At 73.1% G+C, this 55376-nt stretch carries 53 protein-coding genes and 2 riboswitches (2 of these 55 cut by a window edge); of the genes, 27 read left to right on the top strand and 26 right to left on the bottom strand.

The genetic code is table 11. From position 1 onward, the window contains the following. The 3 genes in view from ACRB68_RS14420 to purF are tightly spaced (at most 32 nt apart) and all read right to left on the bottom strand, a layout consistent with a single transcriptional unit that may run on beyond the window. Window positions 1–318: the beginning of a SanA/YdcF family protein gene (locus tag ACRB68_RS14420; RefSeq protein WP_328594203.1), read on the bottom strand. The gene continues 363 nt to the left of window position 1, outside the view; the window shows 318 of its 681 coding nt (coding positions 1–318); the start codon lies at window positions 316–318; its stop codon lies beyond the left edge, outside the window. A gap of 32 nt (window positions 319–350) precedes the next feature. Beyond that, a complete protein-coding gene (gene purM / locus ACRB68_RS14425) occupies window positions 351–1379 on the bottom strand; it encodes a phosphoribosylformylglycinamidine cyclo-ligase (protein ID WP_153532993.1) in 1029 nt (342 codons plus the stop codon). A 23-nt stretch (window positions 1380–1402) separates the two neighbouring features. Next, window positions 1403–2854, bottom strand: coding sequence for an amidophosphoribosyltransferase (gene purF / locus ACRB68_RS14430; RefSeq protein ID WP_328594204.1), 1452 nt, complete (start codon window positions 2852–2854; stop codon window positions 1403–1405). 127 nt (window positions 2855–2981) lie between these two features. Here purF and ACRB68_RS14435 point away from each other — a divergent pair, with 127 nt between their 5' ends. Continuing rightward, window positions 2982–3353, top strand: coding sequence for a hypothetical protein (locus ACRB68_RS14435; RefSeq protein ID WP_153532994.1), 372 nt, complete (start codon window positions 2982–2984; stop codon window positions 3351–3353). 33 nt (window positions 3354–3386) lie between these two features. Here the strand turns inward: ACRB68_RS14435 and ACRB68_RS14440 are convergent, their stop codons facing one another. Further along, complete coding sequence (locus tag ACRB68_RS14440) at window positions 3387–4019, bottom strand: LamG domain-containing protein (protein WP_153532995.1); 633 nt, start codon at window positions 4017–4019, stop codon at window positions 3387–3389. Window positions 4020–4114: 95 nt separating this feature from the next. Further along, entirely contained in the window at window positions 4115–4555 is a 441-nt protein-coding gene (locus ACRB68_RS14445) for a sterol carrier family protein (protein WP_153532996.1), read from the bottom strand. Between the two features lie 203 nt (window positions 4556–4758). On the opposite strand from ACRB68_RS14445, the gene ACRB68_RS14450 reads away from it, so the two are divergent. The 5 genes from ACRB68_RS14450 to ACRB68_RS14470 all read left to right on the top strand — a co-directional run bounded on the left by ACRB68_RS14450 (window position 4759) and on the right by ACRB68_RS14470 (window position 11123). Further along, window positions 4759–6411, top strand: a complete 1653-nt coding sequence (locus tag ACRB68_RS14450) for a serine/threonine protein kinase (RefSeq protein WP_153532997.1) — start codon at window positions 4759–4761, stop codon at window positions 6409–6411. Between the two features lie 121 nt (window positions 6412–6532). Continuing rightward, window positions 6533–7708, top strand: a complete 1176-nt coding sequence (locus tag ACRB68_RS14455; protein ID WP_153532998.1) for a S8 family peptidase — start codon at window positions 6533–6535, stop codon at window positions 7706–7708. 171 nt (window positions 7709–7879) lie between these two features. Beyond that, a riboswitch (cyclic di-AMP (ydaO/yuaA leader) is annotated at window positions 7880–8043 on the top strand. 5 nt (window positions 8044–8048) lie between these two features. Further along, window positions 8049–9002 (top strand): coiled-coil domain-containing protein, encoded by a 954-nt coding sequence (locus tag ACRB68_RS14460; RefSeq protein ID WP_153532999.1) that lies wholly within the window; start codon window positions 8049–8051, stop codon window positions 9000–9002. Between the two features lie 161 nt (window positions 9003–9163). After that, a complete protein-coding gene (locus tag ACRB68_RS14465; RefSeq protein ID WP_328594206.1) occupies window positions 9164–10369 on the top strand; it encodes a hypothetical protein in 1206 nt (401 codons plus the stop codon). 28 nt (window positions 10370–10397) lie between these two features. After that, window positions 10398–11123, top strand: a complete 726-nt coding sequence (locus tag ACRB68_RS14470) for an alpha-ketoglutarate-dependent dioxygenase AlkB (RefSeq protein WP_235959387.1) — start codon at window positions 10398–10400, stop codon at window positions 11121–11123. A gap of 16 nt (window positions 11124–11139) precedes the next feature. Here the strand turns inward: ACRB68_RS14470 and ACRB68_RS14475 are convergent, their stop codons facing one another. From ACRB68_RS14475 to purS, 10 genes are all read right to left on the bottom strand, one after another. Further along, a complete protein-coding gene (locus ACRB68_RS14475; protein WP_153533001.1) occupies window positions 11140–11469 on the bottom strand; it encodes a hypothetical protein in 330 nt (109 codons plus the stop codon). Window positions 11470–11594: 125 nt separating this feature from the next. Then, window positions 11595–12104, bottom strand: a complete 510-nt coding sequence (locus tag ACRB68_RS14480; RefSeq protein WP_153533002.1) for a hypothetical protein — start codon at window positions 12102–12104, stop codon at window positions 11595–11597. Between the two features lie 151 nt (window positions 12105–12255). Then, window positions 12256–12459, bottom strand: a complete 204-nt coding sequence (locus tag ACRB68_RS14485) for a superinfection immunity protein (protein WP_153533003.1) — start codon at window positions 12457–12459, stop codon at window positions 12256–12258. 69 nt (window positions 12460–12528) lie between these two features. After that, window positions 12529–12933, bottom strand: a complete 405-nt coding sequence (locus ACRB68_RS14490) for a hypothetical protein (protein ID WP_153533004.1) — start codon at window positions 12931–12933, stop codon at window positions 12529–12531. An 86-nt stretch (window positions 12934–13019) separates the two neighbouring features. After that, complete coding sequence (locus ACRB68_RS14495; protein ID WP_153533005.1) at window positions 13020–14483, bottom strand: MFS transporter; 1464 nt, start codon at window positions 14481–14483, stop codon at window positions 13020–13022. A gap of 55 nt (window positions 14484–14538) precedes the next feature. Continuing rightward, window positions 14539–15360 carry an SDR family oxidoreductase gene (locus ACRB68_RS14500; RefSeq protein WP_153533006.1) on the bottom strand — a complete coding sequence of 274 codons (822 nt, stop codon included), beginning with the start codon at window positions 15358–15360 and terminating at the stop codon, window positions 14539–14541. Window positions 15361–15530: 170 nt separating this feature from the next. Then, complete coding sequence (gene purL / locus ACRB68_RS14505) at window positions 15531–17729, bottom strand: phosphoribosylformylglycinamidine synthase subunit PurL (RefSeq protein ID WP_153534835.1); 2199 nt, start codon at window positions 17727–17729, stop codon at window positions 15531–15533. 728 nt (window positions 17730–18457) lie between these two features. Then, complete coding sequence (gene purQ / locus ACRB68_RS14510) at window positions 18458–19138, bottom strand: phosphoribosylformylglycinamidine synthase subunit PurQ (RefSeq protein ID WP_153533007.1); 681 nt, start codon at window positions 19136–19138, stop codon at window positions 18458–18460. Window positions 19139–19275: 137 nt separating this feature from the next. Beyond that, complete coding sequence (locus ACRB68_RS14515) at window positions 19276–19719, bottom strand: ATP-binding protein (RefSeq protein ID WP_153533008.1); 444 nt, start codon at window positions 19717–19719, stop codon at window positions 19276–19278. 161 nt (window positions 19720–19880) lie between these two features. Then, window positions 19881–20123 carry a phosphoribosylformylglycinamidine synthase subunit PurS gene (purS, locus tag ACRB68_RS14520; protein WP_328594207.1) on the bottom strand — a complete coding sequence of 81 codons (243 nt, stop codon included), beginning with the start codon at window positions 20121–20123 and terminating at the stop codon, window positions 19881–19883. Between the two features lie 107 nt (window positions 20124–20230). Here purS and ACRB68_RS14525 point away from each other — a divergent pair, with 107 nt between their 5' ends. The 4 genes from ACRB68_RS14525 to ACRB68_RS14540 all read left to right on the top strand — a co-directional run bounded on the left by ACRB68_RS14525 (window position 20231) and on the right by ACRB68_RS14540 (window position 25433). After that, a complete protein-coding gene (locus ACRB68_RS14525) occupies window positions 20231–21850 on the top strand; it encodes a hypothetical protein (protein WP_153533009.1) in 1620 nt (539 codons plus the stop codon). Window positions 21851–22027: 177 nt separating this feature from the next. After that, window positions 22028–23140 (top strand): pyruvate dehydrogenase (acetyl-transferring) E1 component subunit alpha, encoded by a 1113-nt coding sequence (pdhA, locus tag ACRB68_RS14530; RefSeq protein ID WP_153533010.1) that lies wholly within the window; start codon window positions 22028–22030, stop codon window positions 23138–23140. Beyond that, on the top strand, window positions 23137–24123 hold the full coding sequence (locus ACRB68_RS14535; RefSeq protein WP_153533011.1) for an alpha-ketoacid dehydrogenase subunit beta: 987 nt from the start codon (window positions 23137–23139) through the stop codon (window positions 24121–24123). The genes pdhA and ACRB68_RS14535 overlap by 4 nt, the downstream gene beginning before the upstream one ends. A gap of 5 nt (window positions 24124–24128) precedes the next feature. Beyond that, the gene (locus tag ACRB68_RS14540) at window positions 24129–25433 is read left to right on the top strand and encodes a dihydrolipoamide acetyltransferase family protein (protein WP_153533012.1); all 1305 of its coding nucleotides are present in this window, start codon (window positions 24129–24131) and stop codon (window positions 25431–25433) included. Between the two features lie 242 nt (window positions 25434–25675). Here the strand turns inward: ACRB68_RS14540 and ACRB68_RS14545 are convergent, their stop codons facing one another. Then, on the bottom strand, window positions 25676–27511 hold the full coding sequence (locus tag ACRB68_RS14545) for an acyl-CoA dehydrogenase (protein WP_153533013.1): 1836 nt from the start codon (window positions 27509–27511) through the stop codon (window positions 25676–25678). 434 nt (window positions 27512–27945) lie between these two features. Here ACRB68_RS14545 and ACRB68_RS14550 point away from each other — a divergent pair, with 434 nt between their 5' ends. From ACRB68_RS14550 to ACRB68_RS14570, 5 genes are all read left to right on the top strand, one after another. Then, window positions 27946–29268, top strand: coding sequence for a UDP-glucose dehydrogenase family protein (locus ACRB68_RS14550; protein WP_153533014.1), 1323 nt, complete (start codon window positions 27946–27948; stop codon window positions 29266–29268). Between the two features lie 40 nt (window positions 29269–29308). Then, window positions 29309–29377: riboswitch (guanidine-III (ykkC-III) riboswitch) on the top strand. A gap of 34 nt (window positions 29378–29411) precedes the next feature. Beyond that, window positions 29412–29732 carry a DMT family transporter gene (locus ACRB68_RS14555; protein WP_153533015.1) on the top strand — a complete coding sequence of 107 codons (321 nt, stop codon included), beginning with the start codon at window positions 29412–29414 and terminating at the stop codon, window positions 29730–29732. 86 nt (window positions 29733–29818) lie between these two features. Continuing rightward, complete coding sequence (locus tag ACRB68_RS14560; protein WP_328594209.1) at window positions 29819–30604, top strand: sporulation protein; 786 nt, start codon at window positions 29819–29821, stop codon at window positions 30602–30604. 50 nt (window positions 30605–30654) lie between these two features. Next, window positions 30655–32112, top strand: a complete 1458-nt coding sequence (locus ACRB68_RS14565) for a hypothetical protein (RefSeq protein WP_328594210.1) — start codon at window positions 30655–30657, stop codon at window positions 32110–32112. Window positions 32113–32172: 60 nt separating this feature from the next. Further along, window positions 32173–32937, top strand: coding sequence for an SDR family oxidoreductase (locus tag ACRB68_RS14570; RefSeq protein WP_153533016.1), 765 nt, complete (start codon window positions 32173–32175; stop codon window positions 32935–32937). Window positions 32938–32955: 18 nt separating this feature from the next. Here ACRB68_RS14570 and ACRB68_RS14575 read toward each other — a convergent pair whose 3' ends face one another. Then, window positions 32956–33564 (bottom strand): rhomboid family intramembrane serine protease, encoded by a 609-nt coding sequence (locus ACRB68_RS14575; protein ID WP_153533017.1) that lies wholly within the window; start codon window positions 33562–33564, stop codon window positions 32956–32958. Between the two features lie 104 nt (window positions 33565–33668). Here ACRB68_RS14575 and ACRB68_RS14580 point away from each other — a divergent pair, with 104 nt between their 5' ends. After that, window positions 33669–34628 (top strand): NADPH:quinone oxidoreductase family protein, encoded by a 960-nt coding sequence (locus tag ACRB68_RS14580; protein ID WP_153533018.1) that lies wholly within the window; start codon window positions 33669–33671, stop codon window positions 34626–34628. Here ACRB68_RS14580 and ACRB68_RS14585 read toward each other — a convergent pair whose 3' ends face one another. Further along, window positions 34629–34952 (bottom strand): WhiB family transcriptional regulator, encoded by a 324-nt coding sequence (locus ACRB68_RS14585; RefSeq protein ID WP_153533019.1) that lies wholly within the window; start codon window positions 34950–34952, stop codon window positions 34629–34631. Window positions 34953–35085: 133 nt separating this feature from the next. Here ACRB68_RS14585 and ACRB68_RS14590 point away from each other — a divergent pair, with 133 nt between their 5' ends. Further along, the gene (locus ACRB68_RS14590) at window positions 35086–35562 is read left to right on the top strand and encodes a GNAT family N-acetyltransferase (RefSeq protein ID WP_328594211.1); all 477 of its coding nucleotides are present in this window, start codon (window positions 35086–35088) and stop codon (window positions 35560–35562) included. Here the strand turns inward: ACRB68_RS14590 and ACRB68_RS14595 are convergent. The 3 genes from ACRB68_RS14595 to ACRB68_RS14605 are packed head-to-tail and all read right to left on the bottom strand — an operon-like array spanning window position 35559 to window position 39305. After that, on the bottom strand, window positions 35559–36173 hold the full coding sequence (locus ACRB68_RS14595; RefSeq protein ID WP_153533021.1) for a response regulator: 615 nt from the start codon (window positions 36171–36173) through the stop codon (window positions 35559–35561). The genes ACRB68_RS14590 and ACRB68_RS14595 overlap by 4 nt on opposite strands. Window position 36174: 1 nt before the next feature. After that, a complete protein-coding gene (locus tag ACRB68_RS14600) occupies window positions 36175–37353 on the bottom strand; it encodes a sensor histidine kinase (protein WP_153533022.1) in 1179 nt (392 codons plus the stop codon). Between the two features lie 5 nt (window positions 37354–37358). Continuing rightward, window positions 37359–39305, bottom strand: coding sequence for an MMPL family transporter (locus ACRB68_RS14605; protein ID WP_207709695.1), 1947 nt, complete (start codon window positions 39303–39305; stop codon window positions 37359–37361). Between the two features lie 361 nt (window positions 39306–39666). On the opposite strand from ACRB68_RS14605, the gene ACRB68_RS14610 reads away from it, so the two are divergent. Next, complete coding sequence (locus ACRB68_RS14610; protein WP_328594212.1) at window positions 39667–40437, top strand: putative protein N(5)-glutamine methyltransferase; 771 nt, start codon at window positions 39667–39669, stop codon at window positions 40435–40437. Between the two features lie 58 nt (window positions 40438–40495). After that, complete coding sequence (locus ACRB68_RS14615) at window positions 40496–40666, top strand: DUF5670 family protein (protein ID WP_153533024.1); 171 nt, start codon at window positions 40496–40498, stop codon at window positions 40664–40666. A 201-nt stretch (window positions 40667–40867) separates the two neighbouring features. Here the strand turns inward: ACRB68_RS14615 and ACRB68_RS14620 are convergent, their stop codons facing one another. Continuing rightward, window positions 40868–42499, bottom strand: coding sequence for an SDR family oxidoreductase (locus ACRB68_RS14620; RefSeq protein ID WP_153533025.1), 1632 nt, complete (start codon window positions 42497–42499; stop codon window positions 40868–40870). A gap of 134 nt (window positions 42500–42633) precedes the next feature. Here ACRB68_RS14620 and ACRB68_RS14625 point away from each other — a divergent pair, with 134 nt between their 5' ends. Further along, on the top strand, window positions 42634–44160 hold the full coding sequence (locus ACRB68_RS14625) for a CYTH and CHAD domain-containing protein (RefSeq protein WP_153533026.1): 1527 nt from the start codon (window positions 42634–42636) through the stop codon (window positions 44158–44160). 9 nt (window positions 44161–44169) lie between these two features. Here the strand turns inward: ACRB68_RS14625 and ACRB68_RS14630 are convergent, their stop codons facing one another. Beyond that, window positions 44170–45054: an NUDIX hydrolase gene (locus ACRB68_RS14630; protein WP_153533027.1), complete on the bottom strand. Its 885-nt coding sequence runs from the start codon at window positions 45052–45054 to the stop codon at window positions 44170–44172. Then, the gene (locus tag ACRB68_RS14635) at window positions 45047–47131 is read right to left on the bottom strand and encodes an RNA degradosome polyphosphate kinase (RefSeq protein ID WP_153533028.1); all 2085 of its coding nucleotides are present in this window, start codon (window positions 47129–47131) and stop codon (window positions 45047–45049) included. Before ACRB68_RS14635 ends, ACRB68_RS14630 begins: the two co-directional genes overlap by 8 nt. 244 nt (window positions 47132–47375) lie before the next feature. Here ACRB68_RS14635 and ACRB68_RS14640 point away from each other — a divergent pair, with 244 nt between their 5' ends. From ACRB68_RS14640 to ACRB68_RS14660, 5 genes are all read left to right on the top strand, one after another. Further along, a complete protein-coding gene (locus ACRB68_RS14640) occupies window positions 47376–47786 on the top strand; it encodes a phage holin family protein (protein WP_153533029.1) in 411 nt (136 codons plus the stop codon). Continuing rightward, window positions 47783–48418, top strand: coding sequence for a DUF3618 domain-containing protein (locus tag ACRB68_RS40500; protein ID WP_207709696.1), 636 nt, complete (start codon window positions 47783–47785; stop codon window positions 48416–48418). The genes ACRB68_RS14640 and ACRB68_RS40500 overlap by 4 nt, the downstream gene beginning before the upstream one ends. A gap of 259 nt (window positions 48419–48677) precedes the next feature. After that, entirely contained in the window at window positions 48678–50102 is a 1425-nt protein-coding gene (locus tag ACRB68_RS14650) for a pentapeptide repeat-containing protein (protein WP_153533030.1), read from the top strand. Next, complete coding sequence (locus tag ACRB68_RS14655; RefSeq protein WP_153533031.1) at window positions 50092–50496, top strand: gamma-glutamylcyclotransferase family protein; 405 nt, start codon at window positions 50092–50094, stop codon at window positions 50494–50496. The genes ACRB68_RS14650 and ACRB68_RS14655 overlap by 11 nt, the downstream gene beginning before the upstream one ends. A 36-nt stretch (window positions 50497–50532) precedes the next feature. Then, window positions 50533–50853 (top strand): hypothetical protein, encoded by a 321-nt coding sequence (locus ACRB68_RS14660; RefSeq protein WP_153533032.1) that lies wholly within the window; start codon window positions 50533–50535, stop codon window positions 50851–50853. A 159-nt stretch (window positions 50854–51012) separates the two neighbouring features. On the opposite strand, the gene ACRB68_RS14665 is transcribed toward ACRB68_RS14660, so the two are convergent. Next, window positions 51013–52149 (bottom strand): CU044_5270 family protein, encoded by a 1137-nt coding sequence (locus ACRB68_RS14665; RefSeq protein WP_153533033.1) that lies wholly within the window; start codon window positions 52147–52149, stop codon window positions 51013–51015. Continuing rightward, on the bottom strand, window positions 52146–52712 hold the full coding sequence (locus ACRB68_RS14670) for an RNA polymerase sigma factor (protein WP_328594213.1): 567 nt from the start codon (window positions 52710–52712) through the stop codon (window positions 52146–52148). The genes ACRB68_RS14665 and ACRB68_RS14670 overlap by 4 nt, the downstream gene beginning before the upstream one ends. Before the next feature lie 186 nt (window positions 52713–52898). Between ACRB68_RS14670 and ACRB68_RS14675 the strand changes: the two genes are divergently transcribed. Continuing rightward, window positions 52899–54101, top strand: coding sequence for a PP2C family protein-serine/threonine phosphatase (locus ACRB68_RS14675; protein ID WP_153533034.1), 1203 nt, complete (start codon window positions 52899–52901; stop codon window positions 54099–54101). Then, window positions 54098–55376, top strand: the 5' portion of a protein-coding gene (locus ACRB68_RS14680; RefSeq protein ID WP_153533035.1) for a sensor histidine kinase. 374 nt of this gene lie beyond the right edge of the window; 1279 of the gene's 1653 nt are visible here — the first part of the coding sequence; the start codon lies at window positions 54098–54100; the stop codon falls past the right edge of the window. The genes ACRB68_RS14675 and ACRB68_RS14680 overlap by 4 nt, the downstream gene beginning before the upstream one ends.

A 55376-nucleotide genomic window follows, 5' to 3' on the forward strand; every position in this document is an offset into this window, starting at 1 on the left:
CACGGTCGGCTCGTCGTAGCCCTTGGTCCGGTTGTCGCCGGAGACCAGCAGCACCTTGACCTTGCCGCGCCGGTACAGGTCGGCGGCCAGGTCCAGGCGGCGGGCCAGCAGCGGCGACGGCGTGTCCCCCCAGATCCCGGCGCCGAGCACCAGCGCGACCGGCGTGGCCGGCACCGCCTCGGCCGACCGCCGGTATCCGGCGGTGTCGGCGTACGCCCAGCCGAGCGGGGCGAGGACGGCGTAGGCGCCGAGTCCCGCCGCCACCGACAGCGGCGCGGCCCAGCGCCGCAGCCCCGTCCAGAGGTTCCTGATGATCACGTGGGTTGTGACGCTCGGGCGCCGGTTCGGGTTCAGCGCAGCACGGCCTTGCCGGTGCCTTCGACGGTCTCGCCGAGCACCCACGCCGGCACGCCGCGCCCCGCCAGGATCCGCAGCGCCTCGTCGGCCGCCTCCGGCGCGACGATCGCGGCCATCCCGACGCCGAGGTTGAAGGTCTTGTCCAGCTCGGCCTGCGGGACGTCGCCGTGCTCGCCCAGCAGCGTGAACAGCGCCGGGACCGTCCAGGACGACCGCGCCAGCACCGCGTCCACCGTGGCGGGCAGCGAGCGGGCCAGGTTGGCCGCCAGGCCGCCGCCGGTGATGTGCGCGAACGCCCGCACGCCGCCGGACCTCTTCAGCGCCAGGCAGTCCTGGGCGTAGATGCGGGTCGGGGTGAGCAGCTCCTCGCCGAGCGTGCGGCCGAGCTCGGCCGGCGTCGACTCCAGCGTCAGGTCCGTGGTGGCCAGGATGTGGCGGACCAGGGAGTAGCCGTTGGAGTGGATGCCCGACGAGGCCATCGCGATGACGGCGTCGCCGGCCCGCACCCGCTCCGGGCCGAGCAGCTCGTCGGCCTCCACCACGCCGGTGCCGGCGCCGGCGATGTCGAACTCGTCGGGGGCGAGCAGGCCCGGGTGCTCGGCGGTCTCGCCGCCGACCAGCGCCGCGCCCGCGATCGCGCACCCGTCGGCGATGCCGCCGACGATGTCGGCGATCCGCTCGGGCACCACCTTGCCGCAGGCGATGTAGTCGGTCATGAACAGCGGCTCGGCGCCGCACACCGCCAGGTCGTCCAGGACCATGCCGACCAGGTCGTGCCCGACGGTGTCGTAGATCCCGAGGCGGCGGGCCAGGTCGACCTTGGTGCCGACGCCGTCGGTGGAGGTCGCCAGCAGCGGGCGGCGGTACCGCAGGAACGCCGAGGCGTCGAACAGCCCGGCGAAGCCGCTGGCGTCGTCCACCACCTCGGGCCGCCGCGACTTCGCCACGCGGGCCTTCATCAGCTCGACGGCGCGCTCACCGGCGGCGATGTCGACGCCGGCGGCCTCGTAGGAGGTGCTCAATGGTGTTCCCTCGGCTCGACCCGCTAGCGGGTGGGCTCCAACAGGTGCTTGCCGCGCGCGTCCTCCTCGACCGGGATCGGGTAGACCCCGTCGAAGCAGGCCCGGCAGAGCCGGTCCTTGTCGATGCGCGAGGCGGCGATCAGTTCGTCCAGGGAGATGAACCCCAGCGAGTCCGCGCCGATCCAGGAGCGGATGCCCTCGACGTCCAGCCGCCCGGCGATCAGCTCGGCGCGGGTGGCGAAGTCGATGCCGTAGAAGCACGGCCACGACACCGGCGGGCTGGAGATCCGCACGTGCACCTCGGCGGCGCCCGCGTCGCGCAGCAGCGAGACGACCTGGCGCTGGGTGTTGCCGCGCACGATCGAGTCGTCCACCACCACCAGGCGCTTGCCCTCGATGGCCTCGCGCAGCGGGTTCAGCTTGAGCCGGATGCCGAGCTGGCGGATGGTCTGGGACGGCTGGATGAACGTCCGGCCGACGTAGGAGTTCTTGACCAGGCCCTGCCCGTAGGGGATGCCGGACGCCTCGGCGTAGCCGATCGCGGCCGGGGTGCCCGACTCGGGCGTCGGGATGACCATGTCGGCCTCGACCGGGTGCTCCATGGCGAGCCGGCGGCCGACCTCGACGCGGGTGGCCTGCACGCTGCGGCCCGCGATGGTGGTGTCGGGGCGGGCCAGGTAGACGTACTCGAACAGGCAGCCCTTCGGCCGCGCCTCGGCGAACCGCTCCGAGCGCACGCCGTCGGCGTCGATCGCCACCATCTCGCCCGGCTCGATCTCCCGGACGAAGCGGGCGCCGACGATGTCCAGCGCGGCGGTCTCGGAGGCGACGACCCAGCCGCTGTCCTCCCACTGCCCGAGCACCAGGGGCCGGATGCCCTCGGGGTCGCGGGCGGCGTACAGGACGTTCTCGTCCATGAACACCAGCGAGTACGCGCCCCGGGTGACCGGCAGGATCTCCCGGGCCGCGGCCAGCGGGCCGCCCTCGCGGGTGGCCAGCAGCGCCGTCAGCACCTCGGTGTCGGTGGTGGCGGTGAGCTCGCCGCGGTCCAGCTTCCGGGCCAGCTCGGGGGTGTTGATCAGGTTGCCGTTGTGGGTGAGGGCGAGGCCGCCGTGCCCGGTCGAGCGGAACGTCGGCTGGGCGTTCTCCCAGGTCGGCGAGCCGGTCGTGGAGTAGCGGCAGTGCCCGACGGCCAGGTGGCCGCGCAGGGTGTTCAGCACCGACTCGTCGAAGACCTGGGCCACCAGGCCCATGTCCTTGAAGACGACGATGCGCGATCCATCCGACACCGCGATGCCGGCCGATTCCTGGCCGCGGTGCTGGAGCGCGTACAGGCCGTAGTAGGTCAGCTTGGCGACCTCGGCCCGGCTTGCTTCGGTTGGGGGGACCCACACGCCGAAGACCCCGCAGGCGTCCTGTGGGGCGCGGTCGGAGGGGTCGATGTCGTGGCTCAGTCGTCCGTCACGGAGAGGCACGCCCGCCAGTGTAGAGGCCACCTCTACCTGCTCCGATCGGCGCGGCTCCCTTAAGCGACCTTTACCCGCGGCTTCCCCGGGGCGGAGGCGGGGCGCGCCAGTCTGGGGGCCGACAGGGGGAGGACGCATGACGATGCCCGGCTACCGGGCCTACGCACCGCCCGCGGCGCCGCGCCGCGACGGGCCGGCGAAGGCCTCCCTGGCGCTCGGCGTCGCCGGCCTGCTCGGGCTCGCGTTCTGCCTGCTCGGGATGCTGCCGGCCCTGGCGGGGCTGGTGCTCGGCGTCCTGGCGGTGTCGCGCGGCACGTCGGCGGGGCGGACGGCGGTCGCCGGGATCGTCTGCTCGGCGCTCGCGCTGCTGCTCGGCACCATGGCGCTGTACTGGCTGCTCAGCAAGGCCGCCGGCTGCGCCGACGAGGGGCGCTATCCCGACGGGGACGCGCGGGCGCGGTGCGTGGAGCGCGAGTTCCCGTTCGCCCGTGCCTCCGCCGCGCGCTAGACCGCGCGCGATGAGACGAAGCTCACCCGCGGGTCAGCCCGGTTCGGCGAGGACGCGGACGGCCTCCTCGTCCAGCGCGGACGCGTAGACGCGCACGTCGGCCAGCAGGCCGGTCAGTCCCGGCCGGCCCGGTTCGGCGCCGAGGTGGATCGGCCCGGCCGGGGTCACCACCGGGTGCTCCAGCGGGACGGCCACGTCCAGCTCACCGTCGAGGTACAGGAACATGCCGCCGGTGTCGACGACGAGCGCCACGTGCGCCCACTCCCCCGGGGTCAGCCGGCGGTGGCTGTCGACGAACGCCGGGCCGCGCGAGGTGAACAGCTGCACCCGCAGCCGCGGTTCGTCGGGGTAGAGCCAGATGCCGATGCCGCGCGCGTCGTGCTCGGCGACCTGCTTGTAGAACAGGCCGCGCCACTCCCCGCCTGGCCCGGCGGTGAGGTCGACCGAGAACGCCACCGCGAACCCGAAGAGCTGGCTGAGCACCAGGCGCGGCGCGGCGGCGACCACGGCGCGGCCGGTGCCGTCCAGGCGGAGCGCGCCGCCGGCGGGCCCGGGCACCACCTCGGCGTGCCCGTCCAGCACGGCGGGCGGGCCGCCGCCGATGACGTCGCCGACCGTGCGGCCGTCCACCTGCGCCACCTCGAAGGTCCAGTGCGCGACGAGCATGAGGGGTCACCTCCGTGTGCCCCCGATCGGCGGTCGTTGGGCACCACGGTTTCAGCGCGGCCGCACCGGCACAAGGCCGCGGCCACACTATCCGGCTAATCCAGCGGAATCGGGAGATATGCCGAAAGGTCGGCACGAGCGCCGCTGGCCCGCACCCGGCCGGTTTCCAGCGCCTCCGCCCAGGTCAGGCGGCCGGCGGCGAGCGCGATCCAGGTCTCGCCGTCCATCTCCACCACATTCGGCGGGGTTCCCCGGGTATGGTGCGGGCCGTCGACGCACTGCACCGCCGCGTGCGGCGGGACCCGGACCTCGACCGAGCGCCCGGGGGCCAGCTCGGCCAGCCGGTCGAGCAGGAACCGCACCGCCCCCTTCACCACGGGGCGGGCCGCGCCGGCACCGGAGCCGGGCGCCGCCAGCACGGTCTCCAGTGCGGCCCGGCGCAGGTCGGCGGGCTCGTCGCCGCCGCGGTGCGGCGGCAGGCCGAGGGCGGCCCGCTGCTCGTCCAGGACGGCGCGGGTGAGCGGTGATCGGGACATCGGCGCCCACGCTACCGGGTGGCCGGGACACCGTGTTCGGCATCACAACCCGCGCTGAACCGGTAAAAAGGGACGGGTGTGAACGAGGGGGCGCACGGTCCGGAAAGCGGCGGCCACCCCCGGGACGGGCGAGGATCGCAGCGGGGGACAGGGTTCGGAGGACGCCGGGGGGCGCCCGCCGGCGGAACACGGAGGTTCTTCAGATGACCGAGGCGCTGCCTCTGCAGCCCGGTGATCCGCGCCGGCTCGGCGCGTACGAGATCACCGGCCGGCTCGGCGTCGGCGAGCAGGGCGCCGTCTTCCTCGGCCGCCCCGCCGGACCGGCCGGCCGCCCGCCGGTCGCGGTCAAGCTGCTGCACCGCCGGCTGAGCGGCGAGCCCGCCGCGCGCGACCGGTTCGTCCAGGCGTTCCGGCGCGCCCGCGCGGTGTCGGGCTTTTGCACCGCGGCGATCCTGGACGCCGAGGTCGACGGCGAGCGCGCCTACGTCGTCAGCGAGTACGTGGACGGCCCCTCGCTCCAGCAGCTCGTCACCGAGGAGGGCCCGCGCGGCGCGGCCGTGGTGGAGCGCCTGGCGGTCGGCACCGCCATCGCGCTCGCCGCGGTGCACCGCGCCGGCGCCGTGCACCACGACTTCAAGCCCGGCAACGTGCTGCTCGGCGCGGTCGGCCCGCAGGTCACCGACTTCGCCATCGTGGCGGCGCTGGAGGCCGTCAACGCGGCCGCCGGCCACCTGGCCGAGGACCCCGGCTACCGGGCGCCCGAGCAGCTGAGCGGCGCGGGCATCGGCCCGGCCGCCGACGTGTTCGCCTGGGCGGGCACGATGCTGTTCGCCGCGACCGGCGCGCCGCCGTTCGGCGACGACTCCACCTCCGAGGTCATGCAGCGGATCGTCTACGACGACCCGGACCTGTCGGCGCTGCCGGAGTCGCTGCGCGAGATCGTCGCCGACGCGCTCGCCAAGGAGCCCGCCGAGCGGCCGACCGCGCGGGTGCTGCTCCGCCGGCTGCTGGCCGAGGACGGCCCGCTCGCCGCCCGCATCCCCGCCCCGCTGGTCGCCGAGGGCCGCGCGCTGGCCACCGGGCCGGTCACCGCGCAGCCCGCGCCCGAGCCGGTGCCCGCAGCCGCGCCGGTCCCCGGGCCGGCGCGGGAGGAGGCGGACGTCCCGACGCAGGCGATGGCGGCGCTGCCCGCGGCGGTGCCCGCGCCGGCGCTGGCGGCCGCGCCGCACCGGGCGGGGGACGACCCGGGCGACCGGGCGACCGCGATGCTGGAGCGGCCCGTCCCGCCGCCTTCCGCGGACGACGGCACCACGGTCATCCCGGGCATCGGCGCCGAGCCGCCCCGCGGCGAGACCATCGTCTTCGGCCGGCTGAACAAGCCGCGCCGCGGCAACCACGTGCTCGGCGTCGCGCTGTCGCTGGTCATCGGCGTGGTGGTCGGCATCGCGATCATCACGCTGGTGCTGCTGCCGCAGCTGAAGGGCGACGACGACCCGCGCCCGGCCCCCGCCGGCGCCGGCGGCGACCGGCCGGTGACCTCGATCCCGCAGTCGTTCGCGGGCACCTGGAAGGGCACCGCGACCAACCGGCGCAGCGGGGTGTCCTTCCCCGTCGAGGTGACGTTCGAGGCGGGCGCCCGGACCGCGCGGGCCTTCTACCCCAAGGAGCGCTGCACCGGCACGCTGGCGCTGACCCGCGGCACCGGCAGCAGCCTGGAGATGGCGCTGCAGATCGGCAAGCCGTGCAGCAGCGGCGCCGTCCAGGTGGCGCGGCGGCCCGACGGGACGCTGGATTACACCTGGAGCAAGAGCCTGCCGGGGACGCCCGGCTACCAGGGCCGGCTCAGCCGGAGCTGAGCCGATTTATGTCCACATAGACCGCAATGCCAGTTTGAATCCACTAAGGTGCCTCGGACGATGCCCTAGATCTTCGACGCGGGCGCCGGACCGGCCCGCGCGCACCTAAGGAGAACCCCCCTTGCGGGCTGCCTACCGGAGGGCGCTGCTGGTCGGCGCCGTCGCCACCGCCGTCGGCACCGCCGCCGCGCTCCCCGTCCTCGCCGCCGACCCCGACGACTCCCTCGTCAAGGTGACCGCCGCCGCCGGCGGCACCCCGATCGCCGGCCAGTACATCGTGACGATGAAGGACGGCGCGTCCCCCCAGACCGCCGCCGACCAGGCCCGCGCGGCCGCCGTCAAGAAGTTCGACGGGGTCCTCAACGGCTTCGTCGCCAAGCTCGACCGCACCCAGCTGGACCGGCTGCGCCACGACACCAAGGTCGCCGCGATCGAGCAGGACCAGGTCATCAAGGCCTCCGACGTGCAGAAGGCGCCGCTGCCGTGGGGCCTGGACCGCATCGACCAGCGCAGGACGCCGCTGAACAAGGCCTACTCCTACAAGGCCAAGGCGGCCAACGTCACCGCCTACGTCATCGACACCGGCCTGGACGTCAAGCACCGCGAGTTCGGCGGGCGCGCCGCGATCTCCTGGACCGCGCCGGAGTTCAACGGCGACGGCCGCGACTGCAACGGGCACGGCACCCACGTCGCGGGCATCCTCGGCTCCAAGACCTACGGCGCCGCCAAGAGCGTCAAGCTGCGCGCCCTGCGCGTCCTGGACTGCAACGGCGAGGGCGCCATGTCCAGCCTCGTCCTCGCCGCGCAGTGGCTGCGCACGCACGCCGCCAAGCCCGCCGTGGCGAACATGTCGGTCGGCGGCCCCCGCTCCAAGGCGCTGAACACCGCCGTGGAGAACCTGTCCCGGTCCGGGGTGTTCGTCTCGGTCGCGGCCGGCAACGACCGCGTCGACGCCTGCAAGGTCTCCCCGGCCGGCGCGGGCTGGGTCGAGGCGGTCGGCGCCACCTCCTCCCACGACAACCGGCCGAGCTGGTCCAACTACGGCAAGTGCGTCGACATCCACGCGCCGGGCGTCCACATCACCTCCACCTGGCCGAACAACGGCAAGAAGATGCTGGACGGCACCTCGATGGCGACCCCGTACGTCAGCGGCGTCGCGGCGCTCTACCTGTCGGCCCACCCGAAGGCCTCCTTCCCGGAGGTGCAGAAGTGGCTGCGCGACAACTCCACCAAGAACCGCGTCGGCGGCCTGCCCCGCTACACGCCGAACCGGCTGCTCTACAAGGGCGGCCTGTAACACCCATCACGTAGGATGAGCCGGCCCCCTGGCCAGGGGGCCGGCTTCGTGAACCTCACGCCGCCCCACCCTCCCCAGGGTTTAACCTTGGCGAGGTGCCGGACGGTTCCTTACAGTTCATTGGCATTCGGTCGGTGACTCGCCCCGCCCAGCGGGGCAGGCTGGCCGCACAGCCGAGTCCCGCGGCGTCCAGCCCGGGAACCGGGGACCCATCGCCGGGCCGCCACGCGCGCCCGGCCGGGGTGAATTCGCGTCGGCAGCCAGCCGGCGGCGATAGGGCGGCCTCCGCGCCCGAACCCGTCAGCTAACCCGGTAGGCGATCGAGGAGAGGAGACGACCGTTGGAGACCCCCAGCTCCACCGGCCGGCGCCGCCGCCGCGCGGCCCTGGCCCTCACGGCCCTGACGCTGACGACCGCGAGCCTCGTCCCGACGGCCGCCGCCGCACCGGCCACCGCACCGGCCGCCGCCGCCGACCCGGGTGACAACGGGCGCCTCCGCAGGCTGAACGCGCAGGCCGACAAGCTGGAGAAGGCCTACGGCGGCGACCTGGCCAAGCTGCAGGACGCCCAGTTCGGCGTGAAGAAGGCGCTGGCCAACTCCAAGAAGCTGAAGCAGGACCTGGACGCCGCGCAGGCCCTCGTCGCGCAGATGGCCGCCTCCCAGTACATGACGGGCGGCGCCGACCCCTCGGTGCAGGTGCTCGCCGCCGGCGACCCCTCCGGCGTGCTCAGCTCCGCCAGCCTGGCCAGCCACGTCGCGCAGAACCAGGCCAACAAGGTCGCCCAGATCCAGCAGCTGATCACCGCCCAGGAGCAGGCCCGCGCGCAGACCCAGCAGAAGATCGCGGCGCTGCAGAAGGAGATCGACGACCTCGTCGCCCAGAAGGGCCGCATCAAGGCGCTGCTGAAGAAGTACAAGCCCGAGTCCCCCACCTCGGGCATGGGCGGCGTCACCCCCCGCATGCTCAAGGTCAAGAACGTCATCGACACCGAGTTCGGACCGTTCCCGATCATCGGCTGCTACCGCGGCGGCGCCGACGCCCAGGACCACGCGCTCGGCCGCGCCTGCGACTTCATGGAGAGCAGCGGCGGCTCGATGCCGACGGCGGCCCGCCAGCAGAACGGCGACCAGGTCGCCGCCTACGCGATCGCCCACGCCGACGAGCTCGGCATCAAGTACGTCATCTGGAAGCAGCGGATCTACACCATGCACAGCCCCGGCTGGCGCAGCATGGAAGACCGCGGCGGCATCACCGCCAACCACTACGACCACGTCCACATCTCGGTCTTCTGATCCCGCGCCCCCGCCCGACTTCAGATAAACACGGTTGTACATTCGATCTATCGGCTGATAGCTTCGCGCCGTGATAGAGCCGGCCTTTTCGAGATCCGAAACATATCCCCGGCCGGCTCCGCGGGTTCGTTCATCAGAGCGCGAATGGCAGGTGCAGTTCGGTGTACTCGGCAGAGGCACGCATCGACGACGCGGGCAACATCCTGGTCGCGCCTTCGGCGATGCAGGACGACGACCGGGTCAGGGACTTCTTCGGATCCGTGATCACGCCGGAGGAGTTCGCCTCCGATTCGTCCGACCTCGCGCGCAAGACCGTCTACCTGGGCGGTGACGTATCCGGGATCAGCGGCGGCCGGCTGAAGGAAGCGGCCCGGGTTCTCGTCATCCGGGAACTGTCACACGGCGACGGGCCATGGCCCCTGGTCGGCCTCGGCCAGGTCCCCATCCGCGTCCACGGTGCCGGCGTGTATTACCGCCGCTTCTTCGACCCCGGTGCCGATCACTTCAAGCGGATCAGTGCCGAGCACGAGTTCCAGTCGCTGACGGAGTCCACCAAGCCGGGGTCGGCCCATCGCAGCGGGATCTACCTGACGCCCGTCACGCAGGACGGTGACGAACTGCATTTCCGCCTGCTCCGGTGCTCGACGAACCTCTCGGGGCCGACCGAGGGTTTCCGCCCGACCGACACGCACATCGTCGAGGCCCTGAACCGCGAGGCCGCCGCCGTCTTCCGCGGCCATGCGCCGCTGAACCACGTCCTCGCGCAGATCTACCACAACACCCCTGCCACGGCCGAGCGCAAGCAGTCCAAGGCCAAGATCTCGTCCCATGCCGACAAGACCAAGGACATGCCCGTCAACGGCATCATGGCCTTCTGCACCTTCTATGACGGGCTCGACAGGCTGCAGCCGCTGGCCGGCGACCCCTTCGACCATGGCGTGAAGGGCGTCAGCGGGCTGACCAGGCTCAGTTTCCGGCTCAAGGAGCCGGCCGCGGAACCCGACGGGGTCGCGCTCCCCGCGCAGTTCACGCTGACCCTCTATCCCGGCTCGGTGTTCTTCATGCCGCTGTCCACCAACCGCCTGTACACGCACGAAATCCGGCCTGCGGCACTGGACGCCGGGTCGCTCCCGGTCCGCCTGGGATACGTGGTGCGCTGTTCGAACACCGAAGCCGTTCACAAGGACGGCCACACGTTCCTCAAGAAGGACGAAGGCCTGGTGGAGCTGGAGCCGCCCACGCAGGAGGGCATGGACGAGCTGCGCAGGCTGTACGCCGAGGAGAACAAGTCCTCGTCCTTCATCGACTACGGCGACAGGTTCCGCTTCAGCATGAACACGGGAGACTACGCTGCCCCCCGAGCCTAGGATCTCGGATGAGGTCCTTTCGTACACCTTGCCGGTCGAGGAGAACCTCTTCGCGGAACTGTCCGCGTCGGTTCTCCTGGAAGACCTAGGAAAAGGCCGGCAAGGTGCGGTGCTCACCAAGCCCGACGAGACGGGTGGTGTGCCTCTCGTACGCACGACCACGCGCTACAACAACCCGGCGCAGCGTTTCCGGGAGATACACGAACGGCTGGCGCAGCAGATCCAGGAACATGCGGCACTTCCGGTCGGCTTCAACAATGCCCTCTTCGAGATCTACACGAACGCCTACCGGACCATGGGCGCCCATTCCGACCAGGCCCTCGATCTGGCCGGCGGGTCGCACATCGCCGTCTTCTCCTGCTATCGAAACGCTGAAGCGGGCCCGCCGAGAAAGCTGATCTTCGAGCCGAAGGCGGCCGGCGGCGAGAAGTTCGAAGTCCCCCTCACGCACAACAGCGTCGTCGTCTTCTCCGTCGGCTCGAACCGGCGCCTCAAGCACAGGATCGTGCTGGACGCGCCCGCCCCGGCAACGGACGACCAATGGCTGGGCGTGACCTTCCGGACGTCGAAGACCCTCATCCGGTTTCGCGATGGACACGCATACCTCCCGCAGGGAGCCCGCCTCACACCGGCCGACGAAGAGCAGCGGCTCGAGTTCTACCGGCTACGGCGCCGCGAGAACAACGAAACGGACTTCAGCTATCCCCCGCTGACGTACACCGTCAGCGACAGCGACCTGCTGCCGCCCACCTGACCTCGGAGGGCATGGGTCAGCCCTCTGCGGCCTCGTCCTCGTAGGCGAACGGCTCGATGCTCCAGGGCTGCCCCGGCCCGTCCCGGTAGGCGGCGAACCCGGGGCGCAGCCCGGCGGTCTCATGGAGCGTCGGGTCGTCCTCGGCGATGTGGACGATGCCGTAGACCGCGCAGGCCCCGGGTTCGTTGGGGTCGTTGACGCCGTCCCCGATCAGCCAGCAGCCCTCGCTGTCGTGCGCGACCACCAGTGCGGGCAGCGCCCCCTCGGCGACGGTCCGCTGCACCACCGCGCCGAGCGAGCGGGGAAAACGCCCGTCCGGAAAGGGAAAGGGCAGCGTACGGAACACTTCATGATCGTGAGCCACGGCACAAGCATGCCATCCGGAGCGACGCCGCCCGTCGGCACAGGTGAGCGCCGAGGAACCCCTGGCCCTCAAGAAGCCGGCGTCCTGAGCAGCACCGCACGCCTGGGTCAGGGCAGGACGTCGGCGACGATCTCGGCGGTGCCCTTGCGGCAGGTACTGAAGCGGCCCGACGTGGTCGTCTCGGCGAGGGTGTTGCTGATGCAGAGCCAGCCGCTGACGGTCGCGACGCCCGCGGACCCCTGCTTGGGCGTGCTCGTGCGGTAATAGGTCCGGAAGATCTGGACGGCCTTCGCGCAGTTGGCCCGGCCCTTCCAGACCGCCACCACGGCCATCGGCCCGCTCTTCGGCGGCGGCTGGATGAACCCGCAGTTCGTGCCCGGCCCGGCGAGCGCCGGCTTGCGCGTCGGCGCCGGCCTGCGCGAGGGCGCCTTCGTGCGGGCGGGCGTCGCCTTGGCGCGCGGCTCGGCCGACGTCGGCGCCGGGGCGGCCGTGGGCGTGCCGGGCGCCGTGGTCGGGGCCGTGGTGGCGGCGAGCGGCCCGGGGGCGGGTTCCTGGCCGCAGGCGCCCATGGCCAGGACCAGCGCGGGAACAACGAGCGCGAGGGAGCGCGTGCGCACGATCGTGTCTCCGTGGATCAGGGGCTACAAGATCGACTCAGTGTGCCACGCTCACGCCGTCCGTTCTCCTGGCCGCGACGCGGCCAGGGGTCCCGGAGCATCCGTGGACGTGGCGCGGCGGGCCCGGCGGAGGCGGCCGGCCCTCGTGGCCTCAGGCCGTCCTGGGGGCGGGGTTCTTGTAGGCGAGGACGAGCGCGATCACCCAGCCGATCAACGTTCCGCCGAAGAAGATGTCGATCGCCAGCACGATCCAGCGCAGCTCGCTGCGGCGCCGGAACGCGATCACGGCCGGAAGGACGTAAACAAAAAGAGCGACGGCGGCCACGACGGCCGTCATCAGAAAGTCATTGCCCATCGTCGCACCTCGTCAGTTCGGATCTTCAGCGGAGATCGGACGCGGTGCAAGCGCCGTCCGTTCCTGGGATCAGCAGTGGCAGTCGATCGTCACGGCCACCGTGTCCGGGTGCGCCGCGATCAGCCTACGGAACTCGGCCTGCCAGCCGCCCTCCTCCTGGTCGGCGCCTCGTTCGTGCCAGGCGCCGTCCGGCGTCACCACGGCGAACGGCAGCACCGGCTCGGGCAGGGCCGTCACCGGCACGATGTTGTCCTCCGGGCGCACCACGTCCAGCCCGTAGCGCCGCTGGAAGTCGGCGGGCGGCAGGCTGAATTGTTGTTCCTGTCCGCGGACCACCCCGTCGTAGCGGCCCCCGATGACGTAGCCGTCGGTCTTGCCGTTCTCCCCGAAATAGGGCGTCATCATCTCTTCGGCCGCCGTCGCGGGGTCTGCCGCGTCCTTGTCGACGAGTACCAGGACCATGAAATGCGCCATGACTCCCCCTGAATCTCGCCCCGGAAGATCATAGACCGAAGGAGACGGCCCCGGTCGGGGGCCGTCTCCTTCGCGGTGACGCGGGCTCACGCGTTGCCGGGGGCCTTGGTGAAGGGGAGCAGCAGGAGGGTGATGGCGAGGGCGGCGGCCGCGAAGGCCGCGCCGGTGAGGAAGGCGTCGTGGAAGACCATGGTGCGGGCCTGCAGGACGCGCTCGGGGTCGCCGCCGGCCCAGGAGGTGAGGTCGGCGACGCGGCGGAAGGCGACGGTGGCGGCGACGGCCAGGCCGAGGGCGCCGCCGACCTCCTGCGCGGTGTTGATCATTCCGGCCGCCAGGCCCGACTCCTCGGGGCGGGAGCCGGCGAAGGCGGCGATCTGCACCGGCACGAAGGAGGTGCCGAGGCCGAGGCCGGTGATCAGGAAGGCGGGCAGCAGGTCGGTGAGGTAGGAGGCGTGGGCGGGGGCCTGCCAGAGCAGGGCCATGCCGGTGGCGGTGAGCGCGAGGCCGGCCAGCAGGACCGGCTTGGCGGCGACCTTGGTGACGAGCTGGGAGGAGATCCCGGCGCCGACCGCGACGATGACGGCGAGCGGGACGTAGGCCAGGCCGGTCTTCAGCGGCGAGTAGTCCAGCACCTGCTGCATGAACAGGCTGGCGAAGAAGAACAGCGTGACGCAGGTGCCCAGCAGCAGGACCGCGGCCAGGTTGGCGGCGCTCAGCGACCTGCGCTTGAACATCCCCAGCGGGACCAGCGGGTCCTTGGCGCGCAGCTCGATGACCACGAAGGCGGCCAGGAACGCCGCCGCCAGGGCGAAGCCGCCGTACAGCCGGACCGCGGGGACCGCGGAGTCGTCGACGGTCTGGCCGAGGCTGAAGATCAGGGCGATCAGGCCGGCGGTGAGGGTCACCGCGCCGGCGACGTCGAAGGAGCGGCGGCTCTCGGCGGCGCGGCTCTCGGCGACGATCCGGGGCGCCACCAGGGCGCCCAGCAGCCCGATGGGCACGTTGACGAAGAAGATCCAGCGCCAGCCCGGGCCGTCGGTGAGCAGGCCGCCCAGGGTGACGCCGGCGACGGCGGCGATGCCGCTGAGCGCGCCCCAGGCGCCGAGGGCCTTGTTGCGGGCGGGTCCCTCGGCGAAGTTGGCGGTCAGCAGCGACAGGGCGGCGGTGGCGATGAAGGCGGCGCCGAGGCCCTGGGCGCCGCGGGCGGTGATCAGCAGCGCGGCGTTGTGGGCGAGCCCGGCGGCCAGGGACGCGGCGGCGAACAGCAGCAGGCCGGTCTGCAGCATGCGGCGGCGGCCGAAGGTGTCGGCCAGCCGGCCGGCCAGCACCAGGAAACCGCCCAGCAGCATCCCGTAGGTGGTGACCAGGTACTGCAGCGAGGTCTGGGAGATGTGCAGCTGCTCCTCGATGGTGGGCAGCGCGACGTTGACGATCGACACGTCCAGGAAGGTCATGAATCCGGCCAGGCAGAGGAAGGCCAGGATCAGTCCGGGACGGTGGGCGGACGCCGGCTCGGTGCGGACGGCGGGCGGAGCTTGCTGGACGGTCATGCTGCTTCCTTAGGAAGGGGCGGCCGCCGGGGATCGCCCGGCGGCCGCGGAGGGGTTAGCGGAAGGCCGGGGCGTTGCGCCGGGCCCAGTCGGCGAAGGGGGTGGCGGAGCGGCCGAGCAGGTCGGCCAGGTGCGGGCTGACGCGCCGTTCCTCGTCGGTGGGTTCGCCGAGGATCGACAGGGTCCCCTCGACCACCGGCAGCGGCATGAACTGCGCCATCTGGTCGTGGGCCTCCTGCCGGGTCTGCTCGACGAAGGCGACCGGCTCGCCGATGGCGTCGGCGATGGCCGCCGCCCGCTCGCGCGGGGTGGTGGCCACCGGGCCGTTCAGGACGTAGGTGGCGCCCTTGTGGCCGTCCTCGCGCAGGACGACGGCGGCGGCCGCGGCCACGTCGTCGGGGTCGACGAACGGCAGGGCGACGTCGGCGAAGGGGGCCGCCGCGGTCCGGTGCGCCCGGATCGGCTCGGCCCAGGCGAAGGCGTTGGAGGCCAGGCCGCCCGAGCGCAGCACCGTCCAGTCCAGCCCGCTGCCGGCGACGGCGGCCTCGAAGCGGGCCGGGTGCCGGTAGGCCTCGGGGCGGGTGCCCACGCCCTGCGAGGACAGCAGCACCACCTTGGTCACCCCGCTCTCGCGGGCCGCGGCGACGATGCCCTCGGGGTCCTCGCCGGCGACCAGCAGGAACAGGGCGCGGGCCCCGTCCAGGGCGGGCCGCAGGCCGGCCGGGTCGGCCAGGTCGGCGGCCACCGCCCGCACCCCGGCCGGCACGTCGTCCTGGGTGATCCGCCGGGCCACCGCCGTCACCTGCTCGCCCGCCTCGGCCAGCGTCCGCACCAGCGTCCGTCCGACGTTCCCGGTCGCACCCGTTACCACGATCATGTTCCGCTCCAGTTAGTTAGTTGACTGACTTGATGAGAGGACAGTAGCACGCCGACCGGGGCGGCTGTCTATAGCGAGTTGGATGACCAACTAAAAAGGGGGCGGTGTGTCCGCCCCGCAGACGCCGAGAGGGCCCCGGACGGTCGTCCGGGGCCCTCTCGGGTCGTTCGTCAGCTGGTGTAGCTGGGGAGGGTGCTCTCGTGCGTCTCGCGGAGTTCGGCCAGCGGGATGGAGAACAGCTCCTGCTCCCCCTCCGCCGTGCGGCCCGACACCTGGAGCGAGTCGCCGCCGATGACGCCGAGCTGGCTGACCGGCACGCCGGCCTGCTCGCAGAGGGCCGCCAGGCGGCCCTCGCTGCCCGGGCGGACGGCGACCATGCAGCGCGCCACCGACTCGCTGAACAGCGCCACGAAGCCGTCGCCGGGCACCGTCACCCGCGCGCCGAGGCCGCCGCGCAGGCAGGACTCGACCAGGGCCTGCGACAGGCCGCCGTCCGACAGGTCGTGCGAGGCCGACAGCAGGCCCTCGCGGGCCGCCGCCACCAGCACCCCGGCGAGCGCGCGCTCGGCCGCCAGGTCGACCTTCGGCGGCAGGCCGCCCAGGTGGCCGTAGACGACGTGCGCCCATTCGGAGCCGCCGAACTCCTCGCGGGTCTCGCCGAGCAGCGCCAGCGTCGCGCCCTCGGAGATGAACGCCATGTTCACCCGGCGGCGGACGTCGTCGTGCACGCCGAGCACGCCGATGACCGGCGTCGGGTTGATCGGCGTGCTGCCGGTCTGGTTGTAGAACGACACGTTGCCGCCGGTCACCGGCACGCCCAGGTACTGGCACGCGTCGGCCAGGCCGGTGACGGCCTGGGAGAACTGCCACATCACGCCCGGGTCCTCGGGGGAGCCGAAGTTCAGGCAGTTGGTGACGGCCAGCGGGCGGGCGCCGGTCGCGGCGACGTTGCGGTAGGCCTCCGACAGCGCCAGCTGGGCGCCGGCGTAGGGGTCCAGGCGGGTGTAGCGGCCGTTGCCGTCCAGCGACAGCGCGATGCCGAGCCCGGACTCGTCGTCGATGCGGACGATGCCGGCGTCCTCCGGCATGGCCTGCACGGTGTTGCCGAGGACGTACCGGTCGTACTGGGAGGTCACCCAGGTCTTGGACGCCAGGTTCGGCGAGCCGGCCAGCCACAGCACGGTGCGGCGCAGCTCGTCGCCGGTGGACGGGCGGGTGAGCCGGCCGGGCGTGTCGGACTGCAGGCCGCCGAGGTCGGCCGGCGGCGCGAGCGGGCGCTCGTAGACCGGGCCCTCGTCGGCGGCGGTGCCGGGCGGGATGTCGACGATCGTCTCGCCGCGCCAGGTCATGACCAGGCGGCCGGTGTCGGTGACCTCGCCGATGACGGTGGCCGGGATCTCCCACTTGGCGCAGATGTCGAGGAACGCCGCGACCTTGGCGGGCTCGACGACCGCCATCATGCGCTCCTGCGACTCGCTCATGAGGATCTCCTCAGGCAGCAGCGTCGCGTCGCGCAGCGGGACGGCGTCCAGCTCGACCCGCATGCCGCCGGTGCCGGCGGCGGCGAGCTCGGTGGTGGCGCAGGAGACGCCGGCCGCGCCGAGGTCCTGGATGCCGACGACCAGGTCGGCGTGGAACAGCTCCAGGCAGCACTCGATGAGCAGCTTCTCCATGAAGGGGTCGCCGACCTGCACGCTCGGCCGCTTGGCCTGCGACTCCTCGTCGAAGGTGGCGCTGGCCAGCACCGACGCGCCGCCGATGCCGTCGGGGCCGGTGCCGGCGCCGAACAGGATCACCTTGTTGCCGGGGCCGGGGGCCACCGCGCGCTTGATGTCGCCGTGCTTCATCACGCCCACGCACAGGGCGTTGACCAGCGGGTTCTGCGCGTAGCAGGCGTCGAAGACGGTCTCGCCGCCGATGTTGGGCAGGCCGAGGGAGTTGCCGTAGCCGCCGACGCCGGCGACGACGCCGGGCAGCACCCGCTGGGTGTCGGGGGCGTCGGCCGGGCCGAACCGCAGCGAGTCCATGACGGCGACGGGGCGAGCGCCCATCGACATGATGTCGCGGACGATGCCGCCGACGCCGGTCGCCGCGCCCTGGTAGGGCTCGACGTAGGAGGGGTGGTTGTGCGACTCGACCTTGAAGGTCACCGCCCAGCCCTGGCCGACGTCGACGACGCCGGCGTTCTCCCCCATGCCGACCAGCAGCGCGTCGGTCTGCGGGACCTTGTCGCCGAACTGGCGCAGGTGCACCTTGGAGGACTTGTAGGAGCAGTGCTCGCTCCACATCACCGAGTAGATCGCCAGCTCGGCGGAGGTGGGGCGGCGGCCGAGGATGGCGCGGACGCGCTGGTACTCCTCGTCCTTCATGCCGAGCTCGGCGAAGGGCTGCGGCCGCTCGGGCGTCTTCGCGGCGATCGCGACGGTGTCGGTCCCGGCCGGCGCGGGCACGGGCGCGGGCGCCGGGGCCTGGACGTCCGGGGACGTCACGGTCGGGTCGGTCTCGGCGGCGAGGGCCTTGACGAAGTCGCGCGCGGGGTCGCCGGCCGGCTCGGGCTCGGCCGGCACGACCGGCTGCGGGCCGGTGCCGGGGCCGGCGACGGGGCGGTCGCCGAGGACCGGCTGGGGGCCGGTGCCGGGGCGCTCCTCGGCGGCCGGGACGACCGGCTGCGGCCCGGTGCCGGGACCGGCGACCGGCCGGTCGCCGACGACCGGCTGCGGGCCGGTGCCGAACACCGGCTGCGGGCCGGTTCCGACGACGGGCTGCGGGCCCGTGCCGAAGCCGCCCAGCGGGTGCTCGCCGGAGGTCTGCTGCTGCGCGGGCTCCTGGCCGGGCTCGAAGCGGACCAGCGGCTGCGGGCCGGACTCGGCGGCCGGGACGGCCGGCTGCGGGCCGGTGCCGCTCTCGGCGGCGGGCCCGGCGGCCTCGTCCTCCTCCAGGATCGCCCCGTAGGCCTGCGACACGGCCGGGTCCACGGCGTGCAGCTCGGGGTCGTCGGCGTCGTCCTTGAGGTCGCGGATCCACTCCATCGACGGCTCGTCGGCGCGGGGCCTGCGGGCGTCCTCCGGCTCGCCGGGGACGTTCGGGCGCTGCTCGCTCATGCGTTGACCAGTCTCTTGACGATCGAGGTGAAGAAGCCGAGGCCGTCGGTGGACGGCCCGGTGAGGGACTCCACGGCGTGCTCGGGGTGCGGCATGAGGCCGACCACGTTGCCGGCCTCGTTACGGACCCCCGCGATGTCGTTGAGGGAGCCGTTGGGGTTCAGGTCCAGGTAGCGCGCCACGACCAGGCCCTCGCCCTCGATCCGGGCGAGCGTCTCGGCGTCGGCGCTGTAGCGGCCGTCGGCGTTCTTGACCGGGATCACGATCTCCTGGCCGGTGCTGTACTCGGCCGTCCAGGCGGTGTCGGCGCTGTCGATCCGCAGCCGCTGGTCGCGGCAGACGAAGTGCAGGCCCGCGTTCGGCAGCAGCGCGCCCGGCAGCAGGTGCGACTCGCACAGCACCTGGAAGCCGTTGCAGATGCCGAGCACGGGCAGGCCGCGCCCGGCCGCGGCGACCAGCTCCGTCATGATGGGGGCGAACCGGGCGATCGCGCCGGCCCGCAGGTAGTCGCCGTAGGAGAAACCGCCGGGCAGCACCACCGCGTCCACGCCCTGCAGGTCGTGGTCGGCGTGCCAGAGGGCGACCGGTTCGGCGCCGGCGAGCCGGACGGCCCGTGCGGCGTCCCTGTCGTCCAGCGAACCTGGGAAGGTGATGACCCCAACCCGGGCAGCGTTCATCGCTTCAGTTCCTTCGGTGCGATCTTCGCCCGCCGGGGCAGGCGAGCGCCATGCTGTGAGGGGGACCGGAAGAGGGCCGGGTTACACGCCCGCCATCCCCGATGGAGGCGCCGTTATCCCCCCGCGCGGGTCCTAATCTACCCGGCGCTGTGCATGAGCTCGCGTTCGAGGCGGCGGATCAGCGCCTCGTCCCGCCAGGTCAGCCGCTTCCGCAGGTGAACGACGGTGCCGCGGCCGTCGCCGGTGTCGATGTCCAGTTCGTCCACCAGCGCGCGCATGATGCGGATGCCGCGTCCGGACTCGGCCATGTCCCCCGGGTCGTCGTCCGGCGCCTGCCGCAGCCCGCGGCCCCAGTCCATGATCCGCAGCCGGCAGCCCTCGTCGTCGACCTGGCCGGTCACCTCGTAGGTGCCGGTGGCGCGGGCGTGCTGGACCACGTTGGTGCAGGCCTCCGAGACGGCGACGAGCAGATCGGCGACGCAGTCCTCGGCGACGCCGAGGCCGCGCAGCGCGTCGCCCACGACCCGGCGGACGACCGGGATGCTCAGTGCCTCGCGGGGCAATGCCAGCGAGAACTTCATGTCCACCGGTCACCTCGTGTCATTCCCAGGCCCCCCTGGTCGGACTCCGGGTCCGAAGACTCGACGAAGCTAAAGCTTCCCCGGCGGAATCTTCCGTAATCGCTACAGTGACCGGACTTTTCGTGAACCCGGGGTGACGTCGGGCACACGATTTCCGGGGATCAGAGGACGCGCACCTCGAAGTCCTCGATCACCGGGTTGGCCAGCAGCGTCTCGGCGATCTTGCGGACCCGCTCGAGCGCCGCCTCGTCGGCCTCCCCGTCGATCTCCACCTCGAACCGCTTGCCCTGCCGGACGGCGGTGACGCCCTCGTAGCCCAGCTGCGGCAGCTTCCGGGCGATCGCCTGGCCCTGCGGGTCCAGGATCTCCGGCTTGAGCATGACGTCGACGACGACGCGCGACACGATCGCCCCCTCTTGATCAGCGCTTTTCCTTATCGCCTGAAGCGTACGGCACCATGACAGGGCACGGCCCACCCGTCCCCACGGAACTCTCACCACGGAGCATCCCGATGAACGTCGACGACCTGACCCCGCCGGAGCGCCTGCTCTGGGAGGCGTTCCCGCGCGGCGAGGCGGTCGACCTGGCGGGCCCGGACACGGCGCTGAACGACGTCGCCTACGCGGCCCGCTGGGGGCCCGAGCGGATCGTGCGGGCCGAGGTGCTGGTGGCGCTGCTGGCGGGCGCCGCCGAGCCCGAGCCGGGGCAGGTCGCGGCGGTGCGGCTGTCGGGCGCGCGGATCACCGGCTCGCTGAACCTCGGGCACGCCCAGGTGGGCGTGCCGCTGGCGCTGACCCGGTGCGCGTTCGACGAGGCGCCGCACCTGTACTGGGCGTCGATGAGCAGCATCCACCTGATGCGCTGCCGGCTGCCGGGCCTGGTCGCGTCCGGCACCCGGGTGGACGGGCACCTGTGGCTGGAGGGCAGCCGGATCGACGGCGGCCTCTGGCTGGACGGCGCCCACATCACCGGCATCTTGAACATGTCGGGCGTGCAGCTGGCCAACCCCGGCGGCGACGCGCTGCTCGCCGACCGGCTCACCGTGGACGCCAACGTCTACTGCGACCGGGGCTTCACCGCCAACGGCGAGGTGCGGCTGCCCGGCGCCCGCGTCGGCGGCCAGCTGATCTTCCGCGAGGCGCACCTGCACAACGAGGGCGGCGCGGCCCTGTACGCCAGCCGGCTGGACGTGGCCGCCAACGTGTTCTGCGACGGCGGCTTCACCGCCAACGGCGCGGTCCGGCTGCGCGGCGCCCGCGTCGGCGGCTACCTGTCGTTCGTCGGCGCGCGGATCACCCATCCCGGGCAGACCGCGCTGAACGCCGACGACCTCACCGTGGAGACCGACGTCTACTGCTCCGACGGCTTCGCCGTCGAGGGCGAGGTGAGCTTCGCCGGCGCCCGGGTGACCGGCCAGCTCAACCTGCGCGGCGCCGTCCTGTCGCACGAGGCGGGCACCGCGCTCAGCCTGCAGCGGCTGCAGGCCGAGGAGGTGCTGCTGCGGCCGGCCGAGGCGCCGCGCGGCACCGTCGACCTGTCCTACGCCAAGATCAGCGTGCTCCGGGACGAGGCCGCGACCTGGCCGGGCCGCCTGCAGCTGGACGGCCTGCAGTACGAGAACCTCGAACCGCCCATGTCGGCCCGCGAGCGGCTGGCCTGGCTGCGCCGCGACACCGACGGCTACCAGCCGCAGCCCTACGAGCGGCTCGCGCAGACCTACCGCGTCCTCGGCCTGGACGCCGACGGCCGCTCGGTGCTGCTGGCCAAGGCCCGCGACCGGCGGCAGACGCAGGGGCTGCCGCGCAAGGTCGTCGGCTGGTTCCAGGACGTCCTGGTCGGCTACGGCTACCGCCCGTTCCGCGCCGCGAGCTGGCTGGCGGGCCTGCTGGCGTTCGGCACGATCGTGTTCACCCTGCACAAGCCGGACGTCCTGGACGACGGCCACCACCCGCATTTCAATGCGTTCCTGTACACCCTGGACCTGCTGCTGCCGATCGGCACCCTCGGCCAGGAGGTCGAGTACGCCCCGAAGGGCGTCTACCAGTGGATCGCCGACTTCCTGGTCGTCGCGGGCCTCCTGCTCGGCCTGACCGTGGCCGCCGGCGCCACCCGCGCCCTGTCGCGGGAGTGATGGTGCAACGGCGGGACCGGGGGTAGAGATCGGAGTAATCGGGGGCTTGCGCCTCCGGGTGTGATGTCTGCCACGATGGCTTTGGTGGCGTTCGTCCCCTTATCCGGGGGCGGGGGCCGCTGACATCGGCCGGCAGCGGCGATCCCGTGGGCCGGCCCCGACCGAGGAGTGTCTTCGATGACGATCGACTCCGTACGCGGCGCGCCCGAACCCGAGCTCGTCCAGCTGCTGACCCCCGAGGGGGAGCGCGTCGAGCATCCCGACTACCCGCTGGACGTGACGGCCGAGGAACTGCGCGCCCTGTACCGCGACCTGGTCGTGGTGCGGCGCATCGACCTGGAGGCCGTGGCGCTGACCCGGCAGGGCGAGCTCGGCATCTGGGCCTCGCTGCTCGGCCAGGAGGCCGCGCAGATCGGCTCCGGGCGCGCGCTCGGCGAGCACGACATGGTCTTCCCCACCTACCGCGAGCACGGCGTGGCCTGGTGCCGCCAGGTCGAGCCGCTCAACCTGCTCGGGCTGTTCCGCGGCGTCAACCACGGCGGCTGGGACCCGGCCGAGCACGGCTTCCACCTGTACACCATCGTGATCGGCAGCCAGACGCTGCACGCGACCGGGTACGCGATGGGCATGCAGCGCGACGGCGTCCTCGGCACCGACCGGGCCGGCGCGACCATCGCCTACTTCGGGGACGGCGCCACCTCCCAGGGCGACGTCAACGAGGCGTTCGTGTTCGCGTCGGTGTTCAACGCCCCCATCGTGTTCTTCTGCCAGAACAACCAGTGGGCGATCTCCGAGCCGCTGGAGCGGCAGACCCGGATCCCGCTGTACAAGCGCGCCCAGGGGTACGGCTTCCCCGGTGTCCGCGTCGACGGCAACGACGTGCTGGCCTGCCTCGCCGTCACCCGCAAGGCCCTCAAGGACGCCCGGGAGGGGCAGGGGCCGACGCTGGTCGAGGCGTTCACCTACCGGATGGGCGCCCACACCACCACCGACGACCCGACCCGGTACCGACTGAAGGCCGAAGAGGAGTCCTGGAAGCTGAAGGACCCGATCGAGCGGGTGAAGGCGTACCTGGTCCGCAACCAGCTTGCCGACACCTCTTTCCTGGACGAGGTGGACGCCGAGGCCAAGCAGGTCGCGACCGCGCTGCGCAAGGCCTGCCTGGACCTGCCCGACCCGCGGCCACTGGCGATGTTCGAGCACGTCTACGCCGAACCGCACCCGCTGATGACCGAAGAGCAGGAGCGGTTCGCCGCCTACCTGGCCTCGTTCGAGGAGGCGTCCGCATGACCGAGACCCCTGCCACCGAGACACTGACGCTGGCCAAGGCGCTGAACGAGGGCATGCGCAAGGCCATGGAGAAGGACCCCAAGGTCCTGGTCATGGGCGAGGACGTCGGCCGGCTCGGCGGAGTGTTCCGCGTCACCGACGGGCTGCAGAAGGACTTCGGCGAGGAGCGGGTGATCGACACCCCGCTGGCCGAGTCGGGCATCGTGGGCACCGCGATCGGGCTGGCCTTGCGCGGCTACCGGCCGGTCTGCGAGATCCAGTTCGACGGGTTCGTGTTCCCGGCCGCCGACCAGATCATCACCCAGCTCGCCAAGATGCGGATGCGCTCGCTCGGCAAGCTGGAGCTGCCGGTGGTCGTGCGCATCCCGTGCGGCGGCGGGATCGGCGCGGTGGAGCACCACTCGGAGTCGCCCGAGGCGTACTTCACCCACACCGCGGGGCTGCGGGTCGTCGCCTGCTCCAACCCGGCCGACGCCTACGCGATGATCCAGCAGTCGATCGCCTCGCCGGACCCGGTGATCTTCTTCGAGCCCAAGCGCCGCTACTGGGAGAAGGGTCCGGTGGACACCGGCGCCGAGGACTTCGCGCCGCTGCACGCGGCGCGGGTGGTCAACCCCGGCGAGGACGTGACGGTCCTCGCCTACGGGCCGGCGGTGAAGACGTGCCTGGAGGCCGCGGCGGCCGACGACCGGTCGCTGGAGGTCATCGACCTGCGCTCGCTGAACCCGCTGGACATGGACACCGTGGTGCGGTCGGTGGAGCGGACCGGGCGGTGCGTGGTGGTGCACGAGGCGCCGGTCTTCAACGGGTACGGCGCCGAGCTGGCCGCGCGGATCACCGAGCGGTGCTTCTACCGGCTGGAGGCGCCGGTGCTGCGCGTCGGCGGGTTCTCCACGCCGTACCCGCCGTCCCGGCTGGAGGACCACTATCTGCCCGACCTCGACCGCATCCTGGACGCGGTCGACCGGACCCTCGCGTGGTAGGGGCGATGAGCGAGCTGAAGCGGTTCAAGCTGCCCGACGTGGGCGAGGGCCTCACCGAGGCCGAGATCGTCAAGTGGCACGTGGCCGTCGGCGACGCCGTCGAGGTCAACCAGACGATCGTGGAGATCGAGACGGCCAAGGCGATCGTGGAGCTGCCGTGCCCGTTCGAGGGCACGGTCACCGAGCTGCTGGCGGCCGAGGGCGAGACGGTGGACGTCGGCGTGCCGATCATCACGGTCGACGTCGGCGGCGGCGAGGCGCCCGCCGAGCCCGTGCGGGAGGAGGCGCTGAAGGACGACCTCGTCCCCACCCCGGAGGAGCCGGGCATGACGGCGCCCGAGCAGCCGAAGCGGCAGCCCGTCCTGGTCGGCTACGGGGTGAAGCCGGGGGCGACCCAGCGCCGCCCGCGCAAGTCTGCGGCGCCGCCGCCGGCCCGTCCACAGCCTGTGGACAGCGGGCGCGTCCTGGCCAAGCCGCCGGTCCGCAAGATGGCCAAGGACCTGGGCGTGGACCTGTCCACGATCACCGGCACCGGGCCGCAGGGCTCCATCACCCGCGACGACATCCGCGCCGCCCGGCAGGCCCCGGCGGCGCCGCAGCGCCCTGCCGTCGAGGGGGACGAGGAGCGCATCCCGGTCAAGGGCGTCCGCAAGGCCACCGCGAACGCGATGGTCGCCTCGGCCTTCACCGCGCCGCACGTCACCGAGTTCCTCCAGGTCGACGTGACCCGCACGATGGAGACCGTGCGGCGGCTGCGCGACCTGCCGGAGTTCGCGCAGGTCAAGGTGTCGCCGCTGCTGCTCGTCGCCAAGGCGCTGCTGACGGCGGTGGCGCGGCACCCGATGGCCAACGCGACCTGGGACGGCGAGGAGATCGTCGTCAAGCGGCGGGTGAACCTCGGCATCGCCGCCGCCACCGAGCGGGGCCTGATCGTCCCCAACATCAAGGACGCGCACGCCAAGCCGCTGCCCGAGCTCGCCGAGGCCCTGGCGGCGCTCACCGAGACGGCCCGCTCGGGCAGGGCCCGGCCGGCCGACCTGTCCGGCGGGACGATCACCATCACCAACGTCGGCGTGTTCGGGGTGGACACCGGCACCCCGATCATCACCCCCGGCGAGGCCGCGATCCTGGCGTTCGGCCAGGTCCGCGACATGCCGTGGGTGCACGAGGGCGAGCTGGCGATCCGCAAGGTGACCACGCTCGCCTTGTCGTTCGACCACCGGATCATCGACGGCGAGCTCGGCTCCAAGGTGCTGCGCGACGTCGGCGCGATGCTGGAGGACCCGATCCGGATGCTCGCCTGGAACTGATGCGCGAAGGGGGCGCCGCGCGGCGCCCCTTTCCGCTCAGAACCGGCGCAGTGTGCAGGAATCGGCCAGCGTTCCCGCGCACAGCAGGCCCAGGCGGCCGCTCAGGGCGTACATGCGGCGCCGGGGCCGGTCGTGGCGGTTTAAGTGTCCGGCATCGGGCCAGGAGCGCTCACGGACGCACGCGGCCCCCGCCACCTTCCGGTGACGGGGGCCGTCGCTACCTAACCGCGGGAGACGGTTGGTCAGAACGCCTCTTCCGGCAGCTCCATGATGTCGAGGTTGGTGCCCTCGGTGATGGCGCGGTCGGCGGCGAGGCGCGGCAGCACGGTCTGCACGAAGAACTGCGCGGCGGCCACCTTGCCGGTGTAGAAGTTCTTGTCCGAGTCGGAGACGTCGCCGCCGCCGAGCCTGGTCAGCGCGACCTCGGCCTGGCGCAGCAGCAGCCAGCCGACGATCAGGTCGCCGAGGGCCAGCAGGAACCGGCTGGAGGCGAGCCCGACCTTGTAGATCTCCTTCGGGTCCTCCATCGAGCCGAGCGCCCACCCGATCATCGGGTTCAGGATGCCCTGCACGTCGTCCAGCGCCTTGCCGAGCATGGCGCGCTCGTTCTTCAGACGGCCGTTGCCGGCCTCGCTCTCGGCGAAGGCCTTGATCTCGCCGGCCAGCACCTTCAGGGCCTCGCCGTTGTCCCGCAGGATCTTGCGGAAGAACAGGTCCATGCCCTGGATGGCGGTGGTGCCCTCGTACAGGGTGTCGATCTTGGAGTCCCGGATGTACTGCTCGATCGGGTACTCCTGCAGGAAGCCCGAGCCGCCCAGGGTCTGCAGCGACTCGGCGCCGAGCAGGGCGTAGGCGCGCTCGGAGCCGAAGCCCTTGACGATCGGCAGCAGCAGGTCGTTGATCTTCTCGGCGAGCTCGTCCTTGCGGCCCTCGTGCTCGGCCAGCTGCACCGCGTCCTGGTAGGAGGCGGTCAGCAGGACCAGCGCGCGCATGCCCTCGGCGTAGGCCTTCTGGGTGAGCAGGCTGCGGCGGACGTCCGGGTGGTGCGTGATGGTCACGCGCGGCGCGGTCTTGTCCGTCATCTTGGTGAGGTCGGCGCCCTGCACCCGCTCCTTGGCGTACTCGAGCGCGTTCAGGTAGCCGGTGGACAGCGTCGCGATGGCCTTGGTGCCGACCATCATCCGGGCGTACTCGATGACCAGGAACATCTGCTTGATGCCCTCGTGCACGTCGCCGACCAGGTAGCCGATGGCGGGGTGCTTCTCGCCGAGGGTGAGCTCGCAGGTCGTGGAGACCTTCAGGCCCATCTTCTTCTCGACGTTGGTGACGTAGGCGCCGTTGCGCTCGCCGAGCTCACCGGTCTCCACGTCCACCAGGTACTTGGGCACCAGGAACATCGACAGGCCCTTGGTGCCGGGGCCGGCGCCCTCGGGGCGGGCCAGCACCAGGTGGAAGATGTTCTCGGACATGTCGTGCTCGGCCGAGGTGATGAAGCGCTTCACGCCCTCGATGTGCCAGGTGCCGTCGGGCTGCTGGACGGCCTTGGTGCGGCCGGCGCCGACGTCGGAGCCGGCGTCCGGCTCGGTCAGCACCATGGTCGCGCCCCACTGGCGCTCCAGCGCGAGCTCGGCGAACTTCTTCTGCTCGGGGGTGCCGATGTGCCACAGGATCTGGGCGAAGCCCGGGCCCGAGGAGAACATGTAGATGGCCGGGTTGGCGCCCAGCACCTGCTCGGCGATCGCCCAGGTCAGGCTGCGCGGCGCACCGGTGCCGCCGAACTCGGGGGCCAGGTCGACGCGGTACCACTCGGCGTCCATCCAGGCCTTGTAGGACTTCTTGAAGCTCTCCGGCATGGCGACGGAGCCGGTCGCCGGGTCGAACTTCGGCGGGTTGCGGTCGGCGTCCTCGAAGGAGTCGGCGAGCACGCCCTCGGCGAGGCGGTTGACCTCGCCGAGGATGCTGCGGACGGTCTCCTCGTCAAGGTCGGCGTACGGGCCGCTGCCGAGGAGGTCCTGGCGGTTGAACACCTCGAAGAGGTTGAACTCCAGGTCCCGGAGGTTGCTCTTGTAGTGCCCCATGGAACACTCCGTTGGTCCGGCGGCGGCTCATGGGCCCCGCGTAACGTACTGGTCGGTAACTCGTCATCATGCTACCCGCTGGTAACCCATGACAACCCACGCGGACGGCGGCTTTCGGGATGTCGCGCCCACAATCGGGCGATCATCCCGGGGAAAGGTGACGTGGGTCACAGGACTCCGTCACGGAAGGCCGAAAGAAGGGCCGGAAAACGGTCATGGGTGCCTTGAGGTGACCGGCATGGGAAAACCCCGGCCGGTCCGTGCCGAACCCTTGACGCTAACGTCCCGCGACCGATAGCACAGTGATTTCTGTTGCAAATGCGGCCGAGTCCGGCAAATCCCGCCGACGCACCGCCCGGCGCGCACGGCGGGCGGACGGCCCCGCCGCGGACGGCCCCGGGAGCACCGGGCCCCGAGACGAAGGTCACCCGAACATGGACGCTCCGCGGCTCACCGTCATCGGCACCGGCTACCTCGGCGCCACCCACGCGATCTGCATGGCCGTGCTCGGCTACGAAGTCCTCGGGCTCGACACCGACGCGGCCAAGGTGGCCCGGCTCGCGGCCGGCGAGGTCCCCTTCTTCGAGCCCGGGCTGCCCGAGCTGCTCGCCAAGGCCCTGGAGTCGGGGCGGCTGCGCTTCACCACCTCCTACGCCGAGGCCGCCGCCTTCGGCGACGTGCACTTCCTGTGCGTCGGCACCCCGCAGCAGCCCGGCTCGGACGCCTGCGACCTCACCTACGTGGACGCCGCCGTGCGCGCGCTCGCCCCGCACCTGGACCGGCGCGCCCTGGTCGTCGGCAAGTCCACCGTCCCGGTCGGCACCGCCGAGCGCCTCACCGGCCTGCTCCAGGGGCTGGCGCCCGCCGGGACCGGCGTCGAGCTTGCCTGGAACCCCGAGTTCCTGCGCGAGGGCTTCGCCGTCGACGACACCCTGCACCCCGACCGGCTGGTCTTCGGCGTCCGCTCCGCTTGGGCGGACACACAGCTGAGCGCGGCGTTCCGGCCGATCCTGGAGCAGGGCACCCCGGTGATCCGCACCGACCTGGCCACCGCCGAGCTGGTCAAGGTCGCCGCGAACAGCTTCCTCGCCACCAAGATCTCCTACATCAACGCGATGGCCGAGGTCTGCGAGGCCGTCGGCGCCGACGTCAAGGACCTCGCCGACTCCCTCGCCTTAGACGACCGGATCGGCGGCAAGTTCCTCAAGCCCGGCCTCGGCTTCGGCGGCGGCTGCCTGCCGAAGGACATCCGCGCGTTCGCGCACCGCGCCGAGGAGATCGGCGTCGGGCAGGCGGTGTCGTTCCTGCGCGAGGTCGACGCCATCAACCGGCGGCGGCGGGCCCGCACCGTCGACCTGGTCCGCGAGCTGCTGGACGGCCGGATCGGCGGCGCCCGCATCGCCGCCTGGGGCGCGGCGTTCAAGCCCAACTCCGACGACATCCGCGACGCGCCCGCCCTCGACGTCGCCCGCACCATGCACGGCCTCGGCGGGCAGGTGCGCGTCTACGACCCGGCCGCGCTGGACAACGCCCGCCGCGCCTTCCCCGAGCTGCGCTACGGCACCAGCGCCCTGGACGTCGCCCGCGACGCCGACGTGGTCGTGCTGCTCACCGAGTGGGCCGAGTTCCGCGAGATCGAACCGGACGCGCTCGCCGGGGTCGTCCGGCACAAGCGCATCGTGGACGGCCGGCACGCCCTGGACGCCGCCCGCTGGCGCGCCGCCGGCTGGGAGTACCGCGCCCTCGGCCGTTCCTGACGGCCCGGGGAACAGCGGGCGGGCGCCGGCCGTTGGCGGTGATGAGGGCCCTTTCGCGGCCTTCCCGGACGAGGTGCGCGCCGTACCCGGCAAGCGAAGACGACGCGCGGGAAACCGTCGTCTCACCTGCCCGGGAGTCCGTCATGGCCTGGTTCCTCGTCGTCGTCGCCGGTCTGTTCGAGGTCGCGATGGCCGCCTCGCTGAAGCTCAGCAAGGGCTTCTCCCAGCCCCTCCCCTCGGTCTCGTTCCTGGTGTTCGCCGTGGCGAGCTTCGGCCTGCTCAACCTCGCGCTGCGGACCCTGGAGGTCGGCACCGCCTACGCGGTGTGGGTCGGCATCGGCGCGGTCGGCACCGCCGTGCTCGGCATGGTCGCGCTCGGCGACCAGGTGTCGCCGCTGAAGCTCGGCGCGCTGGCGCTGATCGTCGCCGGGGTGGTCGGGCTCAACCTGGCCGGCGGCCACTGACTCCCCTGCCTGGTCATGGGAACGTAATCCGCGATGGAGGCGTCCTATCCACGAGGGCGTCGGCGCCCCGCAACGGGAGGAACGAAGTGGTCTTCAAGAAGCTCATGCAGGCGGTCGGGGTCGGGGGGCCCGAGGTCGAGACCGTGCTGCACAACCCGCACACCACGCCCGGCGGCGTCGTCACCGGCGAGATCACGGTGCAGGGCGGCAAGCACGACTCCGAGATCCTCGGCGTCAACCTGGCCCTGAAGACGCGGGTCGAGATCGAGTCGGGCGACAACGAGTACAAGACGGACATGGAGTACGCCAAGCTGCCCGTCGCCGGCCGGTTCACGCTGGCCGAGGGCGCCCGGCACACCATCGCCTTCCAGCTCCCGATCCCGTGGGAGGCGCCGCTCACCCACCTGTACGGGCACCCGCTGCACGGCACCACGGTCGGCGTCGCCACCGAGCTGGAGGTCGCGCGCGCCATCGACGCCACCGACCTCGACCCGGTCGCGGTGCACCCGCTGCCCGCGCAGGAGCGGCTGCTCGCCGCGTTCGCCAACCTGGGCTTCCAGTTCCGCCACGCCGACTGCGAGAAGGGCCGCATCTGGGGCGTGCACCAGGAGCTGCCGTTCTACCAGGAGATCGAGTTCCACCCGCCGGCGCAGTACGCGCGCGGCATCAGCCAGCTGGAGGTGACCTTCGTCTCCTACCCGCAGTCGATGGAGGTCGTGCTGGAGCTGGACAAGCGCGGCGGCCTGTTCACCGAGGGCCACGACGCGTTCAGCCGCTTCACCGTGGACTACGCCACCGCCGACCACACCGACTGGGAGACCCAGCTGGACGGCTTCCTGCAGCAGGCGGGCCGCCGCCGGGGGCTGTTCTAGAACCGGCGGCCCCTTGATCGCGGGGGGACGGACCCGTAGAAAGGTCGACCGTGGCCGAACCCCCTGGGCTGAGTGACGCCGAACGCCGCCTCTGGCACGCCTTCCCGACGGGAGCGACCGTCGTCCTCGGCGAGGACCTGCCCGCCGGGCCGCTGCCGGACCGGATCGTCCGCGCCGAGATCATCACGATGCTGCTGCTCGGCGCGGGCGAGACCCGCGCCGGCTGCATCGCGGCGGTCCGGCTGACCGGCGCCTACGTCGTCGGCGCGCTGGACGTCTCCGGCGGCACCGTCGAGCACGAGCTGTCGCTGGAGAGCTGCCGGCTGGTGGAGACGCCGGTGTTCACCGACGCGCACACCCGGCAGCTGCGCCTGTCGGGCTGCCGGCTGCCCGGTCTCGCCGCCAACGGGGCGAACGTGACCGGCTACCTCAACCTGTCCCGCTCGGTGGTCGAGGGCTCGGTGCGCCTGTCGGGCGCGCACCTGTCCGGACAGCTGCGGATGAACCAGGTCACGATCACCGAGTCCGAGCCCGAGCGCTGGGCGCTGTTCGGCGGCGGCCTGATCGTCGACGGCGGCTGCTTCATCCGCGGCGCCGAGATCACCGGCGGGACGCGGCTCACCGGCGCGCGGATGAACAGCGGGCTGTTCCTGGAGAACACCGTCCTGCGCAACACCGGCCGCATCGCGCTGGAGGCGCAGAGCATGGTGGTCGAGGACGTCGCCGAGCTGAGCAACGGCTTCTCCGCTTACGGCACCGTCCGGCTGCGCAGCGCCCGCTTCAACGGCCTGCTGTCGTTCTCCATGGCCAGGCTGGACTCGACCGACCCGGGGCGGATGGCGCTGCACGCCAGCCACATCCAGGCCGACGAGCTGCTGCTGCTGCCCGCCGAGAAGATCCGCGGCCGGGTGTCGCTGTCGTACTCGCGGATCTCGCTGCTGCGGGACCTGCCCGAGATGTGGCCGGACGAGCTGTTCCTGAACGGCCTGGTCTACGAGACGCTGGAGGGCGCCGAGTTCAAGGACCGGCGCCACTGGGTGGAACGCGACCGGCAGTTCCACCTGCAGCCCTACGAGCAGCTCGCGTCCTGGTACCACGGGATCGGCCACGACGACCTGGCGCGCAAGATCCAGCTGGCCAAGCTGCGCGCGCGCCGCCGCCGCCTCAACCCGGTCGCGCGCGGCTGGAACCTGATGCTGGACTGGACCGTGGGCTACGGCTACCGGCCGTGGCTGGCGTTCGCCTGGTTCGGCGTGCTGGTCGCCATCGGCACGACGGTGTTCAGCATCGACCGGCCCAAGCCGATCAAGCCGCCGGAGGAGCTCCCCAAGTTCCACGCCCTCGTCTACACCCTGGACCTGCTGATCCCGATCGACACCTTCGGGCAGCAGCAGGCGTTCGACCCGGCGACCTGGTCGCGCTGGGTCGCCTACGCGCTGGTCGCGACGGGCTGGGTGCTGGCCACCGCCCTGATCGCCGGGACCGCGCGGGTGCTGCGCCCGAACTGACCGCCCGCGCGCCGCGTCTTCTTTCGTGCGGGGCGGGCCTATCGACCAGAATGGAGCGCCATGGGCACCTATCTCATCACGGGGGCGACCGGCGGCATCGGCAAGGCCGTCGCCGAGCTGCTGCGCGACCGCGGCCACGACCTGATCCTCACCGGCCGCTCCGCCGAGCGGCTGAACGAGCTCGGGAAGGGGCTGCGCACCGGCGCGCACGCGCCGACGCAGGTCATCAGGCAGGTGCAGAACGGATCGCCGGGCGGCGCCGGCACCGCCACCGAGGAGCCCTCGGTGCACGGGCTGGTGCTGGACCTCACCGAGCCGCGCCGGCTGGAGGCGCGGCTCGCCGACGCCGACCTGCCCGACCGGCTGGACGGCGTGGTGCACGCCGCCGGGGTGGTCCACCTGGGGCCGGTCGCCGAACTGGAGGCCGACGACTGGATCGACCACCTGTCGGTGAACCTGGTGGCGGCGGCGGAGCTGACCCGGCTGCTGCTGCCCGCGCTGCGCGCGGCGGAGGGCCACGTGGTGTTCGTGAACTCCACCGCAGGGCTGCGCGCCAACCCGAACTGGTCGGCGTACGCGGCGAGCAAGTTCGGGCTGCGCGCGCTCGCCGACTCGCTGCGCGCCGAAGAACCGGGCATCCGGGTCACCACCGTCTACCCGGGCCGGACGGCGACCGAGATGCAGCGCCGTGTGCGCGCGCAGGAGGACGGCGCGTACGACGCGGCCGACTACGCCGACCCCGCGACCGTCGCGCGGGTGCTGGTGGGGGCGCTGGAGACGCCGCGCGACGCGGTCGTCGCCGACGTGTCGGTCCGCCCCCACTGACCCCCCGCCGGTGGGCCGTCAGTCCGCGGCGGCCCGCCGGTGGCGCAGCACCCAGGCCGACAGGACGCCGCCGATCAGCCCGAACAGGTGGCCCTGCCAGGAGATCCGCGGGTCCTGCGGCAGCACCCCGAAGATCAGCGTGCCGTAGACCGCGACCACGCCGGCCGCGATGACGACGTCGGCGATCCGCAGCTCGAACACGCCCCGGCCGAGCAGGTACCCGAAGAACCCGAAGACCAGCACGCTGGAGCCGAGGGTGTTGCCGGTGCTGAGCGTCCACACGCCGAGCCCGGCGACCACGATGACGATCAGCATCATTACCAGGAACTTGCCGATCCCGCGCATCGCGGCCAGGAAGCCGAGGATGACGAACGGCAGCGTGTTGCCCATCAGGTGCCCGATCGAGCCGTGCATGAACGGCGCGGTGAAGATGTCGGGCAGGTCGTTGACGTCGTGGGCGTGGATGCCGAACTGGTCGAGCGTGCCGCCGAGCGCGTAGTCGGCGAGCTCCAGCACCCACATGACCGCGGTGATGCCGAGCACCAGCGCGGCCGCCGAGACCGCCCGGGCGCCGTGCGCGGCGAGCCCGTCGGACCGGTGCTTCTCCGGGACCTGGGGAAAGCTCATAGCCTCCACCGTAGATCGGGACGATTCCGCAGTCATCAGGGCAACGTGCGGTAAGCCTCCGCCGTTCCCTGGTGAACCAGATTCGGTTTCGGCATAGTGGGCGGATGCGCGCCGTCGTGTGTACCGAGCCCGGTTCCCTCACCCTGACCGAAACGCCCGATCCCACGGCCGGTCCCGGACAGGTCGTCATCGCCGTCGAGGCGGCCGGCGTGAACTTCGTGGACGGCCTTTTCGTCCGGGGCGAGTACCAGATCAAGCCGCCGCCGCCGTTCGTGCCGGGCGGCGAGGTCGCCGGGACCGTGCTGGCCACCGGCCCGGACGTGGACGACCCGCCTCCCGGCACCCGCGTCCTCGCCATGTGCGGCCTCGGCGGGTTCGCCGAGCGGGTCGCGGTGCCCGCGGCGGCGGCCGTCCCGATCCCGGCGAGGCTGGACGCCGCCCGCGCCGCGACCTTCGTCCAGAGCCACTGCACGGCCCTGTTCGCCCTGCGCGACCGCGCCGGCCTCACCGCAGGCGAGACGGTCCTGGTGCTGGGCGCGGGCGGCGGCGTCGGCCTGGCGGCGATCCAGGTCGCGCGGGCCCTCGGCGCCCGGGTGCTGGCGGCCGCGTCGACGCCGGAGAAGCGGGCGGCGGCGCTCGACGCCGGCGCCGAAGAGGCCGTGGACCCGGCCGAAGATGTCAAGACCGCCGCCCGCGGCTGGTCGGACGGCGGTGTGGACGTGGTCTACGACCCGGTCGGCGGCGCCCTGGCCGGCCCGGCGCTGCGCGCCCTGCGCGAGCGGGGCCGCTACGCCGTGATCGGCTTCGCGTCGGGGACGATCCCGTCCCTGCCGCTCAACCAGGTGCTGCTGCGCAACCGGTCCGTCGTCGGCGTCGACTGGGGCGCCTGGGCGATGTCCCGCCCGCTGGAGCAGCGCGCCCTCCTCGGCGAGCTGCTCCGGCTGGTCGAGGACGGCGCGCTGGACCCGGTCGCGCCCGCCGTCAGGCCGCTGGCCGGCGCGGAGAAGGTCCTGGCCGACCTGCGCGAACGGCGTGTTGTGGGAAAGATCGCACTGGTCCCCTGATCAGGCGGCGGAGGCGGTCTCCTCGACGTCCCCGCGGACCGAGATCACGGGCAGCCGGCGGCGGGCGGGGGCCTCGGCGGCGCGGCGCAGCTCGCGCCGCTCCTCGGGGGTCGTCCCGCCCCAGATGCCATCGGGCTCGCCCACGCGCAGCGCCCAGCCGAGGCACTCGGCGGTCACCGGGCAGTGCCCGCAGATCGCCTTGGCCCGGCGCTCCTGCTCCCGCAGGATCGGCGCGGCGTACCCGATGGGGAAGAAGAGGTCGGGATCGGCACCACGGCAGATGGCGTGGTCGCTCCAGTGTTCCTCGGTGCTCGGCTTCGACATGGCATCTCCCTGCGGCGGATCGCGCCGGCAGTGCTGGGGTGGGGTACCTGTTAAACCCAACGTAGTACTACAACACGTAGTACTACAAGTCATGGTGAACAATGTGGCGGGACGTCCGGATAGCCTGGTCAGCGTGCGGCGTGACCACGAAGTGACCTTCCGCGAAGCGACGCGGGACGACCTGCCCCAGATCGTCCGGCTGCTCGCCGACGACCCCCTCGGCATGACCCGGGAGACCCCCGGCGAGGTCATCCCCGAGGCCTACTTCGCGGCGTTCGCCGCCATCGAGCGCGACCCCAACAACGCGGTCATCGTGGCCGAGTCCGGCGGGGCCGTCGCTGGAACGATGCAGATCACCTACATCCCCGGCCTGACCTACACCGGCGGCGAGCGCGCCCAGATCGAGGGCGTGCGGGTGGCCGCCGAGCAGCGCGGCCGCGGCATCGGCCAGATCATGATCGGCTGGGCGATCGAGCAGGCCCGCGCCCGCGGCTGCCGGGTGGTGCAGCTCACCACCGACCGGCAGCGCCCCGACTCGATCCGCTTCTACCAGAAGATCGGCTTCCGCCCCTCGCACATGGGGATGAAGTACCACCTCAAGGACGACTAGAGCAGGCCCTGCTCCAGCGCCACCACCACCGCGCGGGTGCGGTCGCCCACGTCCAGCTTGGCGAAGATGCGCAGCAGGTGCGTCTTCACCGTCGCCTCGGCGATGACCAGGCGGCGGCCGATGTCGGCGTTGGACAGCCCGTCGGCCACCGCGCGCAGCACCTCGGCCTCCCGGGCGGTCAGCGCCGCCGGGGCCGGGCGGCGCATCCGGTTCACCAGCCGCCGCGCCACCTGCGGGGCGAGGACGGTCTCGCCGCGCGCCGCCGCGTGCAGGGCGGCCACCAGCTCCTCGCGGGTGGCGTCCTTCAGCAGGTAGCCGACGGCGCCCGCCTCGACCGCGCGCTCGATGTCGGCGTCGGTGTCGTAGGTGGTGAGGATCAGCACCCGGGTGCGGGCGGCGATGCGGGCGGTGGCGGCGACGCCGTCCAGGACGGGCATCCGCAGGTCCAGCAGCGCCACGTCCGGCTCGGTGCGCTCGGCCAGCTCGACCGCCTCGCGCCCGTCGGCGGCCTCGCCGACGACGGTGATGGCGGGGTCGGCCGACAGCAGCGCGACGACGCCGGCGCGCATCGCCGGGTGGTCGTCGGCCACGAGCACGCGCAGTCCGGTCATGTCACGTCCGTCCGTTCAGGGGCAGGGCGGCGAGCACGCGGGTGCCGTCGCCCACGGAGCTGGTCACGGTGAGCTCGCCGCCGAGTTCGGCGAGGCGGCGGCGCATCCCGGCCAGGCCGAACCCGCCGGCCCGCCCGGGCGCGAAGCCGCGGCCGTCGTCGGTGATCTCCAGCTCGACGCCGTGCGGGTACCGGGCGAGCACGACGCCGACGGTGGTGGCGCCCGCGTGCTTGCGGATGTTGGCCAGGGACTCCTGGGTGCAGCGCAGCAGCGCGATCCGGGCCGGCCGGTCGCACTCCACGTCGGGCAGGTCGGCGCTGACGGCCAGGCCGGTGTCCTCGGCGAAGCGGTCCAGGGTGCGGCGCAGCGTGGCGGCGATGGAGCCGGCGGGCGCGGCGCCCTCGACCAGGGTGCGCGCCTCGGCGAGGTTGTCCCGCGCGGTCCGCTCGATCGAGCGCAGCCGCGGGCCGCTCGCGGCGGGGTCGGCGCGGGCGGCCTCGGCGAGCGCGACGATCGCCGCGAAGCCCTGGGCGAGGGTGTCGTGGATCTCGCGGGCGAGCCGGTCGCGCTCGGCGGCTGCCCCCTCCCGCCGGTGCGCCTCGGCCAGCTGCGCGCGGGCCTCGGCCAGCTCGGCGTCCAGCCGCCGGGCCCGCTCCTCGCCCCGCCTGACCCGGCGGTGCACCGACAGGCCGAGCAGCACGGCCGCCGCGAAGGCGGCGACGGTGACGACGGCGTTGCCGGCGAAGGGGTCGCCGGTCCGGATCGTCCAGCCCGCCACGGTGGCGAGGGCGGCGGCGCCGCTGAACGCGACCGACCGGCGCGGGGTGGCCGCGAACAGCCAGAACATCGGCAGCGAGACGACGTACAGCGCCGCGCCGCCGCGCAGGTACGCCAGCGCGCCCAGCCCGGCGACGAGCACGCACAGGAACCATTCGCGGCGGGGGGCCGAGGCGCCCGGAGCTTGCGACGCGCCTCGGCGTTGGGGGTGTCCCCCATGGGGGCGGGGGAACCGCCAGGCGAGGCCGTAGGCCACGGCGAGCGCGACCGGCAGCGCCGACGACCAGTACCGCATCGCGCCCTGGTCGCCCTGCGCGGCGACGATGTCGGGCGCCAGGCCCAGCAGCAGCCAGGACAGGCTGTTCCAAAGGTGGATCCGGTACGGATCGTCGTCCCGCCGCATGTTGATCACCTTATGTTCCGCCAGGCGGCGTCGCCGAGGAGCAGCAGGGCCGCCGGCAGGATCACCAGCCGGATCACGAAGGCGTCCAGCAGCACCGCCGCCGCCAGGCTGAACCCGATCTGCTTCATCTCGATCAGGTGCAGCGGGACGAAGCTGGCGAACACCGTCACCATCACCACGGCGGCGCCCGTCACCACCCTGGCCGAGCCGCCGATGCCCTCCAGCACCGCGCGGCGGGCGGGGACGCCGCCGCGCACCAGCTCCTGGACGCGGCTAAGCACGAACATCTGGTAGTCCATCGACAGCCCGAACAAGATCACGAACAGGAACAGCGGGACGCGCGAGCCGATCGAGCCCATCGAGGTGAAGCCGAGCAGGCCCTCGGCCCAGGTGCCCTGGAACACCAGCGTCAGCAGGCCGAGCGACGCCGCGGCCGACAGCAGGTTGAGCAGCACCCCGACCACGCCGAGGACCACCGACCGGAACGCCCGCACCGTGATGACGAAGGTGACCAGCAGCAGCGCGCCCAGGATCAGCGGCATCCTGCCCTTCTGATGTTCGGGGTAGTCGGCGTAGCGGGCGACGTCCCCGGTCACCGCGGCCTGGACGCCCGGCAGCGCGCGCGCTGCGGCACGCAGGTCCCGCAGCGACTCCTGCGCCTGCGGTGTGCTCGGGTAGTGCGGGAACGGCACCTCCAGCACGGTGACGCGGCGGTCGGCCGAGGTGAGCAGCCGGGGCGTGCCGGTGAGGGTGCGCAGGGCGGCGGCGACCTCGTCCGCCCGGCCCGGGTCGGCCTCCACCACGACCCGGTGGGTCGAGCGCAGCTCGGGGAAGGCGTCGTTGACGCGGTGGAAGGCGGCCATGGCGGGCAGGTCGCGCGAGTAGGTCTCGCGGCCCACGTCGGTCAGCCTGATGCCGAGCAGCGGGGCGGCCAGGGCGAGCATGGCGGCCAGCGCCACGGCCAGGGTGAGGACGGGCCGCCGCGCGGTGGCCCGCAGCACGCGCCCCGTCCCCCGCTGCGGCGTCCGGCCCCCGCCGCGCCGCCCCAGCTTGACCAGCAGCGCCGGCAGCACCGTCAGCGAGCTGACCACCGCGGCCAGCGTCACCACGATCGCGCCGGTGGCCAGCGATCCGAAGATGACGTCGCCGGCCAGGTACAGCGTCGCGCTGGACGCCGCGACCGCCAGCCCGGAGATCACCACGGCCCGCCCGGAGGTGGCCGCGGCCAGCTCCACCAGGGCCTCGGCGCTCAGCCGCCCCTGCGCGCGGGCCCGCTCTTCCCGCTCGCGCTTGAGGTAGAACAGCGTGTAGTCGACGCCGACGGCCATGCCGATGAGCAGGATGACGTTGGTGCCGACCCCGGCGTCGGGGAAGACGTGCGAGGCCAGCATCGACAGCCCGACACCGGCCGCGATCGAGGAGACCGCCAGCAGCAGCGGCACGGCCGCCAGCACCACCGACCGGAACACCAGCAGCAGCACGATCAGCGTGACGGGCAGGGCGAGCATCTCGGTGCGCGACAGGTCCTCGCCCCGCTGCGCCTGGACGTCCTTGCTGATGGACGGGCTGCCGGACTCCTCCACCCGCAGCCCCGGATGGGCCTTCTGGACGGCGGCGGTCTGGGCGAGCAGCGGCCCGACGTGCTTCCTGCCGTCCAGCTCGGGCCCCCGCATGGTCACGTCGACCCGCAGGGCCCGCCCGTCGGCGGACCGCACCGGCGCCGCCACCTCCGCCACCTCCGGAAGCCGGCGCATCCGATCGCCGACCTCCCGGGCGGCGGCGTCGACATCGCCCCCGCCGTGCGAGGAGATCAGGACCCGCTCCAGCGGCCGCTGCTGCAGCCCGCCGCGCTCGGCCATCGCCTCGGCGCGTCCCGCCTCACCGACCCGGAAGTCCGCCGACGTGGCGGCGTTCCCGCCGACCAGAAGACCGGCCCCCAGACATACCGCCACGAACAACAACCACCCGGCTATGGCCCGCCACGGATGATGGGCACTCCACCGCGCCACCCGCACCACAAGATCACTCATGCCGTCAATGCTGGTGAAAGCGCCATATCCAGCGACAGCATCGACCGGCTGAACCCGTTGTCCACCGACCGGTGGACAGGCGGCCCGCCCTCAGGGCCTCCGCTGGAGGGCCACGGTCGCCGCATCGGTCGGCACCTGTCCCGGTAAGGTGGCGGTGTTCGTATCGCTGCGGCCGAGGAGGTGAGTCCCGCTCATGCCCGAGCAGAACGGGTGCTCCCGCCTGGCCGACCTGGCGTAACAGGTGGCCCGGGGAGCCCCGTAGGTATCCCGGAAGGCAACACCTGTGTCACCTCTCACCGAATCCGCCGTCGTCTCCACGCTGCGCACCGCCGGGTGCGTCTTCGCCGAGGACGAGGCGCGGATGATCCTCTCCACCGCGACGACGCCCGCCGAACTGGCCTCGATGGTGGAGCGCCGCGCCGCCGGGCTCCCCCTTGAGCACGTTCTCGGCTGGGCCGAGTTCTGCGGGCTGCGGTTCGCCGTGGACGCCGGGGTCTTCGTCCCCAGACGGCGCACCGAGTTCCTCGTGCGGCAGGCCATCGGCCTGACGGGGGCCGGGGACGTCGCCGTCGACCTGTGCTGCGGCTCCGGGGCCCTCGGCGCGGCCCTGGCCGCTTCGGTGGACGTCGAGCTGTATTCGGCCGATGTCGACCCGGCGGCGGTGCGGTGCGCCCGGCGCAACGTCGGCCGCGTCTACGAGGGCGATCTGTTCGAGCCGCTGCCGCAGGAGCTGCGGGGACGGGTCGGCGTCCTGCTGGCCAACGTCCCCTACGTCCCCACGGGCGAGGTCTCCCTGCTCCCCGCCGAAGCACGGGTGCACGAGGCCCGGGTCGCCCTGGACGGCGGCTCCGACGGCCTGGAGGTGCTGCGGCGCGTCACCGGCGAGGCGGCCTCCTGGCTGGCGCCCGGCGGGCACCTGCTGTTCGAGACCAGCGAGCGCCAGGTCCCCGCGGCCGTGGCGGCGGTGGAGGCCGGCGGGCTGGTCCCGCGGGTCGTCGCCTCGGACGAGTGGTACGCCACCGTAGTCATCGGCCGCAGCGTGTCTGAACTGTGACTTTCCGGCGGCATGGAGCCGGTTCCCCCGGGGACAACGCCGCCAAGGAGGAAGTGTCATGCTCTGGTTGATCCTCGTTCTGCTGCTGGTGCTGGTCCTGGCGGGCGCCGGCTTCGCCCTCAAGATCCTCTGGTACGTCGCCGTGATCGTGCTGGTCCTGTGGCTGCTCGGCTTCGTCGTCCGCAGCGCGGACTCCACCGGCAAGCGGGGCCGCTGGTACCGCTGGTGAACCGGGGCCGGGAACATATCCCGGCGCCGGCCGGTTACACATGATGGTCGGTGTGCCTGGTGTCCCCGGGCCTCATCTATCGCCTTCGCGGAATACCGTCCGGCTGGAGCCGCGTTGTGCATCTCGCCGAGAGGCGACCCGGCACATCGGCCCTGACGTGCGACGACCCCGCTGGATGATCCGGCGGGGTCGTCGTCTTTCTCAGAGGCGCGCGCGGGCCAGCAGGCGCATCGCCGCCGGCGACACCCGCGAAACCAGCCGCGCCAGGTGCGCCTCGGGCGTGACCGGGACGACGGCGCTGTCCTTGCGGACGGCTGCGACGATCCGCTCCGCCACCTGCTCGGGCCCGTAGTTGCGCAGCCCGTAGGCGCGCACGGCGCGCTTGCGCTGCTCGGCCTGCCCGTCCGCGGACAGGCCGACGAACGCGGTGGTGCGGGTGATCGCGGTGTTGACGATCCCCGGGCAGATCGCCGAGACGCCGATGCCCTCGCCCGCCAGCTCGGCGCGCAGGCACTCGGTGAGCATCAGCACGGCCGCCTTGCTGGTGCTGTAGGCGGGCAGCGACCGGGACGGGGTGAACGCCGCCATCGAGGCGGTGTTGACGATGTGCCCGCCCTCGCCGCGCTCGACCATGAGCCGCCCGAACAGCCGGGCGCCGTGGATGACGCCCCACAGGTTGACGCCGAGCAGGCGCTCCCAGTCCTCGGTGGTGTGGTCCAGGAACGAGCCGGACATGCCGATGCCCGCGTTGTTGACCAGGATGTCGGGGGCGCCGATCTCGGCGGCGAACTTCTCCATCGCGACGCCGTCGGAGACGTCCACCGCGTAGGCGCGGGCGGACGGCCCGGCCAGCGCGGCGGTCTCCTCGGCGGCGGCCGCGTCCAGGTCCGCGGCGACGATCCGCGCGCCGAGCCGGGCGAACGCCAGCGCGGTCGCGCGGCCGATCCCGCTGCCGGCCCCCGTGACGACGACGAGGCGGTCCTCGAACTCGCTGTCCAGAGCGCGGCGCGCGGCGGGGGCCTGGTCGATGTGCTCGGTGACCAGGCGGGCGATGACGTCGGGCCGGGAGACCGGCACCCAGTGCTTGCCCTTGATCCGCCGGATCCACAGGTTCGGCGCGTACGGGCGCGCCGCCTCGGCCAGCGCGGGCGTGACGAACGCGTCGTCCTCGGGCACGACGAGCTGGACCGGCACGTCGGTGCGCCGCTCGCGGGGCCGCAGCAGCCGCTCGGGCATGTTCGCGCGGTACAGGGCGACGCCCGCGGCGCCGTCGGCGGACAGGGTCGGCCCGAAGTGCGCGTGCCCCTCCAGCCGCTCCAGCAGCCGGGCGCCGACGCCGGTGCGCCAGGACAGCTCGGGCAGGGCGGGTGACTGGAAGAAGCCGATGTACCAGGAGTGCAGGCCCTGCCGCAGCGCGCTGCGCGGGTGGAAGCGGCGCATCCAGTGGCCGACGTGGTCCAGCGACGGCCCGGAGATCGAGGTGAACGAGGCGAACCGCTCGGGCATCGTGCACACCGCCTCCCACGACTGGATGGAGCCCCAGTCGTGGCCGACGAGGTGGACCGGCTCGCCGGGGCTGACCGCGTCGAGCACGGCGCGCATGTCGGCCATCAGCCGGTCCAGCCGGTAGGCGGCGCGGCCGGCGGGCCGCGAGGACGCGCCCGCGCCCCGCACGTCGTAGGTGATGACGCGGAACCGCTCGGCGAGGCGCGCGGCGACGCCGTCCCAGACGGCGTGGGTGTCGGGGTACCCGTGCACCAGCAGGACGGCGGGGCCGGACCCGCGCTCGTGGACGGCGAGGTCGACGCCGTCGCCGCGGACAGTATTGGACATGAAGTCATTAAGGGCCGCGGCGGCCGCCCCGGTCAATCGACAGTGACCGACGTTACAGCGCTGTTGATCCGCTCTGTCCTGGGCAGAGATCCCGTGTAAGGCTGAGCCGAGGATCCGTTCGTGGGGAGCGCAACGTGACCGAGCAGCATGTGGAGATCGAGCACAAGTACGACGCCGACCCCGATTTCACCGTCCCGGATCTGTCCGGTCTGCCGGGCGTCGCCTCCGCCCCGATGCCCCAGCGCCACCTCCTGCACGCCACCTACTTCGACACCGAGGACCTCCGGCTCGCCCGCGGCGGGATCACGCTGCGCCGCCGCCGGGGCGGCAAGGACGCCGGCTGGCACCTGAAGATGCCCGCCGCCGAGGGCAAGGTCGAGGTGCACGCGCCGCTCGGCCGCGCCCAGACGCCGCCGGCGAAGCTGGCCGGGCTGGTCGCCGCGCACAGCCGGGGCGCGCCGCTGCGGCCCGTCGCCACGGTGGAGACCGAGCGGACCGCGACGATGCTGCTGGACGCCGAGGGCCGCATGCTCGCCGAGGTCGCCGACGACGCCGTCACCGGCCGCGACCTGCGCGACGGCGGCACGGCCGTCGAACTGGCCCCCGGCGCGCCCGCCGAGACCAGGGCGGGGGCCGGGGACACCGCCCGGCACTGGCGGGAGATCGAGGTCGAGCTCGGCGACGCCGGCTCCCCCGACCTGCTGAAGGCGGCCGGCAAGCGGCTGAAGAAGGCCGGGGCCACCCGGTCGGGGGCGGCGTCCAAGCTCGCCCGGGTGCTGCACGCCGAGCGCGACACCGCCCGGGCCGACGCGGCCGCGCGGGCGGGCACCGCGGGCGAGGTCGTGATCGCCTACATCGCGGCGCGGACCGAGGTGCTGGTCGGGCAGGACCCGCGCGCCCGGCAGGCCGGGCCCGACGCCGTCCACCAGATGCGCACCTCCGCCCGCCGCATCCGCAGCGCGCTGCAGAACTACAAGCCGCTGTTCGACGCCGAGCGGATCAAGCCGGTCATCGGCGAGCTGAAGTGGCTCGGCGAGGTCCTGGCCGAGGTCCGCGACCTGGAGGTGCTGCGCGAGCGCTTCGCGGGCCGCCTCGCCCTCCTCGGCGACCTCGCCGAGCCCGCCTGGCTGGCCGGTGTCCCCCACCAGGAGCGGGCGGCCTACCGGCGGCTGAACAAGGCACTGTCGGAGCCGCGCTACTTCGCCCTGCTGGACGCCCTGGACGCGCTGGTCGCCGACCCGCCGTTCCAGGGCAAGGCCGCCGGCCGCAAGCCCGCCAAGGAGCTGCCGGGCCTGATCCAGAAGTCGTGGTGGCGGATGGAGCGCAAGTACGCCGCGATCACCGGCGCCGAGGACGGCGACGTCGCCCGGCACGAGGCCCGCAAGGCCGCCAAGCGCGCCCGCTACGCCGCCGAGCTCGCCCGGCCCGCGCTGGGCGACGCCGCCAAGGCGGCGGCCAAGGACGCCAAGCGGATCCAGCGGGTGCTCGGCGACCACCAGGACGCCGTGGTGGCGATGGAGCGGCTGCGCGCCGCCCCCGCCCGCACGCCGGCCGAGGCGTTCACCCTCGGCGTGCTCTACGGCGCCGAGCACCACGAGGCCGAGACGACCCGCCGCCTGCTGGAGAGCGCCTGGGCCGCGATCTCGACCCCGGAGTTCTGATGCCTGTTCTCAGGAACGTGCGTTATGGCGTTCCAGGGAGGCGATGGCGTCCCCGGCCAGGTGCGCCACCCAGAACGCCCCCTTGTCCAGCGCCGGCTCCTCTGGGGGCTTCTCCCCGAAGCGCCGGCACAGGCCGGTGACCAGGTCCGCGACGATCTCGCCGTGCGTGCACACCAACAGCGGCGCCTCGTCCTGCAGCAGCTCGAACAGCCGCCGGCAGGCCTGGTCCGGGCCGCTCTCGCCGACCGTGAACGCGCGCTCGGTGACGACGTCCGCGCCGGTCAGCCGCACGTACGGCAGCACGGTCTCCACGCAGCGCGCGGTGGCCGACGCCATCGGCCGCGCGGGCCCGAACGCCCGCAGCACAGGGGCCAGCGCGGCGGCGTCGGCGCGGCCGCCGGCGTCCAGCGGGCGCAGCTCGTCGGGCTCGCGCCACGCGCGCTTCTCGCCGGCGTCGGCGTGCCGCAGGATGACCAGCGGCCGGGTCCGCAGCGGCCCGGCGGCGAACGCGTGCAGCAGGTCCACGTCGCCCGAGTGCGTCAGCCGCCGCTCGGCGTCCTCATGCGACAGCCACTCCAGCCGGTCGACCTCGTCGTTCGGCACGAACTCCGGGACGGCCGCGGCGGCGGCGCGCGCCGCCCAGTAGTCGACGCGCTTGGCCCGGCCGCCCTTCAGGTAGGTGCTGGTGGGCAGCCGCCGCCCGAGCCGCGGCACGATGCCGGTCTCCTCGGTCACCTCGCGGACGGCGGCGCGCAGCACGTGCTCGCCCTTGTCCAGCTTGCCCTTCGGGAACGACCAGTCGTCGTAGCGGGGCCGGTGCACGAGCGCGACCTGCAGGCCGTACTCGCCGTCGCGCCACAGCACCGCGCCGGCCGCGCGGACGGGCTCATCCATCGACGGTCCTCCAGCGCCTGCTCTTGACCAGGTGGGTCTGGATGTCCAGCAGCGGCTCGCCGTCCGGCGCGGTCCGCCGCGTCCAGGTGCCGTCGCCCTCCAGCCACCAGGAGCAGGTGCCGTCGTCCATGGCCAGGTCCATCAGGCCGAGCAGGGAGTCGCGCTGGACCCGGTCGGCGATGGTGACGAGCGCCTCCACCCGCCGGTCCAGGTTGCGGTGCATCAGGTCGGCGCTGCCGATCCACACCTCGGCCTCGCCGCCGTTGTCGTAGGCGAACACCCGCGAGTGCTCCAGGAACCGGCCGAGGACGCTGCGCACCCGGATCGTCTCCGACAGGCCCGGCACGCCCGGCCGCAGCGCGCAGATCCCGCGCACCCAGATGTCGACCGGCACGCCCTCCTGCGACGCCCGGTACAGCGCGTCGATGACGACCTCGTCGACCAGCGAGTTGCACTTGATGCGGATGCGCGCCGGGCGGCCCTCCCGGTGGTGCTCGACCTCCCGCTCGATCCGCTGCACCAGCCCCGAGCGCAGGCTCTGCGGCGCGACCAGCAGCCGCTTGTAGCCCGACTGGCGGGAGTAGCCGGTGAGGTGGTTGAACAGCGCGCTGACGTCCTCGCCGACCGCGGGGTCGACGGTGAGCAGCCCGATGTCCTCGTACAGCCGCGCGGTCTTGGGGTGGTAGTTGCCGGTGCCGATGTGGCAGTAGCGGCGCAGCACCCCGTCGGTGTCCTGGCGGACGACCATGGCGAGCTTGCAGTGCGTCTTCAGCCCGACGAACCCGTACACCACGTGGCAGCCGGCCTGCTCCAGCTTGCGCGCCCAGGCGATGTTGGCGCGCTCGTCGAAGCGGGCCTTCAGCTCCACCACGACCACGACCTGCTTGCCGGCCTCGGCGGCGTCGATCAGCGCGTCCACGATCGGGGAGTCGCCGCTGGTCCGGTAGAGCGTCTGCTTGATCGCCAGCACGTGCGGGTCGGCGGCGGCGTCCTCGATGAGCCGCTGCACCGTGGTGGTGAAGGAGTCGTAGGGGTGGTGCAGGAACACGTCCCGGTTGCGGATCGCGGCGAAGATGCTGCCGTCGGTCGGGACCGCCTCCTTGGACGGCACGAACGGCGGGTACTTCAGCTCCGGCCGGTCCAGGTCGGCGATCGCGGCCAGTCCGGCCAGGTCCAGCGGGCCCGGCACCCGGTAGATCTGCCCCTCGTCGATGGCCAGCTCGGCGGTGAGCAGCTCCAGCACCGCCGGGGAGATCGACTCCTCCACCTCCAGGCGGACGACGGGGCCGAACCGGCGGCGCAGCAGCTCGCGCTCCAGCGCCTGCAGCAGGCCCTCGCTGATGTCGTCGTCGATCTCCAGGTCCTGGTTGCGGGTGACCCGGAACGCGTGGTGCTCGACGACCTCCATGCCGACGAACAGCTGGCCGAGGTGCGCGGCGATGACGTCCTCGAGCGGGGTGAACCGGTCCGGGGAGGCCTCGAAGAAGCGCGGCAGCACCGGCGGGACCTTGACCCGGGCGAACATGGTCGCCTCGGTCTCGGGGTCGCGCACGATCACCGCCAGGTTCAGCGACAGCCCGGAGATGTAGGGGAAGGGGTGCGCCGAGTCGACGACCAGCGGCGTGAGCACGGGGTATATCCGCTCGCGGAACACCCGGCGCAGCCGCTCGCGCTCGGTCTCGGCCAGGTCCTCCCAGCGCAGGATGTGCACGCCCTCCTTGCCGAGGGCGGGGCAGACCTCGTCGCGGAAGCACGCGGCGTGCCGCAGCATCAGCTCGTGCGCGACGGCCGCGGTGCGCTCCAGCACCTCGCGGGGCTGGCGGCCGCTCGCGGACTGGACGGCGAGGCCGGTGGCCATCCGGCGGGCCAGGCCCGCCACCCGGACCATGAAGAACTCGTCCAGGTTGCTGGCGAAGATCGACAGGAACCTGGCCCGTTCCAGCAGCGGCAGGCCGGGGTCCTCGGCCAGTTCCAGGACACGCTGGTTGAAGCGGAGCCAGCTCTCCTCGCGGTCGAGGAAGCGGTCTTCGGGCAGCGGCTCCGCATCGTGAGTGAAATGTCCTGGATTGACGGTCATAAGGCAATCTTTCCCGCGCAAGGTGAACAGCAGTCGAACGGGCATGTTCCGGCCAGGTATCCGATGCTCCGATCATGCCCCCGGTTCCCGGAGATCACTCGGGAAAACGGACCTTCCCGCACCGTGCGCCACGTGACGTACCCCTCATAACGGACCAGCGCGCGCTGGCCGTACCCATAACCGAACGGGCTGTTAGCAAGCCCCATCCGGGGGTAGATCCTGCGTCCAGCACAGGGAGGACGCGATGACCGAACGACATCAAGCAGACCTTGCCGGACTGCCGACGTCCGAGCTCGTCAAGACGCTCAGCGAGCAGAGCGCGACCCTCGTGCGCGAGGAGCTGCGGCTCGCCCAGCTGGAACTGAAGGCCAAGGGCAACCGCGCCGCGCAGGGCGCCAAGATGTTCGGCGGCGCCGGCGTCACCGCCCTGTACGGCGGCGGCGCCCTGGTCGCCACGATCATCCTGGCACTGGCGGTGGTGCTGCCCGGCTGGGCCGCCGCGCTCATCGTGACGGTCGTGCTGTTCGCGATCGCGGGCCTGCTGGCCCAGCGCGGCAAGAAGCAGATGGGCATGGCCACCCCGGCCAAGCCCGAGCACACCACCGAGAGCGTCCGGGCGGACGTCCAGGAGATCAAGAACAGGGGGCACCGGTGAGCGACGACGCCGAGCAGGAGCTGCGCGCGCAGCAGGCGCGGATCGAGCAGGCGCGGGAGGAGCTCGGCGAGACCGTCGAGGAGCTGACGGCGCGTGCCGACGTCAAGGGGCGCGCCAAGGACAAGGCCGAGGAGGTGAAGGCGCAGGCGCAGGAGAAGGCCGGGGAGGTCAAGGCCCAGGCCCAGGAGAAGGCCGAGGAGGTCAAGGCCCAGGCCCAGGAGAAGGCCGGCGCGCTGAAGGACAAGGCGGGCGAGCTGAAGGACCGGGCGCGCGAGAAGGCCCCCGACCCGGTCGTGCACGCCGCCGAGGAGGCGGGCCGCCGGCCGAAGCCGGTCGCGGCCGCGATGGCGGGCGCCGTCGTGGCGATCGTGCTGATCCGCACCTGGCGGAACCGCCGCGCGAACCGCTCCCCGGGGGCCAAGGCCGCCGACTACGGCCGCGCCGCGGGCCGCCGCGCCCGCGTCAAGGCCGCCAAGGCGAGCCGGAAGGCCCACCGCAAGGCCGGCGACCAGGCGGCCAAGGCGAGCCTGCTGGCCGGGCGCAAGGCCGACCAGATGAGCCGGCGGGCAGGCCGCAAGGCCCGCCGCACCGCCCTGAAGACCGCCGCCAAGGCCAAGATCGAGTCCAGGTGATCCGCTAAGCCCCGCAACCGCACGAGCACCCGGTCCGCCCGCCGCACCGCCGGACGGCGGTGCGGCCGTGCCGCCCTCCCCCGGCGCCGCCAAGGGCGGGCCGCCGACCTGTCCGCGTGGACAGATTCCTCCGTCGCGGGACAACGGATGGAATCTGGGCATTCCCTCGCCCTGCGCAGGCGGGTAAACCGGAGCCGTGACCTCTCATGAGTCTCTTCGGGTCCCGCCCGCTGCGGTGGGACGGCCACTTTGTGCGGCTGTGTACGGGTGCAGCGGTCGTGCCGCCGATCCGTTCGAGGCCTGTGCCGCGCATCTGACGCCGCTGCAGCTGCGGCGGTTCGCCGCGGGGCTGGGGCCGGGCGCGGATCTGGATCTGCGGGGCGTGACCGTCGCGCCCGGCCTGCTGGCCTCGCTCTTGGAGGCCGTCACCGGCCCCGACGGGCGGGCGCGGCTCGGGCGGTGCCGGTTCGAGGGAGCGCTGCTGCCCGCGCAGGTGTCGTTCGCCAGGACCTGTTTCGAGCGCGACTGCTCCTTCGACGGGGCGGCCTTCGTCGGTGGCGTCTCCTTCTTCGACGCCCGGTTCGGCGGGCACGTCTCGTTCCGGGGCACCCGGTTCGCGGGCAACGCCACCTTCCATGGCGCCTCCTTCGGGCGGCACGCCTCGTTCGAGGAGGCGGTGTTCGGCGGCGACGCGCTGTTCGGCGAGACCGCCTGGGGAGCGGGCGCGGTGTTCGACCGCGCGGTGTTCCTGGAGGCGGTGGCCTTCGACAAGGCCCGGTTCGGCCAGGACGCGATGATGCGGGCGGCCTGCTTCGGCGGCGCCTACTCCTTCCGGCGGGTGCAGGTGGGGCGGCACGCCCGCTTCGAGCGCGCGCGCTTCCGGCATGGCCTGCGGCTCGGGCCGATGGCCGCGGCCGGGCGGATCGACCTGGCCGACGTCACCGTCCACGGCGACCTGCACGTGCACGCCGCCGTCCGGCGGATCACCGCGCGGGGCCTCACCGTGCACGGGTCCGGCGAGTTCCGGCTCCGGCACACCGAACTCGACCTGGAGGGCGCGGCGTTCGAGGGGGAGCTGGCCGTCCGGTCGCTGGCGCAGCCGCTGACCGGGGTCACCGAACCCGACGACCCGGACGGGCCGCGGGCCCGGCTCGCCTCGCTGCGCGGGGTGTCGGCCCGCGACGTCGTGCTCACCGACGTCGATCTCACCCGCTGCCGCTTCGCCGGCCTGCGCGGCCCGGACGACCCCGCGTCCGGTGGCCTGCGTCTCAGCGGGCACTGCGCGTTCGGCACCGTCCGGCCGCGCTGGCACCGGCACGGCCACGCCGTGCTCGCCGAGGACCCGGCGGCGGCCGGCGGGCTGAGCGACGAGCGGCTCGCCGTCCTGTACGGGCGGCTCGCCCGCGCGGCGGCGGGCTCCGACGGCCGGCTGGCCCGTGACTTCCGCTACAGCGCGCTGGAGATGCGCCGCCGCACCGAGCCCGGCAGGTGGCGCCGCTGGCTGCTGCACGCACTCTGGCTGACCTGCGGTTATGGGCTGCGGGCCGGGCGCGGCGTCGTCGTGGTGGGCGTGCTCGTGGCGCTGGCGTGCTGCGTGGTGTCGCTGGCGCGGCACGGCGGCCACCAGACCTCGGCGCACTCGCGCCCGGCCGCGCCTTCTACGCTGCCCGTCCATGAGCGATGACGATGGCCTGTTCGTCTACGGGACCCTGCGGTTCCCCGAGGTCCTGCACGTCCTGCTCGGCCGCGTCCCGGACCTGGCGCCCGCCCGCGCGGCCGGGTGGCGGGTGCGGGCGCTGCCCGGCGTCGTCTACCCGGGCCTGGTCGCCGATCCCGCCGCCACCGCCGACGGAATGCTGATCACCGGTCTGGACGAAGCGGAAAAGCGGCTGCTCGACGCCTATGAAGACGATCTTTATGAGATCGCGGTGCTGCCCCTGGACGGCGGCCGGCGCGGCCGCGCCTATATCTGGAAGGGCACGGCCGAAGACACCGACTGGGACCCGGTCCGGTTCGCCGATCACGAACTGATCTCCTACGTCGAGACCTGCCGCGGCTGGCGCCTCGGCCACCGCTGAGACTTTTTTGTCAGACCCCCGGGTAATGATGAGGGCATGAGCAGAGAAACCCATTCCGGGTTGCAGTGCCCGCACTGCCGAACGCATCTCGCGCTCGTCCCCGCGCCCGGAAGCCCGGACCCGGCGGCGCCACCGCCGGCGGGCATCGTCATCCCTCCGCCCATCCTCGTCCGCGAGGAATACACGCCGCCGCCCGTCGCCGAGGTCCTGGCCGTCTACGCAGGGCGTTCGGTCGACAGCACCACCGCCGCGCGCGGCGCCGCGCGCGTCCGGGAAAGCATGAACCGCGCCCGCAATGCCGCCACCCAGCGCCGCTCCGCCCAAAAGGCGGCGCGCCGGACTTCCAAGAGCGCCTAGTGCCGATCACCGTTTGATCAATCCGGCCGGGCCGCGGGCCGCGCCCGGCATCGTTCGACCGTCCGATCAACAGAACCGATCAACGGCGAGCGGCTCCCGCCCAAAGGGCCGGGAGCCGCCGGTTCCATCGCCATTGCCGCCCGGCGAATGCCGCGCCGGTTATCCGCGCGGCACGCTGTTCGTCCATTCCGTCGTGACCAGAGCCACCGAACTCAGCACGGTGCCCGGCGCCAGGCCCGGATAGGCCTTGGACGCCCTGACCAGCACGGTCTGCGAACCGAGCGCGTTCCCGCTCGCCGGATCGAGGATCAGGCGCCGCTGGGTGGCGCCGCCGTTCTCGTCGGCCATCGCCACCGCGGTGCCGCGCCGCCCCTGCGCGTCGGTGACCTGAGGGATCGCCCGCACGCCGGGCAGGCCCGCCAGCAGCCGGAACGCCGCGCCGCGCGTCTTCGCCCGCACCGGCAGGTCGGTGACCAGGCTCCCGGCGACCGTGAACAGCCACCGCTCGGCCGACATCGGCACGCCCGCCGCCTCGGTGTCGTGCCCCTTGTAGTCGCGCAGCAGCACGGCCTTCAGCCGCCCGGCGTCGGCGGGCAGCGCGAGCAGCTCCTTCACCGTGACGTTGCGGCCGATCCAGAACAGCTTGCCGCCCTTGGCCGGCGGAACGCGCTGCGACTCGGCGGGGCTCGGCCCGGTGGGCAGCTCCGCCTTCTTCACGTTCGGGTTACCAGGGGCGACGGGGAAGCGCACCTCGACCTTGCGGGGCGCGCCCGCCTGCTTCCAGGCGTCGGCGGCGGCCGGGGTCGCGGGCTGCACGCCGAGGTCCTGGCTCCGGCTCCAGCCCGGTTCGGTCGGCGAGACCGGGACCCAGCCCTCGTCGGTGTCACGGACCACGACGACGAAGTCCTGCCCGTTCGTGGACGCCTGCACCCGGCCGGCGCTGACCGTCTTGGTGTGCCAGTAGGCGCCGCGCTCGTCGGGCCGCGTCTCCAGCTTGTGCGCCGCCGCGAGCAGCAGGGACGGCGCGTTGAGCGCCGGCCCGCCGGGCTCGGGGGTCCGCTGCGGGCCGTCGCCGCCGCCGGCCAGCGTCGCCGCGCCCACGGCCACGGCCGCCGCGGCGGCCACCGCGCCGAGCCCCCAGGCCGGACGGATCCGGCGCCGCTCCGCCTTCGCCGGCTCGTGCGTGGCCAGCATGGCCCGCGCCAGCTCGGCCTGCCGGGTGCCGGCGTCCACCGGCGCGGCCGGGTCCAGCCCCGCCGGCCGGGCCTCGGCCAGCGTCCTCAGCACGTCCTTCATGACAGCTCCTCTCTGATGGTCGTGACCTGTGCGCGGGCCCGTCCCGGCGGCCGTGCCGGGTCCGGGCGCGGCGCGTCGTCCAGGGCGCGCTGCAGGCGGCGGCGCGCCCGGTGCAGCCGGACGCGCAGCGTCGCGGGCGAGCAGCCGACGACGCGGGCGGCGTCGCGCGGCCCGAGCCCCTGCCAGGCGACCAGGATCAAGATCTCCCGGTCGGCCTCCGGCAGCCCCGCCAGCGCGCGCAGCACCGCGTGCCGCTCGGCGACCTGCTCGGCGACGTCGCCGTCCGCCGCCGGGATCCAGTGCCGCAGCTCTGCCTGGAAGGACTCGCGCCGGACCTCGCTGCGGTACCGGTCGCGCAGGACGTTGCGGGCGACGCCGAGCAGCCACGGCAGCGGCGGCTCGGGCACCGCGTCCAGCCGCCGCCACGCGACCATGAAGGTCTCGCTCACCACCTCGTCGGCGAGCTGCCGGCCGCCGCGCGCGGCCGCGTAGGACCACACGCTCTGCCGGCACTCGTCGTAGATGGTGGTGAAGCGTCTTTCGTCGGGGGCCTGGTCTGCCACCGTGTGCTCCTCCGTCCCCGCTGGTGTGTTCCGTCACCAGGAAGTGGCGCGGCCGGGCGCATCGTTACCGGGGCCGGAAAAACCCGCCGGCACCCGTCCATCAGCTTCCCTGAACTAATCTTTGCTCTATGACAAGTTGCTGGAGCCCGTTCGCCCGGTGGCGGCGACCATGAGAGCGTGTCGGGTATGACCGCGACTCAAAGCCGCGGCCGCGAAGGGCTCCTGGAGGCCGGGGACTGCCTGCGCCTCCTCCTCGTCGAGGACGATCCGGGGGACGCGTTCCTCTTCGAGGAGTTGCTCACCGAGTCCGAACCCGACGTCGAGATCGCGGTCGCGCGCACCCTGGCCGAGGCGCTCGGCGCGCTGACCCCCGCCGTCCAGTGCGTCATCGTCGACCTTTCGCTGCCCGACGCGCACGGCCTGGCCGCGCTGCGCCAGGTGATCGCGCACGCCCCCGACACCGCGGTGCTGGTGCTGACCGGCCTGAACGACGCGCACGTCGGCGTCGCGTCGGTCGCCGCCGGCGCCCAGGACTACCTGGTCAAGCAGGACGTCGACGGCGCGCTGCTCACCCGCGCCATCCGCTACGCCATCGAGCGCAAACGCGCCGACGAGTCGGAGAAGCAGCTGGTCGAGGCCCGCGCGGTGAGCCGGGAGAACGCCCGGATGGAACGCGGCCTGCTGCCCGTCCCGATCCTGCGCGACCCCTCCCTCGGCCATCTCGCCCGCTACCGGCCGGGCCGGGCGCGCGCGCTGCTCGGCGGCGACTTCTACGACACGGTGCAGACCGATGACGGCGTCGTGCACGGCGTCATCGGCGACGTCAGCGGGCACGGCGCCGACGAGGCGTCGCTCGGCGTGCGGCTGCGCATGGCGTGGCGGACGCTGGTGCTGGCCGGGCGCACCGGCGGCCGGCTGCTGGAGACGCTCGACACCGTGCTGCACCACGAACGCTGGAGCGAAGAGATCTTCACCACCCTGTGCATGTTCGAACTGCCACCGGACCGCCGCAGCGCGCGCGTCTGGCGGGCCGGGCACCCCCGGCCGCTGCTGTTCGACCGCGACGGCGTCACCGCCATCCCCGACGACGCGTGCGGGCCCGCGCTCGGCCTGCTGCCGGGCCTGGAGTGGCCCGCCACCGACCTGGAGCTCGGCGACGACTGGGCGCTGATGCTCTACACCGACGGCCTCATCGAGGGGCAGATCGGCGAGGGCAACGAGCGGCTGGACCTGTCGGGCCTGCTGGTGCTGGCCAAGGAGGCCTGGCAGCGCGGCGAGCACGGCGCCCCGCTGGTCGACGGGCTCATGGCCGAGGCCGAGCGGCTGAACGGCGACGTGCTCTCCGACGACCTCGCCGTCCTGCTGCTGAGCCGAGGAGACCTGCGATGAGCATCGACCAGCACGAGACCACCGGCGCGCCCGAGCAGGACGCGCCGGGCCCCCTCACCGCTCCCCCCGTGGTGCTGCGCGCGGACGAGGTGCCGCCCGCCCGCGGCATGGCCCGGGTGCGGCTGCGCACGCTCTACCGGATCGGCGGCCTGCTGCTCGGACTGCTGGTCCTGATCAGCGCCCTGCAGGCCGGCGTCGCGCTGCACGGCAGCGACGCCGCCCGGCGGGAGCTGATCGAGCACGTCGACCCGGCGGCGCTCGGGCAGTACCAGCTGAGCACCGCCGTCGGCCGCCAGGACAGCGCGGTCCGCGGCTACGCCACCTCCGGCGGGGGCGGGCTGCTGGACGACTACCGGCGGGCGATCGCCGACGAGGCCGCCGCCGAGGCGACGATGCGGCGGCGGCTGGCCGGTGTGCACGGCGCCGGCCCGACCCTGCAGCGCCTGGAGGAGGTGCGCCGCGCCAGCGCCGCCTGGCGGGCCGGGTTCGCCGACCCGATCGCCTCAGGGGCGGCCGACAAGGGCGTCTCGAACTCCGCCGAGACCAACGCGCACGACCTGTTCGTCAAGTTCCGCGCCGCCGTCGCCGCGCTGCAGGCCGAACTGACCGCCCTGCACGGCAAGGTCGCCGGGCACCTGAAGGAGCGCGCGACCATCACCACCTGGTCGGTCGGCATCGCGCTCGCCACGGTGCTGCTGGCCGCGCTGCTGCTCGCGCTGCTGATCAGCCGGACCGTGCTGCGGCCGGTGTCGTCGCTGACCGCCAACGTCCGCGCCGTGTCGCAGGGCGACTTCACGCACCCGCTGGACATCAGCGGCCCCGAGGAGATCGCCGAACTGGCCGTCATCATCGACGCGATGCGGCACCGCATCCTGGACGAGTGGCGCGTGTCCTCCGAAGCGCGCGCGCTGCTGGACGAGCAGACCGCCGAGCTGCGCCGCTCCAACGCCGAACTGGAGCAGTTCGCCTACGTCGCCAGCCACGACCTGCAAGAGCCGCTGCGCAAGGTCGCCTCGTTCTGCCAGATGATCGAGCGCCGCTACGGCGACCAGCTCGATGAGCGGGGCCGCCAGTACATCCAGTTCGCGGTGGACGGCGCCAAGCGCATGCAGTCGCTCATCAACGACCTGCTCAGCTTCTCCCGCGTCGGCCGGATGACCAGCCCCGAGCCCGCCGTCGACCTCGGCGCCGTCGCCGAGCGGGCGGTGGACAACCTGTCGGCGCTGCGCGAGGAGACCGGCGCCGAGGTGACCGTCGGGGACCTGCCGACGCTGC

The organism is Actinomadura macrotermitis, from assembly GCF_009604375.1.
Classification (GTDB): domain Bacteria; phylum Actinomycetota; class Actinomycetes; order Streptosporangiales; family Streptosporangiaceae; genus Spirillospora; species Spirillospora macrotermitis.

What these genes read in the sequence shown, in the direction of transcription:
- ACRB68_RS14595 (WP_153533021.1), bottom strand. Translation starts at nt 36,173, where the DNA reads ATGACCGGACTGCGCGTGCTCGTGGCCGACGACCACCCGGCGATGCGC.
- ACRB68_RS14515 (WP_153533008.1), bottom strand. Translation starts at nt 19,719, where the DNA reads ATGAAGTTCTCGCTGGCATTGCCCCGCGAGGCACTGAGCATCCCGGTC.
- ACRB68_RS14635 (WP_153533028.1), bottom strand. Translation starts at nt 47,131, where the DNA reads ATGACCGTCAATCCAGGACATTTCACTCACGATGCGGAGCCGCTGCCC.
- ACRB68_RS14640 (WP_153533029.1), top strand. Translation starts at nt 47,376, where the DNA reads ATGACCGAACGACATCAAGCAGACCTTGCCGGACTGCCGACGTCCGAG.
- ACRB68_RS14450 (WP_153532997.1), top strand. Translation starts at nt 4,759, where the DNA reads ATGACCGAGGCGCTGCCTCTGCAGCCCGGTGATCCGCGCCGGCTCGGC.
- purQ (WP_153533007.1), bottom strand. Translation starts at nt 19,138, where the DNA reads ATGAACGCTGCCCGGGTTGGGGTCATCACCTTCCCAGGTTCGCTGGAC.
- ACRB68_RS14490 (WP_153533004.1), bottom strand. Translation starts at nt 12,933, where the DNA reads ATGGCGCATTTCATGGTCCTGGTACTCGTCGACAAGGACGCGGCAGAC.
- purL (WP_153534835.1), bottom strand. Translation starts at nt 17,729, where the DNA reads ATGAAGGACGAGGAGTACCAGCGCGTCCGCGCCATCCTCGGCCGCCGC.
- ACRB68_RS14540 (WP_153533012.1), top strand. Translation starts at nt 24,129, where the DNA reads ATGAGCGAGCTGAAGCGGTTCAAGCTGCCCGACGTGGGCGAGGGCCTC.
- ACRB68_RS14570 (WP_153533016.1), top strand. Translation starts at nt 32,173, where the DNA reads ATGGGCACCTATCTCATCACGGGGGCGACCGGCGGCATCGGCAAGGCC.
- ACRB68_RS14665 (WP_153533033.1), bottom strand. Translation starts at nt 52,149, where the DNA reads ATGAAGGACGTGCTGAGGACGCTGGCCGAGGCCCGGCCGGCGGGGCTG.
- ACRB68_RS14440 (WP_153532995.1), bottom strand. Translation starts at nt 4,019, where the DNA reads ATGCTCGTCGCGCACTGGACCTTCGAGGTGGCGCAGGTGGACGGCCGC.
- ACRB68_RS14655 (WP_153533031.1), top strand. Translation starts at nt 50,092, where the DNA reads ATGAGCGATGACGATGGCCTGTTCGTCTACGGGACCCTGCGGTTCCCC.
- ACRB68_RS14600 (WP_153533022.1), bottom strand. Translation starts at nt 37,353, where the DNA reads ATGCGGCGGGACGACGATCCGTACCGGATCCACCTTTGGAACAGCCTG.
- ACRB68_RS14485 (WP_153533003.1), bottom strand. Translation starts at nt 12,459, where the DNA reads ATGGGCAATGACTTTCTGATGACGGCCGTCGTGGCCGCCGTCGCTCTT.
- ACRB68_RS14630 (WP_153533027.1), bottom strand. Translation starts at nt 45,054, where the DNA reads ATGGATGAGCCCGTCCGCGCGGCCGGCGCGGTGCTGTGGCGCGACGGC.
- ACRB68_RS14545 (WP_153533013.1), bottom strand. Translation starts at nt 27,511, where the DNA reads ATGGGGCACTACAAGAGCAACCTCCGGGACCTGGAGTTCAACCTCTTC.
- ACRB68_RS14445 (WP_153532996.1), bottom strand. Translation starts at nt 4,555, where the DNA reads ATGTCCCGATCACCGCTCACCCGCGCCGTCCTGGACGAGCAGCGGGCC.
- ACRB68_RS14615 (WP_153533024.1), top strand. Translation starts at nt 40,496, where the DNA reads ATGCTCTGGTTGATCCTCGTTCTGCTGCTGGTGCTGGTCCTGGCGGGC.
- ACRB68_RS14580 (WP_153533018.1), top strand. Translation starts at nt 33,669, where the DNA reads ATGCGCGCCGTCGTGTGTACCGAGCCCGGTTCCCTCACCCTGACCGAA.
- pdhA (WP_153533010.1), top strand. Translation starts at nt 22,028, where the DNA reads ATGACGATCGACTCCGTACGCGGCGCGCCCGAACCCGAGCTCGTCCAG.
- ACRB68_RS14675 (WP_153533034.1), top strand. Translation starts at nt 52,899, where the DNA reads ATGACCGCGACTCAAAGCCGCGGCCGCGAAGGGCTCCTGGAGGCCGGG.
- ACRB68_RS14575 (WP_153533017.1), bottom strand. Translation starts at nt 33,564, where the DNA reads ATGAGCTTTCCCCAGGTCCCGGAGAAGCACCGGTCCGACGGGCTCGCC.
- ACRB68_RS14555 (WP_153533015.1), top strand. Translation starts at nt 29,412, where the DNA reads ATGGCCTGGTTCCTCGTCGTCGTCGCCGGTCTGTTCGAGGTCGCGATG.
- ACRB68_RS14500 (WP_153533006.1), bottom strand. Translation starts at nt 15,360, where the DNA reads ATGATCGTGGTAACGGGTGCGACCGGGAACGTCGGACGGACGCTGGTG.
- ACRB68_RS14660 (WP_153533032.1), top strand. Translation starts at nt 50,533, where the DNA reads ATGAGCAGAGAAACCCATTCCGGGTTGCAGTGCCCGCACTGCCGAACG.
- ACRB68_RS14585 (WP_153533019.1), bottom strand. Translation starts at nt 34,952, where the DNA reads ATGTCGAAGCCGAGCACCGAGGAACACTGGAGCGACCACGCCATCTGC.
- ACRB68_RS14535 (WP_153533011.1), top strand. Translation starts at nt 23,137, where the DNA reads ATGACCGAGACCCCTGCCACCGAGACACTGACGCTGGCCAAGGCGCTG.
- ACRB68_RS14550 (WP_153533014.1), top strand. Translation starts at nt 27,946, where the DNA reads ATGGACGCTCCGCGGCTCACCGTCATCGGCACCGGCTACCTCGGCGCC.
- ACRB68_RS14620 (WP_153533025.1), bottom strand. Translation starts at nt 42,499, where the DNA reads ATGTCCAATACTGTCCGCGGCGACGGCGTCGACCTCGCCGTCCACGAG.
- ACRB68_RS14495 (WP_153533005.1), bottom strand. Translation starts at nt 14,483, where the DNA reads ATGACCGTCCAGCAAGCTCCGCCCGCCGTCCGCACCGAGCCGGCGTCC.
- ACRB68_RS14435 (WP_153532994.1), top strand. Translation starts at nt 2,982, where the DNA reads ATGACGATGCCCGGCTACCGGGCCTACGCACCGCCCGCGGCGCCGCGC.
- ACRB68_RS14525 (WP_153533009.1), top strand. Translation starts at nt 20,231, where the DNA reads ATGAACGTCGACGACCTGACCCCGCCGGAGCGCCTGCTCTGGGAGGCG.